We start from the raw sequence: 41,359 nt of genomic DNA, 5'->3' as shown, positions 1-41,359 counted from the left end.
AGAATCCGGAACCCATTTCGACTCCACACAATCACCTAACCCATGTCAGGTGTTTCCACGACCACTAGAAATCAAGCCTCCCCAAGGTTAAAAATACCCCCTCGCCAAGTCACCGATTCAGGTGCGCAGCGAGGGGAGGGAAGAGGCTTAAACTAACTTAGTCCTCATCGGGCTCATAAATACGGTCCGCATTGTCCACCTGGGAACCACGCAACCGGCCTTTGCCCTTGCGCTTGGACGATAGATCGCGAACCTCGCGCATACGCGGTTCCGGATCCAAGCGGTTGGCTACTGCCTTGCGCGCAGAAGTGACGGCAGATTTGGTCACGGGGGAGTTGATAGCCTTCTCGTAGGCGCCCTTGATCTGGTGGTAGCGCTTGCGGCCTGCTTTGGTGCCAAAAACGTATCCTGCTGCGGCGCCGAAGACGAATTGGATCATTATTTAGCGTGTCCCCTTATTCCAGTACGAGTAAAAGTTCTCCACCAGCCTACCGCGAAGGCCCGTCGCTCGCTGCTAGCCACCGTTAAGGGGTAAAGCTCGATTTGCTGTAGAACAGCTCTTTTCATAAACAGGAATTCGCGCTAGTTTAAAGAGGTGGACATAAACGCGCGTAGGGACTCGGCCGCGGCCTCAGCAGTAGCGCTGGCCGCGCTATTTACCGCGAGTATTTCGGCAGAATCGAGTAACCAGAACACCGGTGTTGCTACTACGCAGAAAGCTTCAGCTTGGTCCGAGGATTGCTAGATAGTACCGGGAAGGTGTAGTCACCGTCCCAGCTTTGTGCATGCGGGTTTAGCGTCACGTTCACCTTTTTGTAACTTTAGCTAGATATCATGCGTGGGAATTCGTTACTAGTGAAAGGTTTCCACGTTGAACTATCGGAATAAACTCCGCCCGGCAGTTCGCGCACTCGCCTTGTGCGCGGCCACCGGACTGACCATAACGCTGGCACCGGCTGCCAGCGCCGCCCTCCCCGTGGCCGTGCCACAGCTCCGCGAGCCTGTTACCCAGCAGACCACCGGCGCTCCTCCGGTCCAGCACCCCGGTGCCCCGGTTCCAGAGCCGTTTAGCACGGACTATATCGCGGGCTTTGAATCTGATGTTTCCTCTTATCAATTTGGCAACTACTGGCAGGTAGTCCAGCTTTTTGATCACATCAAGGCTCAGCCAGAAATCCGCCAAGAAAATATGGACAAGGCCGTGGCCATCAATAACGCCGCAGCCGGTGACCCCGCTTTGATCCGCCGCGCGCAGGCCGATGCCAAGGCCAGCTCGACGAGCGTGCTCAACGCCGTTTCTGACTCGATGGGCAAGAACCTAGGCGATGCCTTCCGCGCTGCCTTGGCCGAGCACCGCCTGCCCAAGACCGAATACCTCCTAGGAAATGGCTATGCGGCCCGCGCAGGCGGACTGGCCAATTCCACGATGTCGGAGAAGTACTACTTCAACTATCAACGCCCGTACCAGCGCGCGCCGCAGGCGATTAAGCGCTATGACGATGGCTCCAAGGATCTCTATCCCACCTCGCCAGCCTTCCCTTCGGGCCATACCAATCAGGCAACGTGGATTACCACGCTGATGTCCTTCATGCTGCCTGAGGTAGGCCCACAGCTCATGCTGCGCGGCGCGGAGGCCGGCAACCACCGCGTAGTACTGGGCGTGCATTACCCGCTGGATGTCATCGGTGGGCGCATGACAGGCCAGGCCGCCGCGGCTGACCGCTTGAATGACAAGCGCATGCGCAATGCCCTGTGGCAAGCCTCGATGGAAGTGCGCAAGGAAATTAAGTGGCGCACCGGCAAGACGGTGGAAGAATTGGTGGCCCAGGATCGGGCAGAGGGCACCGACTATCGGTCCACCCAGGATGCGGTGGAGCAATACTCCAAGCTCATGGACTATGACTTTGCCCCGCGCTACCGAACCGACGCCCCGATGGTGGTTCCGCAGGCCGCTCCAGTGCTGCTTGCCGCATCCCATCCAGAGCTCAGCTGGGACCAGCGTGCCGAGGTGCTGCGCCAGACCGCGCGTCCGGCCGGCAACCCATTGGATTGGCAAGCAGAGGGAGGCTCGTGGCAGCGTCTCGATCTAGCCCGCGCCATGGCGGCCAGGGTGACCATCGCCCCAGACGGCGGCGTGAGCGTCAGCGGCTAGAACGCTCCAATACCTGAGCGGGGGTACAGCTCTCCCGCACATGGTTCAATTTAGAAATATCTCCGTCACTCTAAAGGAAAAGATTAGTGACTAAGCCCAAAATAATGACCGTTTACGGCACCCGGCCGGAGGCCATTAAGGTCGCCCCCGTCGTTAAGGCGCTGGATAAAGATGAGCGCTTTGAATCCATCCCGGTCTCTACCGGTCAGCATAAAGAGATGCTGGAGCAGGTCAACACCATGTTTGGCATCCAGCCGAAGCATGATTTGGGGCTCATGAAACAGGGACAGGGACTCAATGAGATTGTGTCCCGCGCAATTGCGGGTCTGGATTCCATCATTGAAGAAGAAAAGCCGGACGTCATTATCTCCCAGGGCGATACCTCTACGGCTATGGCTGCAGCACTTGCCGGTTTCCATCGCGGGGTCAAGATCGTTCACCTTGAAGCCGGTTTGCGTACCGGGGATATCCACTCGCCGTTCCCAGAAGAAGCTAACCGTAAGCTCATTGGCCAGGTAGCCGAGCTGCATCTGGCTCCAACCGCAGGCTCGATGGAGAACCTGCGCCGCGAGAATGTGCGTTCCAAGGACATTGTGGTCACCGGTAATACCGTCATTGACGCTCTGCTGGAAGCAGCATCGTGGGACACGAAGTTCGCAGACCCTGCCCTGCAGGAAGCCGCAGACTCCGATAAGCGGCTTGTCGTAGTTACCACCCACCGCCGCGAGAACCTTGAGGCGATGAGGGAAATCGGTGGTGCAGTTAAGGACTTGGCAGAAGCCTATCCGGAGATTAACTTCGCATTGCCGCTGCACCTCAACCCCAAGGTGCGCCAGGCGGTCCTGCCGGAGGTCGAGCACCTGCCAAATATCATCATCACGGATCCGCTGCCTTATGACCAGTTCACGCAGCTACAAAACCGTGCCACCATCATCCTGACTGACTCTGGCGGAGTCCAGGAGGAGGCACCAGCATTGGGCAAGCCGGTGCTAGTAATGCGCCAAAACACCGAGCGCCCCGAAGCCGTGGTCGCCGGCACGGTTAAGCTGGTGGGCACTAATCGCGAGCTCATTGTGGCAGAGGCAAAGCTTTTGCTTTCCGACGCCGCCGCATTCGACGCCATGGCCAACGCCGTCAATCCTTATGGTGACGGCAAGGGCGCGCAGCGCGCTATTGCGGCTATCGCAGAGTTGACCGGGGTAGGCGAGCGCGTAGAGGATTTTCTGCCGGAGGCAGGTTCCTCTAAGGGGCCCCAAGGCGAGGAATAACTCGCGCGCCTGCCGGAGAAAGCGGATATATTAAAGGTATGAAACCGCTGGATATCCGCTGTAACCACCGAGAGCGCATGAAAGCTGCAGACATTTTAGGAGATGCGCTTTCGGCAGGGCAGATTGACCTCGATGATTTTGAAAAACGCTCGGCCGCCTGCGTTAATGCAACGACTCGCGCTGAGCTCATCGAGCCGCTGGCTGACCTTGTAGAGGACCCAGAAATTCTCCTGTTCGGGCAAGAACGAAAAATCGCAAAGGCCTATGCGGGCCAGCAAGAATCCAAAGCCATCGCCAAGGTGGAGCAGGCTATCCGCCAGGTGCAGCCGAGCGTGCAGGAGACCCGCTCCCTTGCGGTGGGGATCTTCGGCGGGTCCACTGTCAGCGGTGGGGCAGTAGCTCGTTCTCTGACGGCGTTGGGCTTTTTCGGTGGCGTGGACATCGATCTCACGGGCGTCGCCCTGCACAGTCGTACTACCACCATCAACGCGGCGGGCGCCTTTGGTGGCGTCGATGTTTATATTCCCGAAGGCTTCCGCGTCCACGTCAGCGGCGTTGGACTCTTTGGCGGACATGACCTCAAGGTAGAGAACGGCGCCATCCATCCGAATGACCTCCCGGTAGACGCGCCAGAAATTATTGTGAACTGCTATAGCCTCTTCGGCGGCGTAGACGTTCACGTGGGGCGCCGCTACGGCGAGTAACCAAGCGCGATTGTAGTGCAAGCAACCACTTGCACTAATGAGCGTGGGCCAGTGCTTAGTCGGCCTCGATGATCGCTGCTAGACCTTGTCCGCCTCCAATGCACATGGTAACCAGCGCGAGCTTACCGCCGGTGCGGTGAAGGTGATGCGCGGCGGTGACGACGATGCGGGCACCGGTAGCACCCACGGGATGGCCGAGCGAAATGCCAGAACCGTGCGGGTTGAAGCGCGGATCATCTGCCGAAATGTCCCATTCTTTGAGTACAGCCAGCGCTTGGGCGGCAAAGGCCTCATTGAGCTCAATGAGGTCAAGATCATCGAAGGTGATGCCGAGGCGATCCATAACCTTGCGGGAAGCCTCCACCGGGCCGATACCCATGCGTTCCGGATCCACGCCGGCTAGGGCCCATCCCTTGAGCGTGACCATTGGGGTAAGACCCAGCTCCTCGGCTTTTTCACGGGTAGTCACTAGGACGGCCGCGGCACCATCGTTTTGGCCCGAGGCATTACCGGCGGTAACCGTTGCCTCTTCGTCCTCCTTGCGCATGACCGCGCGCAGTTTAGATAGCTTGTCTGTACTGGAATCTGGGCGGACATGTTCATCCTTGTCTATGACGATAGGCTCCCCCTTGCGCTGGGGGACGGTGACGGGGATGATTTCGGCGTCGAAAAGCGATTGTTCCTGTGCAGCGGCGGCATTGCGGTGGGAACGTGCAGCGAGCTCGTCTTGGGCGACGCGCTCGATGGAGTATTCGCGGCGGAGATTTTCGGCGGTCTCAATCATGCCGCCGGCAATCGGGTGGTGCTTTCCGCCGGCGGCCTCGCGGGCTTCTTGGAGGCGATCGCGAAAGATCATATTTCCTCCCTTTGCTCCCCAGCGTACATCCGCATCAACGGTGTATTCGGTGCGGGACATAGACTCCGCGCCGCCGGCGATGATGACATCGGCAGCGCCAGTAGCAATGTGGGCACCTGCGGTAATAATGGCCTGCAGACCCGATCCGCATCGGCGATCGAGCTGCATACCAGGCACGGTGGTGGGCAGGCCAGCGTCTAAGGCAGCCACGCGGCCCAAAGCGGGTGCGGCACCATTAGGGGAGCCTTGGCCCAAGATGACGTCATCGATTTTGGTGGGGTCGATACCGGACTCTTCCACAATGGTCTTGACCACGAGGCTAGCTAATTCTTGGACGGGGACGGACTTTAGCGCTCCACCATAACGGCCGACAGGGGTGCGCTTGGGGTAGCAAAGGACTACGTCGCGGGTGTGCATGATAATTCTCCTTTAAGAAAGTTCGGTGGTGGCAAGGTCATGGGAGATTGCCTTGCAGGTTGCGATGAGCTCCGGCAGGATGCGCGTGGTGAGATCCTCAGTGGAATAGACGGATGTTTGGGTTGAGACATTGATGGCTGCAGCAGTGCGGCCCGAACCATCGCGAATAGGAACTGCAATGGAACGCAGGCCCTTCTCCAGCTCTTGGTCTACGATGACCCAACCGCGTTTCCGGATCTCCGCTAGGCGCGCCCGAAGATCCGCGGGTGCGGTGAGCGTGTGAGGGGTGACTTTCTCCAGCGACGCCGTTTCTAGGAATTCGTCCAACTGCGCTGGAGTGAGATCCGCTAACAGTACCTGTCCCATTGAGGTCGCGTGCGCGGGAAAGCGGGTGCCGATGGTGATATTGGTGGCCATAATGCGGTGTGCAGCGGCCCGGGCGATATAAACCACGGTGTCCCTATCCAACACACTGACAGAGCAGGATTCATCGAGTTTGGTGGATAACTCCCTCAAATGGGGCTGGGCAATATCGGGAAGACCCAAACTCGATAGGTAGGAATAGCCCAGTTCCAAAACCCGGGGGGTAAGCCAAAACTCAGAGCCATCCGTGCGCGCGTACCCCTCCGTTACCAAGGTGTGCAAAAAACGACGTGCAGTGGCACGTGCTAGCCCTGTGACCTCGGCAACCTGGGCCAGAGTCTGGCGTGGGCGCTCGCCATTAAAAGAGTGCAAAACGGCTAATCCGCGGGCGAGTGACTGCACCGTGGGGGTGTCGTTCAAGGTGTGGTCTCCGATTCTAGGAATTGATGAAGTGGCCTACATCTCGTAATTGTATCCAAAAGTGTTCGCATTGTGAACCCTTGTGCAACATATGAACCACACGTAGGCTGAAGCCATGTTAGATAAAGTCATCGACTCAGTAGAAAATGCCGTAGCAGATATTCCAGACGGCGCTTCCATTGCGGTGGGCGGATTCGGGCTCGTGGGAATTCCGGCGCGTCTAATTGATGCTCTGCGTGAACTCGGCTCTGGAGACCTCACCATCATTTCCAATAATCTTGGTACCGACGATTTCGGGCTCGGGCTCTTGCTTAAAGATCATCGCATTTCCCGCTCTATTGGTTCCTATCTCGGAACGAATAAGGAGTACGCCCGCCAGTATCTCGAAGGAGAACTGACTGTGGAATTTACCCCGCAGGGAACGTTGGCCGAGCGTATGCGTGCTGGCGGTGCTGGCATTCCCGCCTTCTATACCAAGGCCGGCGTGGGAACCCCGCTTGCGGAAGGGGATATCCCCACCCGCTATAACCCGGATGGGTCCATAGCACAGACTTCTAAGCCGAAGGAAACTCGTGAGTTTAACGGCGAGCTCTACGTGCTGGAGGAGGCACTGACCCCAGATTTTGCCTTCGTTCTTGCCGCTCGCGCAGATCGATACGGCAACCTAGCTTTTGCCAAGACTGCGCAGAACTTTAACCCGGATGCCGCTCGTTGCGCTGATATCACCATTGTGCAGGCAGAAGAATTGGTGGAGGCGATTCCGCCGGCCGAGGTTGACGTGCCGGGCATCTACGTCGATCGCGTCGTAGAAGTGGGAAAGCAAGAAACTGGAATCGAATTTAGGACGGTGAGCAAGTAAATGACCTGGTCACGTGAAGAAATGGCGGCTCGGGCCGCACAGGAATTGAAAAACGGCGACTACGTCAACCTAGGAATTGGCATGCCAACGTTGATTCCTGGATTCCTCCCAGAGGGCCTCGAAGTGGTGCTTCATTCTGAAAATGGCATCTTGGGCGTAGGTCCGTACCCGGCCGAAGATAAGGTGGACCCGGAACTTATCAATGCTGGCAAAGAGACCATCACTGCTGCTCCCGGAGCTTCATTCTTTTCTTCTTCGGAATCCTTTGGAATGATTCGATCACGCGCTATCGACGTAGCGGTACTTGGTGCCATGGAAGTATCCCAATTCGGAGACCTTGCCAATTGGATGATTCCGGGCAAGATGGTCAAAGGTATGGGCGGTGCCATGGATTTGGTTCATGGCGCCAAACGCATCGTGGTGATGATGCAGCACGTGTCCAAACATGGCAAGTCCAAAATCCTTTCAGAATGCCAACTGCCGCTCACCGGCGCGCGTTGCGTGGATCTTATTATTACGGACCGCGCCGTCTTCGAGGTTGATGAGTTAGAAGGTCTGACCTTAGTTCAGATGGCTGAGGGGGAGACTGAGGACTCCATCCGCGAGGTTACTGATGCCCCATTCACGCTGGACCTGTCTTAGTCCTGAACTGTTCCCGAAAGCCCGCCTTCTAGCACCCGGAAGGCGGGCTTTCTTTTTCATTTCTAATGAGTGGGGTTCTTTGGTGCTGAATTAGCTAAAGGCTGGGCCGAAATGATTTATGCTTCGGCCCAGCCCTAGGTGGGAATGAGAGAGGTACTAGTTAGACATCGCGTAGGTCTACACCCTTGGTTTCAGGGAGAATGTACATGCTAATGATGGTGAGGACGCATAGGGCGATGACATAAAAGCCAGAGGCCCACGCCAGATCGTGCGCGACAAACCACTGGTAGATATAGGGCGCGGTTCCGCCAAAGACAGCTACAGAGAGGGAGTATGCAAGACCGATACTATGAGTGCGCTGGGCGGTAGGGAAGACCTCGGACATGATGGATGATAGCAGAGCACCACCGGCGGCGACGATAATCACGCCTACAGTAGAAGCGACGAACAGGGTCCACGGACGGGAATCGATCAACGCCATGAGTGGGATTTGCAAAACGGCCATACCTACCGCGCAGATATAGATGACGGGTTTGCGCCCAATCTTGTCCGAGAGACTGCCCCACAGCGGTAGAGCGATAAGGCCAGCAACTTGAGCAACCACCGTGACCCAGTACGCGCCTTGTGTGGTCATTCCTTCGTGGCTAATGGCATAGGTAGAAACGTAGGAGGTCCACGTGTAGTGCGCGGAAGTAACGCCGGAGACCATGCCGATAACGAGCAGGATATTGATCCAAGCCGGACGAGTAGCGGAGGCAGATTGAGGGATTGCTGCGCGCTCCTTGCGCGCTGGGGTGTCTACGCTGGGCTCGGAACTGTCAATTTCCTTGAAGTGATCAGACTCTTTCATGTGGCGGCGTAGGTATAGCGCTACACAGGCAGAGAGCGCGCAGAGGAAGAAGGGGATGCGCCAACCCCATGAGGCAAGTTGGTCATCATTGAGTACGAGGGAGATTAGGCCGCCGAGCACGTAGGCGATGACGGAGCCACCGAAAATGGAAACGTAGACCATAGAGCCCCATTTACCGCGGTGGGCGTTGGGGGCGATTTCTGGGATATAGCTATTGGCGGCAGCTGATTCACCGCCGTGGGCGAAGCCCTGCAGGATACGGATCACCAAAAGACCCCCAGAGGACCAAATGCCGATCTGCTCATAGGTGGGCATGACTCCGATGATCGCGGAGGCGATGGCCATCACGATGATGGTCATCATAAGTACGGATTTTCGGCCGCGCTTATCTGCTACGCGGCCGAAGACGATTCCTCCGAGTGGACGCACCAGGAAACCAACGGCAAAAACGCCGAAGGTAGCTAAAAGGGCGGAGGTGGAGTCGCCCTTATTGAACATTGCGGTGGCAATGAATGGGGCAAAGACTGCATAGGAGCTCCACTCATACCACTCTAGGATTTGCCCGGTAAGGCTGGCTCCTAGGGATTTGACGTCGGTGGTAGAAGCTGCGTTTTTGCCGGATTCGGTATCTGGTGGCGATGTCGGTTTGGTGGTGGATGTCATGAGTTCTCCTTGTAATGGGACCGGGACGGTTGGGAAAAATATTACCTAGATCACACAAATGGGCGGCGAGGATCCAAAGTATTGAGATCGTCTGACGCTATTGATGTTGTTTACCGCGTGAGAAACTGCACGTGATGAACCCCTTTCGGGGACAACCTGTGGTTAGATTTATGGTTCGCATTGTGAACTTGGGTGCGCATTGTGACCCCACTTGGGGGTAGTTGGGTAAATGTCTAGCGTTTCTGAGCTTGGATAACGGCGGGAAAGCCCTCCTTAGGTAAAAGTTTTAGGTTCACAGTGGTGGACACTGGTGTAGCGTGTGACACATGACACGGACGGAAAGGTATGAGTCCTAAGCCACCCGAGTCTTGTCGGAGCCACACCCTAAGGAGGGATTTATGACTGCTCTTAGTCCCGAGGAATTGAGCACAGAAAGCCTCGCCGAAGTCATGGCCGCGGGCGGACGCCCAGCCGATAGCGAGCGTGAAATTAAGATCATCGATACCACCCTGCGCGATGCGCACCAGAGTATCTGGGCCACCCGCATGACCACGGAACGCATCCTTTCTCTGCTGGATGACATCACCAATGCCGGGTTCGAGCACATTGACCTAGTTGCTCCCATTCAGTTCGACGTGGCCGTGCGGTATCTCAAAGAGGATCCGTGGGAACGTGTGCGCCTCGTCCACGAGCATGCCGCCCCCGGTACTAAGTTCCGCGCGCTGATTCGCTCCAAGAATCTGGCATCCTTTGACTTCCTGCCGGATGATGCCATCCTTAACTGGACTGAACGCCTTTATGCCAACGGCTTCCGTGTCATTGGTTCTTTTGATGGGCTCAATGACATCGACAACATTGACAAGGGCCTCAAGCTTGCCAAGGAACTTGGCGCTGAGACCTTTGGTGCGCTGTCCTACTGCCTTAGCCCAGTGCACACCGATGAGCTCTACAAGCAAAAGGCGGAGGAGCTGCTTGAACGCACCGACGTCGACCGCATCATGCTGAAGGACGCCGGCGGATTGCTCACTCCGGACCGCATGAGAACCCTTATCCCGGCTATCCGCAGCTCCATTGGAGAAGATATCCCGCTGGAGGTACACACCCACTCCCTGACCGGCTTGTCCCCATTGACCTATCTCTTTGGCGCGGAGTTGGGCGTGGATTCCATTCACACCTCCATCGCTCCGCTTGCCAACGGCCCCGGTCAGCCTGCGACCCAGGCCTTGGTACGAGATCTGCGGGCGCTCGGCTATACCGTCAACGTTGATGATGATCGCATCGCCTCTGCCAGCGACCGGATCCAAGAAATCGCCGATACTGAGGATAAGCCGGTGGGGGTGCCGCGTGCTTTCGACGGCCTCCACTACATGCACCAGCTGCCAGGCGGCATGCTGACGAACTTCGAATCTCAGCTGGAAACTGCGGGCCTAGGAGACCGATTTGAGGAGCTTCTCTATGAGGTGGCTCGCGTGCGAGAAGAGCTGGCATACCCCATCATGATTACGCCATTTGCCCAGTTCGTGGGTACACAGGCCGTCATGAATGTGATGACTGGTGAGCGCTACCCCGTGGTCCCAAATGAGATTAAGAAGTATGCCCTGGGCTACTACGGTGAACCTCTGGCCCCGCTGGACCCAGAGGTATTGGAAAAGATCCTGGCCAACGGTTCCTCCGAAATCACCGAGGAAATCCCAGAACTCAAGCCAGTACTGCCGGGCCTGAAAGAGGCGCATCCGGACGAGGACATCGACACCCTGCTTTTGCGCGTTATGTTCGCCGGCAGCCAAGTCGATGAAATGAAGCGCTTCGTAGCTGAGGGCCGCGCCGGCGAGGGCGAAGGCGTCAAAGGAGGCGTCTTGACCTCCCTCGTCCAGCAAATCTACAACTCTTCCGATACCACCGACTTCCATCTCAAGACCTCTGACCTGGAAATTAACCTCACTAAAGGAGAAAAGTAATCATGACTGATACCACCAACCTGCAGGATCTGAAGGCCCTCCTGAAGTGGGCCAACCTTTCCGATGATATCCAGGAGCTGCAGATCAAGTATGGCGACATCGAACTCGCCATGTCCCGCACGCCTGGCGGCCTCGATCGCCCAGCCCCGGCTCCGGCACCAGCTGCTGCGCCTGCAGCTGCTCCATCCGCATCCCCAGCAGAGCAAGCTCCCGTACAGCAGGCGCCGGCCCAAGCGGAGCCTGCACCAGCTCCCGCTGCACAAGAACCCGCTGCTCAGGAGGAGCCAAAGGCTTCCGGAGCTCCGGCAGCAGAGGGCGAGACTGTCACCGCGCCTATGGTTGGTACCTACTATGCTTCCCCGAAGCCGGGCGCAGACCCATTCGTCAAGGTTGGCGATGAGGTCGAGGTAGGACAGGTGCTGTGCATCGTCGAGGTTATGAAGCTGATGAACAATATTGAGGCCAAGTTCGCCGGAACGGTCAAGGAAATCCTCGTGGATAACGAGGATGCCGTTGAGCACGGCCAGCCACTTATGATCATCGAACCAAAGTAAGCCCCGTTCCCGCACAACGATCTGGAGGAAAACATGTCAGATCTCTTAAATAGCGTTCTGATTGCCAACCGCGGTGAGATCGCATTGCGTGTTATCCGCGCCTGCAAGGAGCTGGGGATAAAATCCATCCTCGTCTACTCTGAGGGTGATAAGGATTCCTTGCCCGTTAAACTAGCTGATAAGGCCGTTTGCATCGGCCCAGCCAACGCCGCGAAAAGCTATAACAGCCCCGAGCTCATCCTTTCTGCAGCAATGGCTTTTAAGGCCGACGCCATTCACCCCGGCTACGGATTCCTATCTGAAAAGCCTGACTTTGTACGAATGGTAGAAGAAGAAAACATCGGCTTTGTCGGCCCCTCTGCCGAACACATCGGTTTGATGGGAGATAAGATCGAGGCAAAGCGCATCGCGCAAGCCGCCGGCGTGCCTACTGTGCCCGGCTCCGATGGCGTAATCACCGAAATTGATGAGGCAATGGAAGTTGCCCGAAATACGGGCTTCCCGCTGCTTATTAAGGCGGCAGCCGGCGGCGGTGGTCGTGGCATGCGTGTGGTTGAATCCGAGGACACGCTGGAAAAAGATCTCAATGAGATCATGAACGAGGCCGAATCCGCGTTCAACGATCCCTCGGTGTACATCGAGCGCTATCTCACCGATATTAGGCACATTGAGATCCAGGTGCTTTCGGATGGAGAGAACGTCGTGGCCTTGGGAGAGCGTGACTGTACCTCCCAGCGCCGTAACCAGAAGCTTATTGAGGAAGGCCCGTCCCCGGTCCTGACCGAGGAACTCCGAGCGGGGATGCAGGAAGCTGCCATCAACCTGTGCAAGGAAGTTAAATACAAAAACGCCGGTACCATCGAGTTCGTGTTCGACAACACGGAAAACAAGTACTACTTCATCGAGATGAATACCCGTATCCAAGTCGAGCACCCGGTTACGGAAATGATTACCGGTGTGGACCTTATCAAGGAGCAGCTACGCATTGCCTCCGGACAGAAGTTGTCCATCAGGCAGGATGATATTGAGATACGCGGCCACGCTATTGAATGCCGCATCAATGCTGAGGACCCGAACCAAAACTTCGCTCCTCGCCCCGGCAAGATCGAACACTATCGCGTTCCAGGCGGCTTTGGTGTACGCATGGATACCCACATCGAAACCGGCTACACCATCCCACCTTTCTATGATTCTATGGTCGGCAAACTTATCGTGTGGGCAGAAGATCGCGATGAAGCCATCGCTCGAATGCTGCGCGCTATCGATGAGTTAGAGGTGGAGGGCGTGGTGACGACTGCGCCGTTCCAGGCGATGTTGCTCGATAGCGAAAAGTTCCGCAGCGGTGAGTTCAATACCGGTTATGTGGCCAAGCTACTGGAGAACACTGACTCCATTCCCGCGGATTAATAAATCTTCTGGTAGCTAGCCCGCACCATCTCATGGCAGTGCTGCCGCCACTCCGAGAGTGCAGGTCCCACAACCCTGGGCCTGCACTTTCAGTGTTTCTGCATTGTGCAATGTGGCAGAAACCATGCTTGGCGATGCCCCCAGCTGCTTATAAGAAAGGACGCCCTATGTTGGTCATTGCCGCCCTGCTGGTCGGCGCCATAGTGCCGGTACAGACGGCCATTAATACGCGGTTTCGTGAAAGCGTTGGCTCCCCAATTGTGGCGGGATTCTTTTCCTTTATTATTGGCTTGTTCGTTTCTGCGCTTATTGCTCTTGCGCTCACCGGCCACCTAATTCCGGATTTAGCCACCGCTGCGCAACAGCCTTGGTGGGTGTGGCTCGGCGGGTTTATGGGAGTTTCCTTCATCGTGGGAAATATTCTGCTTTTCCCTCGCATCGGCAGCGTGGAGACCGTTATCTTGCCTATCTTGGGGCAGGTAACAATGGGCCTGCTTTGCGATACCACCGGCATATTTAATTCCCCACACGTTGGAGTCGGCCCGCTGCGCATCCTCGGGGTGGCCGTGGTGTTGGTGGGAATCGCGTTGGTATTGGAAATCGGGCGCGGTGCCGCTACTACGCACGCCACAGCCAGTGGTGTGAAGCTGTGGTTGTGGCGGCTTTTTGGGGTTCTTATTGGAATGGGCTCAGCAACCCAAACTGCTGTCAACGGCTTCCTCGGCCGTGCATTGGGCAGCCCCCTTCCCGCCGGCGAGATTTCTCTAGCGGTCGGCGTGCTTTTGCTTGCAGTGCTGTCTATTGTCCCCCTTGGTCCGCGGCGTGCTCTTTTCACCCGTCCCGCCCCTGGTCCATGGTGGATGTGGTTCGGTGGAGTGCTAGGGGCTCTCTTCGTGGTTGGCGGGGCTACGCTTTCTCCCATCTTGGGCACGGGAACAACCGTGATTGGATCGCTGGTGGGATCAATTGTGTGCGGTCAGGTAGTAGAGTCGCTCGGCTGGGGGCATGCGCGCCGGGGACTGCCCCCTATTCACCGTGTAGTGGGACTGGCCTTAGTCATCATTGGGGTCGTGATGGTGCGTTCGCTCTAAAACGTAGTGCCTTAGCGGCGCCAGCGCTCGAGCACCAGGCGTCTATCCAGTGACCGTGAAACGCAGGGCGCAAAGGCGCCGTCTGCATGCATTTGCTCATTAAAGACGGAATCTCGATGTTCTGGCTCGCCTTCTAGCACCTTCATAACGCAGGTGCTGCAGGTGCCTTCTAAACAACGTGACATCACCGGCAAGTCAGCTTCCTCGAGTGCCTCGAGTACAGTGACATTGGCTGGAACGTGTACGGTTTCCCCACAAAATTCCACGTCGAAAGCGCAATCGCCTGCACCGGCATTTTTCTCTCCGCTAAGCGCTTCTATATCAGGGTGGAAGTTTTCCCAGTGGAAATTCTGGTGGGGCAGATAGTCCAGCACTACCTCCTTCGCGCCGGACATGAACCCTTGCGGACCGCATACATAAAACACTGTTTCCTGCGGGGCTTGGGATAATAGGTGTCGGTAGATTTCTTCTTGCCGTGCACGGGGTGAGCCAAAAACTTCAATGAGACTATCGCCGCATATGCTGCGCAATTGGGGCAGGAGTACGGCGCGGGTAATGCTAGAGGCGAAGTAGAGAACCATGAAGGGTTTGCCTTGGCGCTGTAGCGATTGGGCCATGGATAGCATAGGCGCAATACCCACACCGGCGCCGACGAGTACATAGTAGCTGGCGGTGTCAACGAGTTCGAAGTTATTGTGCGCTGGGGAGATGAGTAACTCATCGCCCGCGCGAAGTTGCATCATGGCAAGGGATCCACCCCGTGAATTCTCTTCGCGTTTAACGGCGATGCCGTAAGTTAAATGTGCACCGGCGTCACAACTGGAGATCTCCTTGGGTGGCATTTCAAAAACAGAGTACTGGCGCACTAATTCCGTTTCTTCTGGTCCGGTGAGTGTGACGTCTACGTGGCAGCCGGGGGAGTAGTCGGGGAGTTCCTCGCCATCCTTTAAGCAGAATTCCAGCACCATAAGGTCATCAGCGACTGGGGTGACCTGCTGTACTGTGGCCCGCAGCCGCGAACCTTCGCTCCGTTTTGCTGTGCCTCGTGCCGGAGAGTGTTTTAAGGAAGTTTCGTCCATCGTGGCCCCTTTCTGCTCAATGGCGTGGGCGGAGCGAGGGAAGAATGTGAAGCCTTTACACGTCCTGCAGTTCGTTGGTGTCTCGCGGTGGCGCTTCACGCCATTCAGCCTTTTAAAGTGATTGAGGACATAGTATCTACTACATGAGCTCCATGTCACTCATGTGGCAATCTCGCGCCAATTGACCGTGTTTGATACACCCACATGGGTGGGTGAACACTTCCAATTTAAAAATCTTTTGGCGCATCCACTCGTCTTATTTCTCGTGGTGGGGGAGTGTAGTCCGAGACCTTTTACCTACTTTTGAAAGTCTAAGGCAAAGCAAAATGGGCAAACCACTGCGGGTCCCGTTGCGGTGCGATCCGGCCCTCTATACGATAACCATTACGCACCAACAGTGATTTAGAGCACACATTGTTCAACAGTGTGTGGCATGACACTTGAACTAAGAAAGAGAGTCACTGCAATGTCAACTCCCACCAAGCCCTTGGCGAGCGAAACCACGCAGCCAGAGATTTTGCCGATGTCCGATAATCCTTATGAAGATTTCCGCTACTTCTATCGCGATGGAATGCCGCTGCGCCCGGCACCTAAGCGGCGCACCCCCACCCCGAGCTGGTCCGTGCTGCGCCATAATATTTTTGATTCTTGGCACTCAGTGGAAGATTCTTGGGAGGGCTACGGTACAGCGCAAACCCGCCTTTTAGATGACCACATGTGGCAAACCGACGAGGTGGGTGAGAAGCTTGCCCAAGCCTTCCGTCGCGATGGTGCGAAGGAATCGCGGAAGAAATTCGAGCAGGCGCTAAATCAGGGCATCGATACTGTGCGTGAACCTGCCCCTGAGTTGGTGGAGTTTTTCCAGGAAATAGATCGGATCCCAAATTGGCTAGATCTCGAGGCCGCCGAACGCGGGCGCGTAGCCTATTACAACGTCACCCGCACCTCAGAGATTCTTGCTATCGCCTTTGCTTATTGGGCAACTACGTTGGAGGATCGCACCTCAGCGGCCACAGGCGAGACCGGAATGTTTGAGTTTCAAGCCATGCAACGGTCTATTGAGACTGTACAGTTCTTTGTGGATCTAGGAAAGAAGAACGTTTTCGAGCGCTTTGGTGAGGGGCGCAAGGCGGCGGTGCGCGTGCGTTTGCTCCCCGCCCAGGCAAACCGCGGATTGGAAAAGATGTGGGGTCCGGAGCACTATAACGAGTTCGGGCGTCCAATCGGCTCCAGTTTCCTCGTCTCTGGAGAAGGCTGGTTTGGCATGATGCCGCTTGCAATCGACGAGTTCTTTGGCCGTCCGCATAGCGGCCAGGAGTGGGATGACGTGGCTCAGTATTGGGGATACATCCTCTACATGATGGGAGCGGAGGAGCGCCTTATTCCTAAAACTGGCGATGAAATGCGCAAGATGACTGATTATATCTATGGCAATGGCGGATATTCCTCTGCTTACCACGAGCGTGTGGCTACCGCGCTGATGTCCATCCTGGAAAGCCTCAACCCCCTCGTGCCGCACGTTGCCCTTGGCGCACTATCTACCATCTGCGGCGAGAAAGACACCAAGTTTATGGTGCAGGGCACACGCTGGGAAAAGATCAACTTTAGGCCTTGGGCCATCCTCTTCAAGGCGGCCGCTAAAGCGGAAGCTCGTGCGGCCCGAATTCGGGACAAGCTGCCAGGCGCGAAAAGGGCCAGGATAAAGCGAGCCAATAACGGCAAGCCCCCTTGGACTGCGGTGACGGAGGTGATCAAAGACTACATCGCTAAGAACGAACCAGATACCAAGTCCGATTACACCTTGCACGATGACTCGAAAGAAGCCCGCAGCTAAACCGACTTCACCAACTCTCACCAGACTATAAGGAGAAACCACAATGAATGCACCAGCACCGTTGAGCACCGTAAATGAATGGCCGGCCGGCCGCGGTAGCCGCGAAGAATTTGTGGCCAAGTATGGCACGCAGCGCGTAGACCGCTACCAAGAGGCCTTCTGGGCTATGGATCCCGTGGCAGACGCCCTATTCACCAGCGGTCATACGGTCAAGGAAATCATGCCCAACCTGCGCGAGGCCTTAGCTCGCGGCACCGCCGATGACAATACCCTGCCTGAGGTAGCGGCATTGATTGAGGATATGACCAAGGCACTTGCGGGTCTAGACGCGGAAAAGCTTGAGCGCGGTCGCCGCACTTACCTATCCATACCGCCGTTGAGTCACGGTCTGGCGTTGGGCCCTGGTTCCTTGGTGCATACGTATGCTACCCCGGCCATCGCTGACCTTTTGGTTAACACCGGCGAGCTTACTGACGGTGCAGTCAAGCGCCTTGCCTACACCACAAATTGGACCTATTCGCTTTACCTGCCGGATGCTTTGCAGCCAGGAGGGGAGGGCTTTGTCCATACCGGTATGGTGCGCGCGATTCACGCTCATGTACGCCGCGTACATAACCGCAAGGGGTTGGACTATTCCGAGTATGGTGCGCCGATTAGTGAATTCGACATGCTACGCACCTGGTTTGATTTCACATATATCCCTTATGCCGGGCTGCGCCGCATGGGCTGGCAGCTCACCGCGGAAGAAGAAAAGGATGTGTTCTACCTGTGGAAGATAGTCGGCCGCATGTTGGGAATCCGTCCCGATCTCTTCCGCGGCGAGGATGGCGTAGAGGCCTCACAGGAGACCATGGACGCCATCCATGCCGTCGACGGCGAGATTAACGAGGCTGCCCGCCAGCTTGTCGATGCCTTGATGTCTGGCTTCGTTGTCAATGCTAGGGAACTCACTGGTTTCCCAGAAGACACACTTGCAGATTGGACCGCTGCGCACGTGCGCATCATCCACGGCGATGAGGTGGCTGATGCCTGCGGCGTGGCGAAATCGGTGATGCAGCCCATCCTGGAGATGGAAGCCCCACTAGTACAAGAGCGCTTTGACCTGCTGCGCCAAGACAAAGAAGCCCTCGAGGCGGAAATCCAGAAGAATGAGGACATGGTCCGCCAGATGCTTACCCGTGATGCCACCTACATGAAGCAGGATGAGGGCGTGAAAATGAAGGACGGCTCGATGGCCGTCGGCGCTTAAATCGGTGACATGGATAACAAAAGTCGCGTACTGTTGTGACAGGCACAATGCCTTCGCGATGTACATCAATATCAACACCCCATAGGAAGGAAGTCCCGATGTCTAAGGGCTACGCAGTTACCAACCCCGCCACAAATGAAGTGGCAGAAACCTTCGATACCTTTACCGACGAGCAGATCCAGGATGCACTAGCCAAGTCTCACGAGGCCTTTCAAACCTGGCGTAAGACCCCAATTGACGAGCGCGCCAAGATTGTCTCCCGTGCTGCTGAGCTCTTTAAGGAGCGTAAGGGCGAACTAGCCAAGATTGAGGCCCAAGAAATGGGCAAGGCCACCCCGGAAGGGGAGTGGGAGATCAACTTCTCCGGCGATATCCTGCAGTTCTATGCGGATAATGCGGCAGAGCACAATAAAGACAAGCCAGTCGATGTACCCGGCGGAAAGGCCGTGGTTCGCCGCCTTCCCGTTGGCTCCCTCCTGGGCATCATGCCGTGGAACTATCCCATCTACCAGGTCGCCCGCTTTGCCGGACCGAACCTGATGAACGGCAATTGCATTTTGCTAAAGCATGCCGAAATTACCCCGAAGTCCGCCGCTGCTATCGAGGAGATCTTCCGCGAGGCGGGCCTGCCCGAGGGTGTGTACATCAATTTATATGCCGATCATGACCAGATTGCGGACGTTATTGCTGATCCGCGCGTCCAAGGTGTTTCTCTCACTGGTTCTGAGCGTGCCGGCGCCGCCATTGCGGAAATCGCCGGCCGCAACCTTAAGAAGGCTGTGCTGGAGCTCGGCGGCACTGATCCGTATATTATTCTCGATGCCGCCGATATCACTAAGGCGGCTGAGGAAGCCTGGGTCAAGCGCATCGAGAACGTCGGCCAGGCCTGCACCTCCAATAAGCGCATCATCGTCATGGAGGATATCTACGACGAGTTTGTTGATGAAATGGTGCGCATCGCCGAGGGAATGGCACAAGGTGATCCTTCCAGCCCAGCGGATAACCAGTACTACCCAATGTCCTCGCGCAGCGCTGCAGAGAACCTAGACAAGCAGGTCCAGCGTGCCGTGGACAATGGTGCCACTATCCGTACCGGTGGCGAGCTGCATGAGACTGCGGCCTACTACACGCCAACCGTGCTTACCGACGTCCCCGTAGGCTCCGACTCCTACTATGAGGAGTTCTTCGGCCCTGTGGCCGAAATCTATAAGGTCTCTTCCGAAAAGGAAGCAGTGGAGCTAGCCAATAACTCCAACTACGGTCTGGGCGGCGCCGTCTTCTCTGAGGACACCGAGCGTGCCACCAACGTGGCTGACCAGATCGATACCGGAATGATCCACGTCAACCTAGGACAGTACTTCTCCCCAGTGCTGCCTTTCGGCGGAATCAAGAATTCCGGCTACGGCCGCGAACTTTCTGTCTTTGCCCTAGATGAGTTCGTAAATAAGCAGTATCTGTACATCAACGACTAGGCCACAAGCCGTTCTAGCTCAGAGGTAATAGGGCTCAATACAAAAGTACCCGCTTAGCAAAGCTAAGCGGGATTTTTGCTCCTCCAACTGGGCTCGAACCAGTGACCTAAACCCTATTTAACCTGCATAAACACCCTCTTCAAGCCCTACGTGACGACAACCTGACGACATCTGAAATCTTTTCGTCCACAGCGCTGCCCACCGCCTCCAAATCCTCATCAAACAATTCAGCGTAAATATCAAGCGTCATCGCCGCTGAAGAATGGCCGAGCTCACGCTGGATAACTTTCACATTCGCCCCAGCCGACACCATCAACCCGGCGGCCACATGCCTAAGACCATGCGGAGTCACACGCGGAAAATCCGGGTACTTATCCATACACCTATCCAACGCGTTGTAGTACCACTTGCCATGCGTAGGCGGCTTCATCGGCGAACCATCACGACGCGGCCATAACAACTCATCCGGGCTTTTACCTTCCATTACCGGTATAAGCATCCGCATCACCGATGCCGGCACAGCCACTTCGCGTACCTCATGTGTCTTAGGCGTGCCAATAACCACTTCGGTGCCTACTGTGACGGCGTTTCGTTCAATGCTGATTCGGTTTCGCGTGACGTCTACGTCGCGGACTCTGAGGGCTGCTGCTTCGCCCCAGCGAAGACCCACGGTGCCTAGTAACCATACGAGTTCTTTGTACTTAGTGCATTCGTTAACGAGTAGTCCGAGTTGTTCTGCGGTGAGGTATATCTTTTTTGCGGCGGTTTTGCGGGGTAGTTTAATTCCTCGGGCTGGGTTGTTGCGTATGGCTTTGTCCATTACCGCTAAGTCGAGGATTTGGGCTAGTACGGCGTGTGCTTGTCGTACGAGTGAGGCTGATTTGTCCAGTGATGAGACCCAGACTTGTACTTCTGATGGTTTGATGCTTGATATTTGGCGGTTCCCCCATTGTGGTTTCACGTGGTTTCGCCATATAGCGAGCATGTCGTATTTAGTCTTTGGTTTGAGGTGGGTGATGTTCGTGAGCCATGGGACGGCCATTTGTTCGATGGTGATTTTGCCGGCGTTGGGGTTTATCCAGTCGTTTTCGCGTATATTGACTGCGTTTTTGTCGGCCCATGCTTGCGCTTCGTTTTTGGTGCGGAATCCTCGTTTTGTGTGGGATGTGCCGTTTGGGTCGCGGTACTGGACCCGCCAGGACTTTCCTTTTGCGGTCTTGTAAGACTTGATTGAAGACATGATAGAGATCTTTGTGTTGTATAAAAGCCCCGGCAATCCAAATACTGTGGATTGCCGGGGCCCGGTGGAGAGATAGGGCTATGCGGCTACTGGGAATAGAAATTCGCCGACTTTGAGGCCAATCTCAACAATGGTTTTGGTTACTTCAATGCCTTTCTTAGCGTTATCGAGTCGCTTGGCAGCGATTTCTGCTTGTTGCAGCTTTTCTTCGGGGGTCTTTTCCTTCTTTTGGTGCTTGGCGTTCTCTGGCTGAGAGGAGTTGCCTTCTGTGGTGGTAGTTGTTGTTGCAGTGGTTTCTTTGGTGGGGGCTGCGTCGTCTGCCATTGCTGGTGCGATGGCGGTGGTGGTGGCGATGGCCAAGGTGGTCAGGCCGATGGTTGCTTTACGTAGCATTGTGTCTCCTTATCGGGGGGTGCTTTCAGGGTAGGTTTACCCAGTAAGAAGGGTAGTGCCTGTGCGGGGAAACTGCATTCTTTTGTGTCAGTCTGCACAAATTTGAGGTGAATGGGGGAATAAAAAATTGCCTTGAGCACTAGTGTTGTGCCCGAGGCAATGGTGGAGTTGAAAGACGCGTGTTAGGCGAGCTTGCCGGCGATTACGATGATCTTTTCTACGACCTTCAGTGCGTCCTCGATTTTGCTGAAGTCAATGTTCTTGACGAACTTATCGACCTTAGCGTTGAAGTCTTCAGTCTTGCTGGAGAGCTGGTCGAGCTTTGCGTCGAAGTTCTTCTTGTGCTCTTCGTGCTTAGCGTCGAGGTCTTGCTTGTTTTCCTTGTGCTTGCTGGAGAGCTCCTCGAACTTGGCGTGGATGCCTTCTTTGTCGAGCTTGGAGGAAGCTGCGTCGTTTTGTTCAGGGGCGGCTTCGGTGGTGGCGACAGCGTCGGCAGAGGTAGTTTCAGAGGTGACGGTGTCGTCTGCCATTGCTGGTGCGATGGCGGTGGTGGTGGCGATGGCCAAGGTGGTCAGTCCGATGGTTGCCTTGCGTAGCATTGTGTCTCCTTGAGTCGTATGGGGGTGTTAAGCACGCAAAAAGGAATGCTAGCTTATTTTAAAGTAAAAGTCAGGTTTTGTGGTGGAATGCACAGGAACTGAAATGGGAGGGCTTGGTCGAAGCGTGTAGGCGCCCATGGATGGCCTCGGTGAACTCCTAAGTGTTTAGTGTTGACGCTTACATTAAATTCTTGGTATGAGGGTGGTAAGTCGGTTGTAGTAGTTCGCCTAGTTCTTTAATTTGATGTCGTGCTGAATAATGGTTGCGGGGTTAGCTTTAGTCGGCTAGTGTTTTCGACACCGGCTGGGGATGTACGTACTGGCCGGTTGAGAGTTCGATTCCGCTCTCCTGATCTTTTCTACGTTGGTTGTATTAATGTAGAAAAGTAGCTCATGTTGCGGCCGCTAAGTAGTGCTGGTACCCCTTGCACTCTTAGCGGCCTTTTACGTTTTACTAGGCTAACTTCCTCTGATTGTGGTGGGCCATACTTTACTTTGAATATCCTGCGTATGGATTTGTTTCCTGTGGTATGAAGTCAATTTCACAGAGAGAGATGTCGCTATTTTTAGTTAGTAATACTAGGCTTAGTGCTGTCGGTCAGAATTCTTACGCTGGCTGACTTTAGGGCACTCTTACCCTAAGTCCCGCCGCCTTCCTTCTGTACTTTAGCGGCGGGTCTAGGAAAGGCCGCTGGGGCTACGTAGTTCATCCTTGTAGAAAGGCATCCGGCGGCCTTTTCTGCTCTATCTGGGATAGTGGTAAAAGAGGAGGGGCATAGTTTGTGAAACTCATGGCCCCTCCTTTTGCTGCTAACTGCTTTTCACCATTAGTGCTGTGTACAGCTGTTGCCATGATTTCAAAATATTGACGGTCACTCCTAACTCTGCTGCGATGGCGGCTGGGTGTGGTCCGTAGATTGCTTCTGCTGTGGCGTATTCGGTGGGGTTGATGAGGAGTCGGGCTGCGAAGCGGTCTGCGCGGATTTCATGGGCGCCGTGGTGGCCGGGAGGGTCACCATAATGCGCGTGGCCTAGCTCGTGGGCGAGGGAGCATAGGGTGCGCATCGTCCATGCCGAGGCGGAGCGTGATGGTGTTTCTGCGGGGTATCCATGCTGCTTTCGGCCCACCACGATGCCACCGGATTCGGTAGCCGCAGGCTTGCGCCACATCGATACGGGCGTCAAGCATTGGCGTGTTAAAGGTTGTTTGTTTATGCGTAGACGAGGTACTGTCTGACTTAGAGACACTGACTCGTGATGGATCAGGCTGGGTTCCCGAATGGGAGTAAGACATTAGGTCGAGAATTCCTTTGCCCCTGGGGTCAGTGTCGATTATTTTTTGATGACTTCTGTTAGGTGTCTTTTGTGCTGTCTGTCCTCTCGTGTTGGCCCGCTTTAGGAATTTTCTTTTAGGAATCGGCATCTTTGCTGTAGGAGTTCGGCGTAGTTGTAGATGTCTTCGATTTCGTCTAGATCGAAGTAGTTTTGGTCTCGCTCTGTATCGAAGATGCCGATTCGAGGTGTTCTGCGGTCGAAGTAGAGCCGGGCGATTGGGTTCCGGTTGTTGTCTTGGTAGAGGATTGCGCAGTAGCTTTTCGCGTCGCGAAGCGTCACATCATTTACCGGAACTTCGGCGCAACAGATAGCTCTAATGATAGAGAATGCTTGAAGTTCTTCTTCGGTGGTGATGATTCCATCGGAATCAGGTTCTGGTTCCTCGTCCTCTTGTGTTTCAATTACGCTTTGATAGCTCGGCGTTGAAGCTTCGTCGAAGTCCTGCGCAGAACGTAGCCGCCTATTGGCTTCATCTTTTAGGAATTGTGATTGGGCGGTTTCAACGAGCTGAGTAAATATTTGTAGGTTTTGTGTGGTCATTCTGCGAGACGTGACCCTGCTTGCTATCAGCTTTACCCAATCGGAATCCGGTTCCTTGAATTGGGACGATAGTACTTTTCGTATTTCGGAGATGTACTTCAGCTGTTCTGCGGAAGCTGCTATTGTTTCCGAGTCAAAGCGAGACTTTGTGCACATCTCTAGATGGGGGAAGATACGGGCATCCACGTTTGCGAGGTCCAGCGTCATGAATGGCTTTTCGTCCATGCGGTTTGCTGCGTCTATTTGCGCATAGAATTCGTAGACTTCCCCGTTGGTGAGGATGGCGAATTCGGTGTCCGTGACGTTGAAATAGCGGACTAGTTGGTTGGCATGCCCGAGGTTGAGTGGTTCGCCTATTTTCTTGCACTCAATGAGGAATCGGAAGTCGTCTCCCGATTTGATGGCGAAGTCAACTTTTTCTCCCTTTTTAACTCCCACGTCTGCGGTGTATTCGGGGATTACTTCACGGGGGTCTGTGACGTCGTATCCCAACACTGTGCTGATGAAGGGGATGATAAGTGCAGTCTTAGTTGCTTCTTCGGTGTTAATTATGGGCTTGAGCTCTTGCACTTTGCTCGATAGGGATTGTACGGCTTGGTCGATGCTCATGGTTTCCTTCGGGGTTAAAGGTTTGCGTAGGTGAGGGAGTTTAACTTCCCACTTTGGAATAATTCCATCCATATTTTTAGCAGATGGTGGGTGACTTCGAGGTCGTCGGCTATGGCTGGTAGGCAGTCTTGGTGCCATATGGCGGAGGCTTCGAAGTCGGCTGGATTGATGAGTAGGTGGGCGGCGTATTTGTCGGCTCGTTGTTCTTGTCGTTGGTCATAGTGGCCGTTGCCGGTTGGGGTGTCACCGTAGTGTGCGTGGCCGAGTTCGTGGGCGAGGACGCTTTTGTATTGGCTGATGGATTGACCGCGTCGAGTGCTGATTATCCGTCGGTGGTGGTCGTACCAGCCGGGGCGCCCGCCCGAGTGGCGCTGTAGCTGCACGCCCATGCTTTCCGCGAGGAGGTGCAGCTCTACCGCGCTAATCGTCATCCGCATCATTCCTTTCCGCGTCTTCGTCCGGGCCGCTATAAGCAACCGCACTCAACGGCATTGAATCATCATCATCGGACACGGGGGCACCCGCACGACGAGAAGCCAGCTCGTCTATCTCATTAGCGCGGGTAGCGGGGTTGAGACGACGTGCCAGTTCGATGGCTAGTTCCCCGTCCTCAGTGGTGTCCAATAGTTTGCCGTTGTTGTCTAGGTGGCTCATGGCTTCGGCTTCGGTGACGTGTCCGAGGTCTACTAGCGCGTCGATGGGGTTTACGTGCAGTCCTCGGCTGACCTTGATTATTTCGTCAGCGGTGAGTCCGTCTTGGGTGAGGCGGCGAGTCACGGTCGGGCGTGATGCTCCGATGAGTTTGCCAATTGTTTCTGCTGTTACGCGTTGTCCTGTTGCGGACTTATACCAGTCCCGGTAATCAATCATGTCTACATCTTAGTGAGTCAATTTTGACGCACGCAACCCATTCCTGCCTTTACGAACGCTAAATGAGTGCCCCCATAGTGAATCACATTATTGACATTATGCGGACAGTGGTTCAATATTAAATCAACCGAGTGAAAGGAGGAAACAAAATGGCTCAGTTCTTAATCAGTCTGGACGAAGTGGAACGCGTTAAAAAAATAAACCGAATCGGTTCAACAGTCGAACTAACACAACGCACCAACGTGTCCCGCTCAACCTGGGGACGCGCACTAAGCACACGAACACCCAAACCAGACGTGCTTCAAGCACTCGCGGCCCTCGGCGCTAGGCCAGAACGCATCCTCATAGCCGACGACCTAGAAGCACTCACCGCATAGAAAAGGCCCGGTGCTGGAACACCAAGCCTAAGGAAAATACCACTCACAAAGGACAGTATCACAATGGACAACCAACTGGTTCATGCCAACAATGATGGAACCCTAACCACCACCTCGGAGATTATCGCCAGCGGCGTTGGGATTCAGCACAAGAACGTACTGGAAACGATTCGTAAGAACCTAGCAGACTTCGAAGAGTTTGGAAGGGTCGCGTTTGAAACGCGAACCCGCCAAACCGCAGGCGGAGCGCAAAAGACCAACATTGCGGTCCTGAATCGTGAGCAAGCGATGTTCGCAATGACCCTGTTCCGCAATACGCCGATAGTGGTTGATTTCAAGAAGAACCTCATTAAGGCCTTTGTGGCTATGGAAAATCAACTGGTACAGGCCGAGCACCAGATTAACGCTTTGATGCGTGAGTCTCAGATGCGGATGGAGTTGTGTCAGGCGGCGAAGGGTTTGATTCATCCTGACCATTTGGAGGCGAAGGCGAGGATTGTACTCGCTCGTGGTTTGGGTGAGGTGCCGGAGTTGGACCCGGAGACTCGGCCCTTGTACACGGCGGATTTTTTGAAGTCGAAGAACCTGTCCAACAAGAAGATGAAGTCCGTGGCGCCGATGTTCGGCAAGCGCATGAAGGCACTGTACACGCTGGAAAAGGGACGCGAACCAGAAAAGTATGACCTTACCCTGCCTAACGGTCAGGTGCGCCAGGTTAACGGCTACACCGAGGCCGACCGGGAGCTGATGCAGCAGGTGTGGGATGAGTACTACGCCTAGCGCATATGTAAAAGCCACGTGTGTGGGCGGTATTGGTCGAATGCGTTTAGAGGAGTGTTGTTGATGTTTACCAGTCTATGGTCTTGGCTGCGGGGCCGTGGGGCCAGCCGGGGAAGTTCTGTTGGTCGGTTGGGGAATTATGAATTGCCTTCCACTTTCCGAGTGGCGAGTGCCGGCGCCGATGGAGGTGTTCGAATGGACGCCATCGCCATTGTTGAGCCTCTTGAGCCAGGTTCATCCGGAGTGCTTGATACCGATTCTTGTTTTTCAGAATGGCAGGATGTGGAGTCTGCCATGCGACATGTAGGTGTACTTTATCCAGGTCGCTACACGGTATTTTTAGAACCTTCGGGCCGAATTTTTCTCCAGGCTGAAGCTGAGTCTCGGGGTAGAGGTCCCAGTGTTCGCCATTGTCTCAGAGGAGGGACATCTTGACTCCGTAGAGGGGTTGGAAGCCCTGGTAGTGGAGTTGTATTTCGATTTCGTCAATGGGCTCTTTCATTCCTGAGGCGATGGTGGGGGTTCCGTAGTTGCTGAAGCCCATTGCTATTTGGTGTGCGCCGTCGTATTGGCGGGCGTGTTGGAATTGTTTGATTCCTAGTAGTAGTGCGGCAAGTCCGGTTATTGCGCTTATGAGTGCAGTTATTGCCATGAGTTTATTTTAGCCCGACTCAGCAGGCGCTGAAATATCGTCACTTTTCGTCATATCGAGGGTGTATCAGTACCCGTTAATAACGTCACGGGACTTTAAGCGCTAGGTAGTCCGCCCGGGGAGCGTGGCCCCGGTAGCGCACAGGGTCGAAAGACCCGAGCTGTACAGAGAACTGAATTAGTGAATTGTCCTGATAGAAGATACTGGGCCAAGAACCACGTTGACGTGTCCGTGAAGCATTGGCCAAGCCGACAGGCAGGAACCCCGCCGTAAGCGGGAGGGAACCACCAAGGACGTAAAACACTAGGCCGTGAATGAGCTACTCCCCGGGTGCAAGTCCTGGGCGCGGCACTGGCCTCACACACCGTGAGGCGGATAGTTGATTGTGGAGGGGAGGTGTTTCGGTATGGTTGCTCCGATTATTATTTCGGCGTGTGCCTTGATTTCTGCGGGGTGCGCTATCTATGTCAACCACATCAATCGGCATTAGCAATTGCTGCTTTTTGCTGCTGTTTACCTTCGCTGTCTGTCCACTGTAGGACGTATTTTCCCTGGAAGCCAAGGAGTACTTCGATGACGTCTCCGTGGTCGAGGGCGGCGGCGGTTTCAGCGCTCATGGTGGCTGCTTGGTCGTCTCTGGTTGGGTTGATGCTGACGTTGGTGATGATTTCACCGGTTTCGTTGGCGATGGCGTAGTTCTTTTTGCTCTCGTGGTGCAGGGTGACGTTTCGTCAGTTCGCTGCGGCGAGTTTCTGCGTGTATGCGGAGATTGCTGCTTGTGCTTCGGCGATTTTTCGTTGTTCTGCTGCGGCTTGTTCGGCGCTGCGGGCGGCTCGGTCGGAGCTTTCTGCGGCTTCGGCTTGTGCAGTCTCTGCTGATTTGCGTGATTTTGATGCGTCTATTGCTTGCCAGAGTGCGATGCCGGCGGAGACTGCGGCGATGAGTGTGGAGATTATTTCGAACGCGTTCATGCTTTCACATTTTATCTGGCCTCTTCAGGTGGCCTGAAGGGGCGTACTAGCGCAGAGGAGTAACTATTCACATTTTTCTTGTACCTACTACAGGGGCTAAAGAAATTTGTGCTTACAAAAGACCACCGGGGTGCAACTCCCCGGCTGCGCACTAGGGGTTGTTAAGGGCGGGTTGGACACTGACCGCTTCAAGGGCAGTATCCCAGGATTTGGCGGCTTCCGGCACTTGCCGCTGCTGCGCTCTGCTGCACCTGCATCCCCGTTTATTTTTCGGAAGTTTTCATGGGTGAAGGCCCCTGCATGAACTGAGAAGTGCAGGGGCCTTACCCGTGATTCAATCTCTTCTTTCCAGAAAGGGCGTTATGGATTGTATCAGGAAATGGTTTACCGCGAAGGAAGCTGCTGAGTATATGGGTATGCATCCGGAGACGGTGTATCGATTTTTGCAGCGTAAAGAATTGCGTTCGGTGAAGGCCGGGCGTACGTATCGCGTCAAGTCTGAGTGGTGTGATGCTTTTTTGATGGGGGAGAACCAATGGGTTTTATAAAACGCATGTTCCAAGGAACTAATCGAACTTTTGTCATGATTTGGAGGTAGATGATGCGTCAGATTACGGCTTCTGAGGCGAAGGCTTATATGAGGGATATTGAGGCTCGGCTGAAGACGATTTACAACCTTGCTCATCTTCCTGAGAAGACTCGTCGTCAAATTCTCACGCTTGCTAGTGGTGCCAATAGTGTGGCCGGCCAGATTTCTGCTTATGAGAGGAGGTTTTGTCATGTGCGTAAGTAATCGCTCGGAGCGCTGGGAGCCGACGTATAAGGAGTTGGCGTATTGGCAGGATGTTGCCGCTAAGCGGGTTCGCCTGTGTTGGGCTACTGGCGTGTTTGGCGGCATGGTTGGATTTGTTTTCCATTGGGTTATTTCGGTGCCGCCAGTATGGATGTAGGAATCACGTTAGAACAGGCATACCAGAAGTTTCACCCTGTCCTCTATAAGGGGGAGTGGGTGGTGAACCTTGGGGATGCGCCGCGTAGGTATCAGACGGTGAGGGCAGCGAGGGAGTATATCAAGCGCTGCTATGAGCAGCGGGACCGCTGCCTTTATGCGAACTGCCTACTTGAGGGTGAGGACATTCCTGGTGTAGGGGTTGGGTTCCGGTTCTGTGAGCGCCATGCGAGGAATGCGAAGAAAGTTCTGCGTGAGTCGAATAAGGGCACCACGATTTTTAAGAGGAAGAACTAAATTGAGGACATTCAAACCAGAGAATAATGATGAGTGGTTCGAGTTCCGCCGTCAGCACCTCACCTCAACGGAGCTAAGGGACCTGCATTTAAGCAGGACTGCTAGACAGTGGCAGGAGCTGCGCGAGCAGAAAGAAACAGGGAAGCGGTGGGGCGGTAATGACTACACGGTTTGGGGCACTGCCCGCGAACCCGTGCTGGCGCCGCTTGTGGTGGAGGTTGATTCGCGTCTTGTGTACAACGCGGACCCGCAAACCATCATCATCAACAAAGATGATGAGCGCCTGTGTGGCACCCCAGACCTTTTCAGTGAGGACGGGGAGGTCATTGGTGAGATTAAAACCGCTAAACACCCGTTCACTGGTGGGTATTGGCATGATTGGTGCCCCGACGGGTACTACCTGCAGGTGCAGGCAAACATGTGGCATGCGGGCGCCGAGGCGTGCGTGCTGCTAGTGGAGTACTACCAGGAGCAGGACGGCGAGTTCACCCCGGACGGGTACGAATATCAGGTAATCCACTATGACCCCAAGGTGGTGGAGGGCATGCAACGCACCGCCGCCGAGTGGTTCGCTTGGCTGGAAGGCACTACCCCGGATTGGATGGGTGAGGTCACCAGCCTAGAAGACGCCGACGAGGTAGAAGGCCTCGTAGCGCAACTAGCGGACGCGGAAGAAAAATCCGCCAGCTGGTCTGACCTAGCCAAGACCTACAAGAAAGACCTTTTGAAACTACTCGGTGATTCCTACGCGGGTACGCACGCCGGCTACAAGGTGAGTGTGTCCACCACCAAGGATTCTAAGACATTCGACTCTAAGGCGTTTAAGACCGCCCACCCGGACCTCTACGCCGAGTTCAACACCAAAACCCGCCGAGGCTCCACACGCCTCCGACTCACAAAGGTCGTCAACTAATGAGCATCTACACCACAGAACCAAGCAAGGGGGCAAAGAACCGCGCCCTAAACAGAGCACAATGCGAAGCCTTCGACTGGATGCGCGACCACGGAGACACGTTCCCAGAAATGCGTGACCTCTACCAACAAATCCACGACCAAGCAGACAAGGAGCGCCAGAAACTATGACTCCAATTCCGAGTGATATGCCGCGGCGACGACTCGAAGTCGCACGCACCGTGACAGAAGCAAACTATGCGGCGCTGACTGCTTTTGCCGACCAGGCACATTACCTCATGGAGTGCTTCACCGCCCGCGGCCACGATGAGGAAACCGCCCTCACACTCACAGAAATCACCCTCGACCGATTCGACGACGAAAGGAACATCTAACAGTGAATAATCAACTTGATACTGTCAACGATTCTATGCCTGAGCTCAGTGATAATGGACTTAGCGGTCTCATGCGCCAGGCTGAAGCTATGGATGCCGCACATAAATTGGCGACTGTCCTATGTAATACCCAGATGGTGCCACAGACTTTTCGCGGTAAGCCTGATGATGGTGCTGCCGCAATCCTTTATGGTGCCGAGCTTGGGCTGAAGCCTCAACAGGCTTTGCAGCAAGTATTCGTCATTCATGGGCAGCCAGCTATTTACGCTCGAACTATGGTGGCTTTGCTTAAGGGCAAGGGCTATAAGTTCAAGACAGTGGAATCCAGTGATGAGTCTGTAACGGTGCGTGGCGTGGCGCCGAGTGGGGAGCAGGAGTCGTCCACGTGGACTATCGACCGTGCTAAGAAGGCGGGCTATACCTCTAATAAGAGATATCAAACCGACCCGCAGGCCATGTTGTACGCCAAGGCCGCTTCGGAAGTGTCTCGCCGCCTTGCCCCTAACGTTCTTCTGGGCATTAAGTACGCTGCCGAGGACCTGGAATTGGAGCCGGTAAAGATGAACGCTACTCGTCAGGATGTAGCTGCTCAAGCAGTCTCCGCGCCGGCACCAAAGATGCGGCAGGAGCCCGAGCAGGAACCGGAAGATGACCAGTTCGTGCGGGATGTAAAAGCCGCACTCGCAGAGCTGACTAGTGCTGAGGCAGTCACCGACTTCATGAACGAAATCCGCGAAGAAAGTGATGTGCCCCAAAAAGTAATCAACCTTGGCCGCGACCGCTGGAACGAACTGCAGGAGAATAAATAAATGATTGACCTCATTACACTCACCGGCGGACTCCCACGCGACGCAGAACTACGATTCACCCCGCAGGGCGCCGCGGTGGCTAACTTCACCCTAGCTAGCTCAGACAATAGGTTTGACCAGGAGCAGAACCAGTGGGTAAAGACTCGCAGCATGTACCTAGATGTAACCATCTGGAACGAGCAAGGCAATAAGCAGAATCCCACCCCGTGGGCTGAGATGGCCGCTGATTTGAAAAAGGGTGACCAGGTTGCGGTTACTGGCAAGCTTGTGACTCGCTCGTGGGAAACCAAGGACGGTGAAAAGCGCAGCAAGGTCGAGTTCCGTGCTACGCGCTTTTACAAGCTTCCTACCGCGCCGCAGCAGCAGCCCAGCCAGGCGCAGCAGTCGTGGGATAACGCCGCGCAGAATGGACAAACCGCTGCTAGCGGGGCGTGGTCGACCCCGCCGGCACAATCGGGACAGCAGAATCAGGAGCCACCATTTTAAATGGGGTATGTAAAGATTCAAGCCGCCGAACTTCCCGAATACAAGGGCAAAAGGGTGGTTCTTTTCCCCTCTACCTTTGACCCAGAGAAGATTGCCGACCGCATCACCTACGCCGCCGAATACGACGGCACAGTTCACGGGGCCACCAGAGACGGACGCTTCACTCTCAAAGCAACCTCCACCGTCCTCGTCGACCCCACCACATAACCCCGTTTTGTTCAGGACCTCAATAGTCCACAGGCGGGGTCTATTTCTAACCCCAACGGACTTTATCCATGACTGACCCTGACCACCGTGCCCGCCAGGACATGCGCGCCTACTTGGAATCCCAAGACGTGTACTGCGCTAGGCCGGACTTCCTCGATGCATTAATCCAGTTATTCCAATCCATAGAAAAGGAGGTACAAGACGATGACTTGGTTCAAGGTTGACGATGGCTTCTACGACCATCCGAAGTTTCTTGACGTGCCTAACGCTGCTATCGGTTTGTGGACTAAATCGGGCGCATGGTGCGGCAAACATCTAACCGACGGAGTCATCCCGGCAAGCCAAGTCAAACGATTTAAAGGCACGAAATCTCAAATAAATGCGCTCGTTTCTGCGGGCATTTGGGTTGAAGGTAGGTCCGAAAACGGTGCGAAAGTGTTCCGCTTTCACGACTGGAATGGGTGGCAACCCAGTCGCGAACAGAAGCTAAACGAGCGCGAAGAAGCCGCCGAAAGGCAACGCAAATCGCGCTACCGAAAACGCCAAGAGCAGGGAGAACGCGAAAATGTCACGCGTGACTCACATGTGACAGGTCAACGTGACATCGCTGTGAGTCACAGAACGGTGTCACACCGCCCCGCCCCGACCCGACCCGGCCCGACCACAGAACCTAAAGGTTCTGTAGTAGAGACCACCACCGCAAAAGCGGATGGTGGCCCCAGCCCAGACACAACCACCAAACCCAAAAAGAATCACCCCCTCCCCAGAGGCTGGGAACCAAAACCGGAGACCGTCAACAAAATCCGCACAGAACGACCAGACCTCGACCTCGCCACCGAACACGAGAACTTCTGCGACTACTGGCACTCCATCACTGGAGCCAAGGCACGGAAAGCCGACTGGGACGCAACATGGCGAGTCTGGATGCGCCGACAAAAACAAAACACCACCGGCCAGCCTCAAAAATCCAAATCCCAGCGCTACATCGAACTAGGCGAACGCATGGCACGCGAACTCGAAGCCCAAGAAGCACAAAAACCACAACCCACCGGAACGAAACAACTCGAACCGCCCTTCTAGGAGACACCCATGCCACAAGCCGAAAACATGCGACTCGCATCCCAAATCATCGCCTACGGCTCCGCAGCAGCCCCCAACAAATTCCCCAAAGACGACCCCATCGTCCTCAACGTCTGGGCAGACGTCCTAGAAACCATCAACGTCCCCGAAGACGTATGGCCCGAAGCAATCCGCTACTGGGCAGCAACCACACACACCGACACCATGGCCGGCCCCTGGGACATCATCAACGCCGCTAAACAAGTCATCAAACAGTGGGAACGCAACGAATCAAAGAAATACATCCTCGAAGCCCACAGGTGGAAACACCGCGTAGCCCGCGCCAAACGCAACTACGGCGACCAGTTCACCCTCGACAAAGTCATCCCACCGCCACACTGGTCCGGCATCGACGAAACCCAAGACCCCGAAGGCCACGACGTGGTCGAAATAGCCCGCGCCGGATGGCACCGCGCCCAACAACAACCCCCAGAGGTGGAGATGCAACCTGAGGAGTTCTTCCAACGCCTCAAACGAGGAATCAACCCAAACCGCCTACCCGCCCCAGAAGAAGACACACAACCACCCCAAAACACCCCCTAGGAGCCCCACAGAGCTACAAACACAACGCCTGTGGGCAAACACCCCAGAAATACGAACCAGCGCCGCAGAAAGGCCACAAATGTCACGAAACAGAAACAGCGCCAAACAAGCCGGAGCACGCTTTGAACGCCTCATAAGCGACTTCCTCCGTGACAACCTCGACGACCGCATAGACAGGAAGGTCCGCACGGGAGCACGCGACACCGGGGACGTTGCCAACGTCCGAGACTCACACAACCGCCGCATCGTCATAGAAACCAAAAATTATGGCGGCAGAGTCCACCTAGCCGAGTGGACCAAAGAAGCCCACCAAGAAGCCGAAAATGATGACGCCCACGTAGGACTCGTAATAGCCAAACGACGCGGCACAACCAACCCCGAAAAACAATGGGCAATTATGGAAGTCGAAGACCTCATAAAACTACTAAAAGGACCAGGCGATGACGCCTAGTAAGTCCCGCCTAAAGCATTTTCAAATTGCACCAAAAACTGTAAAATTCATAGAAAGAAGAACAGAATCCCACTAATGCGCAAAGGAGCCAAAGGAGATGCCAGTCATTCCACGGCTCGAGACAGGTGAACCCCTCACCCCAGCAGCCGACGCAAACCAAGCAATCACCATTTCCTACACTGACGCTGCAGGAGTCGCTGACTTACCCATCGACCCAGAACAAATTGCACGAGTCTACGACGTTCAAGTCTACGAATACGACCTCCCCCGCGAACTCTCAGGCTACCTAGACTGGGACGACCAAGGCGCTTTCATCGTAGTTAACCAATGGCACGGACCCGAGCGGAAACGCTTTACCATAGCTCACGAGCTTGGTCACTATTACGACACTCTGCGCCGAAATCTTCCAAAGGAGAGGAGAGATAGAGGACCGCTTGCGTCAACCGGAACGGACATCGAAGAAATCTACGCCAACAGATTCGCAGCAGCACTGTTGATGCCCGCAGAGGCCGTAAAAAACAAGTTCGTACAAATCCAAGACGTCGGAATCCTGGCGCGTACCTTCAATGTGTCGAAAGACGCCATGGGAATCAGGCTTAATAGCCTCGGATTAGTGTAATGGACAGCTCCTCTGCAAAAGACCCAAGCCCACAACAACCTCAAATTTCCGAGGAAGAAAAGAACACCGAAGGCACACATGGCATAGATGAAACAAACTTTCCAACCAGCTTCAAAGAGCAGAACCCATCATGGATGCCAGGCTGGCTTTCTAAAGTCTTCGACCGGCGTCCTAAAAAGGATCACCGCCCAACGCGTGAAGAGCTAGAAAAAGACAGATACAAAGCTGACACCCGATATCGAACCATTTACGCCAAAACCCTTTTAACAATACTTATCGGACAGCTTGTAGTTGCACATATCTTTCTCTACGAAATTGCTAACGGCCCACATAAACCAGACGCTGAAGGTTTCTATTTATCCGACCAAGTCATAATCGCCTACCTAACCTCCATCGTCGTCGAGGTAATAGGTCTTGTTTACGGCATTGTTCGTGGAGTTTATCTTTTGCCCGAACACAAATAAATAGACTACCCCCTCAACCCGCTACCAAAAGCGTAGCGGGTTTTCTCATATCTAAGGAGTTACCCAATGATTTACGCATGGCCCCACGATGATGCCAACGAACCCAACCCAGACGAAGAACCCGAATACGACCCCTGGCAAGACCACGCCTACGAACTCTGGGCAGACAAATAACCCTTACCCAACCACACGGAGCAACGATGACTAACCTCACCACCAACCACACGGAGAAAGAATAACCCTTGGAACAAGCCCACACGCAGTCAGAAGACAGGCACACACCACACACAACAAAAGCATGGCCCACCGCACGAACCATCTGTTACAAACTCCAACAACAAGGCCACAACGTAAGCCCAGAGCTACTGCGGAAATGGGTTGAGCGGGGAGCTATATACGCGAAAAAAGAACAGGGAAACGTTAATATCTATTCATTGAGTGAAGTTCTACAATAGGTAAAGAGAGTCCGTGAAACTTAACGAAGAACACCCGTTCTCAAAGGGCACCATAAACCGTATCGGAGAAGGGATTAGAGGTAGGAGGGAGCTCAATGAAGATGACTATCTTCAAGTAATGGCATGGTTCGATAAGTTAAATGAAACCGTTATTACAATTGCTTTAGAAGAGGTTGAGGAGTTCTCTCAAAGCGAGGATTTTCATGGCGAGACTTATCGAATTAAACCTCCAATCGAGTCCAGTCATCGGGTAAAAACTGATGACACCATAGCCGATAAGCTTGATCGGCTTAGTACAAAACTCAGCCGTGTCCAGGATTTGGCCGGGTGTCGTTTGGACCTTGACTGTTCTTTGGATTGTTTGTCAGAAATTTCTGACGTCTTGCAGGCCCGGTTTGAGACCGAAGGTGCAGCGGTAAAAGAAAGAAACTATTTAAAAGATTCCCAGTATGGATATCGTGCAATACATCTTCACTTGACTGCTCCTGCGGGGCGTGTTGAGCTTCAGTTAAGAACTAAGACGCAGGCAGCTTGGGCAAATTTAAATGAGGTGATCGGGGATAAATTTGGTCGAGTCCATCGGTACAGCGAACTTCCTGATGGTGCGCCAGAAATCTACAAGATGCTGGTAGATAAGGCGCAGGATATTGCAGAAGCGATACAGGAGCTCGAAGAAAAGAAAGCAAAATTATTTCGTCAGATAGACAGCGATATACGTAAGAAAGGGGTAGACTGCGGTCCATATCAAGATGTCAGGTTGGATATTGATAAACTTGACGACAAATTGGTTGTTCAACTGAAGCAATTGGCTGATTCAATTGGCTCTATTGGTGAAGAAGCTTAAGGCAAAGGAGTGGCAGTGACTTCCTATCTCATTGAATATCATAGGCCGTCAGGCGAAGTCTCTGTGACGTCGTATGTGGATGCTCAGGCAGCGTTAGAAGAGCGGATACATCGCTCGCGAATTCGCAGAAGCCGAGACACTGAAATTGTCACAGTCAGGGCGAACTCCATGGAATCTTTACGGAACACTCATGCACGATACTTTGCGCGGAGTGATGCCTGAATTTCTGTCACGCTGTGTGCTATAATCGTCGACGCGACGACACTATATGCCCTCAACACACGTTGGGGGCATTCGTCGCTTTCAAAAGCCTTGTTGCCTGACTCAACGACCACTAAAACGGCAAATTCAGTAACTGACCAATGAGATGCAGGCCACTGGTTCACGACCAGAACAAGGCACAAAACCGAACTCGACCACCAGAACCCATAAAGGACCCGCAAGAAGTCTGGCTCACAGCAAAACCCTCACCTACAGGTTGAGATAACAGGGGTATCAAATCACACCCGAACTACTGCGGAAATAGGCAGAAAGAGAAAAAATTCGAAAAGGACAATCAACGGAACTAACCGGTATTTGCTAAATGACGTGCAGAGATTGCTTTACAAAAAGCAGGAGTGAAGCAAAATCGAGAAATGCGACCATGACCCGCTGGTACCCAATGTCCGTGCCACAGACTATATTCAGACATACTTGAAGCAGAGGAGGTCCTAAAAATGTCACTTACAATCAGGCGCCACACACCGGAAGATTTGTACCGTCGCCACGATGAGCTTTCGAGACAACTTACTAGTGCATATTCCTCAGTTGAAGGCGCTCCGATCAGCCTCCGAGACCTTCGTGACTTGGCTTCAATGGGTTGCCTTTCGACGGAAGAACGTGAACTTTATGACGAACTTCGTCGCGTAGAAATGATGCTCGACATTGACAAGTAGCTCAGTCACGCAACGAGAATTCAGCGACAAATCAGCACAAGATTTCGCTTCCGAAGTGCTTGCAATATTGATGGCAGCGTTGCCGCTGCGGGAATCACAATTCAAGAAACACCTTGACGTAAATGACCAGTCTGGCGTTTACGTCATTTCGTTTCATGCACCGCTGCATTACGGTCGGGGGACCTCAAGCATTGAAGAATGCGAATGCCTCAGCACCTGTGATCTATATACCCTAGCTGTTACTTACAAGCTGCAAAGTGACCGAAGTGGGCAGTACCTGACTGTTAGACACAGTGATTATTCAATCCGCGTCCATACACAATCTGCAATCAAATTTGAATACGAGCGCAACAAGGAGCGGGTTCCAGCTGCCCATATTCACTTTTCGGGCATTGGGGGGCTGCTTAGCCCAGCCCTAATGAAAAATGGACGGACTAGTAAAACCGATAAACGGAAAGACGGAGACATAAGCCCACTCCATGTACCGGTAGGGGGCCATCGATTCCGGCCATCGCTTGAGGAATTCCTGTATTTCGTAATTCAGGAATGCGGGTTTCGAGGAAAGAACGGTTGGGAGGTAGCGCTGAAAGATTCTCGAGAAAAGTGGTTTGACATTCAACTCCAGGCATCTGTTCGAGATAACCCCGCCGTCGCGATGGATGCTTTAGAACGCTTAGGTTTCAAAGTGACCCCACCAGAAACTGGGTGTCCTCCTGCTCGGCGGCATTCCAGCTGGTGATTGTCACGCTGTGTGCTATAATCGTCGACGCGACGACACAATATGCCCTCAACACACGTTGGGGGCATTCGTCGCTTTAACCAAGCCTTGTAGCCACCTCACCCTGTAACTAACCATTAAGCATTGAAAGTTAGAACAGCTCTGAGCAACACCCGAGGCGCAGGCCACCAGCTCACGACTGGAACAAGGCACAACAATCAAATCCCTACTTCTTGGCCGGCAGCCCAGCCGCATGCAACGCCCCAGCAATCAACACCGGCTGAAACAACAGACGCACAAAGCGCTTAGTATCAGTATCCAACCCGAACCCATTATGCCGCTCCGCATATTGAGCAATATTCCCAGGGAAGATAGCGGTATAAAAAGCCGCCAACGCAACACCAAAATCAGCGCGACGGCGCCGCGACAGCAACAAACCTGCCCCTAACACAATCTCCGCTACACCGGACGCCACAACAACAGCATCCTTGGAACCAGGAAACCAATCAGGAACCTGAGCCTGAAACTCCTCACGCTGATGAGTCAAATGTGACACACCAGCAAACGACATAAACCCACCAAGAACACCAGCAGTAAAATACTCACTAAACTTACTCATACCTAAAACCTACTCCTCAAAATCACTCAGCAACGAAATAATTTCAGCCACGCCCAACATCTAGCTGTGTCTTAAACTCCGTGCCCCGACCAGCAAAAAACCACAGCAGAGGCCCAATGAGCGGATACGCAAGTGCTGCCAAAACCAACAAAAGCTTAACGCCCCAACCAAAACCAGACCGCACAATTGACACCACAGCGCAAAACCAAAAAACAAGCGGCACAACAACAAGCAAAATAGGTACGATGCCCCACCACGTATTGTTCGGGTCAGAACCGTGCTCAGCCAAAAAATACAGCACAGCAATACCTTCCAAAATCGACAAAAAACGAAACTTCACTACCCCGAAACCAATCAAACCACAGTCAATACAGTCTCAGGGAAGTGAACACCAGCAAGCCTAACCGACGAACCCATCATCCGCTCAACACCATGCCAAACTAGTAGGCTAAAGCTCAACCCTAAATAACACCGAAAGGCAACCCTGAAATGAGCACAAAAACCCCGACAAACCCACTCAACACACCACACCTAGACGCACTCAGAGACCAAGTCAGCAATATTGCACTTGCCCTACTAAGCACTATTGCAATAGCAACCCTACTCGTAATAGCCGCACGGCAAATCTACTTTTTCACCCGATACCGAGACCCAGCCGTACGTCGCCTAGCCAAACGCAAAGCAGCAGTCGAATACAAAGCAAACGTAAAAATAGCAGAAATCAGCCCCAAAGGCTGGATTAAAATAGCACCAAAAGACAAAGAATGGTGGGAACTGCTAGCCAAAACCCGACAACTTGACGATATCCTCAAAATCCCAACCAGAATCAAAATCTCAAATCAACTAGTACAAATAGCAACGCTAATTCCAAACTCTACATCAATACCCGGAAAAATGACCTACGACCCCAATACCGACCTACTCACACTAGGTCGCAACACCCAAACAAAAAAGAAAGCCCACCTGCAACTCGAAACAACCTCCAACATAGTAGTCGCCGGCCAGCCCGGAACCGGGAAAACAACACTCCTAAAAGGAATCATGGACGCAGTACGGCCAAGCGCTCACGTACTCTACTTCAACGGATCAGCCGGCGACACAACAGAAATCGCCAAAAGCCTACAACAACTAGAAGAACTAAAACAACAACGTCTACAAGACGGCATCGACTACTGGCGAGAGAAAAACGACAACCAGCACCTAGCAATCTTTATCTTCGACGAAATCCAGGAATACTTCCAAACAAAAGACAAAAAGAATACGCCAGCACCCCAGACAGAAATAAAAATCGCAAAAGCTACAAAGGCGATGCAAAACTGCCACCAAGTGGGAATCATCGTCATCATCGTCACCGCGAACCCCACACCAACCACACTGCCAACCCCCATACGAGACCAAACCAACACCCAAATATGCGCCAACGTATCAACCACAAACCAAGCCGCACACGTACTTGGCCGAAAACCAACACCCCTCGACCCCAAACCCACAAACCTACCGCCAGGAAGAGTAACGATCAGCGATAACAAAGGCAACTGGGAGCAAGTCGACATCTACAGCCCAAGATTCTTCCAAAAATAAAAACCCACGAAGCACTGTAGACTTAAAACCGGTATCACTCCCACCCCGAAATTCAAGGAGGAATTACCAATGTCGGATGAAATCATGCCCGAACCAGTAGAAAAAATCGCAGCACCAGCTGCCGCAGCCGCAGCACTAGTCGGCGGCGAACTCGCAATACCAACCCCACCAGCGCAAGCCCAAGGACCAGGAGGGCCAAACCCAGCAACGGTCAACGAACTAAAACCAGAAGGAGTCCGCGCACACTCAATCGTCCTCAAAATCAACGAAGTCAGAGCACAAAACGGACTCAACCCCGTAACTGAAAACCCAGCCCTCAACGGCATAGCCCAAAACTGGGCAGACCACGTCTGTCAAACCGACAACCTCCACCACCGCCCAGAACACTGGAAGACTTACCCAGCCGATGTACCACCCGGAGGAGAAAACATCCTCCAAGCATGGAACGACTACTCAGACGCACAACTCGTTAAGCTCTGGGTTAATTCACCCTCACACCGAGAAATTCTTCTAGACCCCGAAGCCAAAACCGTCGGCACAGGAATAGCCGTCAACCCACAAGGCAAACTCTTTGCAGTTCAAAACTTCGGACGCTAAATAGACCACTAATGGCCTCAAAGGAGAACTTCCTTTGAGGCCATTACTGTGTCGCCAAGCGTTCTGCAATAGAAACCAGCGCATTAACCAAGAGATGCGCCCAACTAACCTCGAGACCCGTACACGCCCTAAACGCCTTGGTCGCCCGTGGGTTGGGGAGTTGTGGGGGCGGGGGT

47 protein-coding genes are annotated in these 41,359 nt (G+C 54.1%); 30 read left to right on the top strand and 17 right to left on the bottom strand.

Annotated features, from left to right (window positions below; genetic code table 11):
* Nucleotides 1-157: 157 nt before the first annotated feature.
* Nucleotides 158-439 (bottom strand): hypothetical protein, encoded by a 282-nt coding sequence (locus WMP96_RS11005; RefSeq protein ID WP_023021011.1) that lies wholly within the window; start codon nt 437-439, stop codon nt 158-160.
* Nucleotides 440-871: 432 nt separating this feature from the next.
* On the opposite strand from WMP96_RS11005, the gene WMP96_RS11000 reads away from it, so the two are divergent.
* The 3 genes from WMP96_RS11000 to WMP96_RS10990 all read left to right on the top strand — a co-directional run bounded on the left by WMP96_RS11000 (nt 872) and on the right by WMP96_RS10990 (nt 4,124).
* The gene (locus tag WMP96_RS11000) at nt 872-2,152 is read left to right on the top strand and encodes an acid phosphatase (RefSeq protein WP_239206637.1); all 1,281 of its coding nucleotides are present in this window, start codon (nt 872-874) and stop codon (nt 2,150-2,152) included.
* An 86-nt stretch (nt 2,153-2,238) separates the two neighbouring features.
* Nucleotides 2,239-3,420 (top strand): non-hydrolyzing UDP-N-acetylglucosamine 2-epimerase, encoded by a 1,182-nt coding sequence (wecB, locus tag WMP96_RS10995; protein WP_301716500.1) that lies wholly within the window; start codon nt 2,239-2,241, stop codon nt 3,418-3,420.
* A gap of 38 nt (nt 3,421-3,458) precedes the next feature.
* Nucleotides 3,459-4,124 (top strand): DUF1707 SHOCT-like domain-containing protein, encoded by a 666-nt coding sequence (locus WMP96_RS10990; RefSeq protein WP_239206639.1) that lies wholly within the window; start codon nt 3,459-3,461, stop codon nt 4,122-4,124.
* A 55-nt stretch (nt 4,125-4,179) separates the two neighbouring features.
* Here WMP96_RS10990 and WMP96_RS10985 read toward each other — a convergent pair whose 3' ends face one another.
* Nucleotides 4,180-5,397: an acetyl-CoA C-acetyltransferase gene (locus WMP96_RS10985; protein ID WP_340433460.1), complete on the bottom strand. Its 1,218-nt coding sequence runs from the start codon at nt 5,395-5,397 to the stop codon at nt 4,180-4,182.
* A 12-nt stretch (nt 5,398-5,409) separates the two neighbouring features.
* Nucleotides 5,410-6,180 carry an IclR family transcriptional regulator domain-containing protein gene (locus WMP96_RS10980; RefSeq protein ID WP_086589099.1) on the bottom strand — a complete coding sequence of 257 codons (771 nt, stop codon included), beginning with the start codon at nt 6,178-6,180 and terminating at the stop codon, nt 5,410-5,412.
* 115 nt (nt 6,181-6,295) lie between these two features.
* Between WMP96_RS10980 and WMP96_RS10975 the strand changes: the two genes are divergently transcribed.
* Both WMP96_RS10975 and WMP96_RS10970 read left to right on the top strand, forming a co-directional pair.
* Complete coding sequence (locus tag WMP96_RS10975) at nt 6,296-7,039, top strand: CoA transferase subunit A (protein WP_301716498.1); 744 nt, start codon at nt 6,296-6,298, stop codon at nt 7,037-7,039.
* The gene (locus tag WMP96_RS10970; RefSeq protein ID WP_086589098.1) at nt 7,040-7,681 is read left to right on the top strand and encodes a 3-oxoacid CoA-transferase subunit B; all 642 of its coding nucleotides are present in this window, start codon (nt 7,040-7,042) and stop codon (nt 7,679-7,681) included. It abuts the gene before it with no gap.
* Between the two features lie 160 nt (nt 7,682-7,841).
* Here WMP96_RS10970 and WMP96_RS10965 read toward each other — a convergent pair whose 3' ends face one another.
* Nucleotides 7,842-9,194, bottom strand: coding sequence for an MFS transporter (locus tag WMP96_RS10965; RefSeq protein WP_340433454.1), 1,353 nt, complete (start codon nt 9,192-9,194; stop codon nt 7,842-7,844).
* A gap of 398 nt (nt 9,195-9,592) precedes the next feature.
* Here WMP96_RS10965 and WMP96_RS10960 point away from each other — a divergent pair, with 398 nt between their 5' ends.
* The 4 genes from WMP96_RS10960 (at nt 9,593) to WMP96_RS10945 (ending at nt 14,204) form a co-directional block, all read left to right on the top strand.
* On the top strand, nt 9,593-11,152 hold the full coding sequence (locus WMP96_RS10960) for a pyruvate carboxylase (protein WP_340433451.1): 1,560 nt from the start codon (nt 9,593-9,595) through the stop codon (nt 11,150-11,152).
* 2 nt (nt 11,153-11,154) lie between these two features.
* Nucleotides 11,155-11,706, top strand: coding sequence for an acetyl-CoA carboxylase biotin carboxyl carrier protein (gene accB, locus WMP96_RS10955; protein ID WP_023021021.1), 552 nt, complete (start codon nt 11,155-11,157; stop codon nt 11,704-11,706).
* 33 nt (nt 11,707-11,739) lie between these two features.
* On the top strand, nt 11,740-13,113 hold the full coding sequence (gene accC, locus WMP96_RS10950; RefSeq protein ID WP_340433448.1) for an acetyl-CoA carboxylase biotin carboxylase subunit: 1,374 nt from the start codon (nt 11,740-11,742) through the stop codon (nt 13,111-13,113).
* Between the two features lie 167 nt (nt 13,114-13,280).
* Nucleotides 13,281-14,204: a DMT family transporter gene (locus WMP96_RS10945; RefSeq protein ID WP_023021023.1), complete on the top strand. Its 924-nt coding sequence runs from the start codon at nt 13,281-13,283 to the stop codon at nt 14,202-14,204.
* 11 nt (nt 14,205-14,215) lie between these two features.
* Here WMP96_RS10945 and WMP96_RS10940 read toward each other — a convergent pair whose 3' ends face one another.
* Entirely contained in the window at nt 14,216-15,283 is a 1,068-nt protein-coding gene (locus WMP96_RS10940; RefSeq protein WP_239206649.1) for a PDR/VanB family oxidoreductase, read from the bottom strand.
* A gap of 466 nt (nt 15,284-15,749) precedes the next feature.
* Between WMP96_RS10940 and WMP96_RS10935 the strand changes: the two genes are divergently transcribed.
* The 3 genes from WMP96_RS10935 to WMP96_RS10925 all read left to right on the top strand — a co-directional run bounded on the left by WMP96_RS10935 (nt 15,750) and on the right by WMP96_RS10925 (nt 19,838).
* Nucleotides 15,750-17,117 carry a DUF2236 domain-containing protein gene (locus WMP96_RS10935; RefSeq protein ID WP_340433443.1) on the top strand — a complete coding sequence of 456 codons (1,368 nt, stop codon included), beginning with the start codon at nt 15,750-15,752 and terminating at the stop codon, nt 17,115-17,117.
* 43 nt (nt 17,118-17,160) lie between these two features.
* Complete coding sequence (locus WMP96_RS10930; protein ID WP_340433440.1) at nt 17,161-18,366, top strand: oxygenase MpaB family protein; 1,206 nt, start codon at nt 17,161-17,163, stop codon at nt 18,364-18,366.
* Nucleotides 18,367-18,464: 98 nt separating this feature from the next.
* Nucleotides 18,465-19,838 carry an NAD-dependent succinate-semialdehyde dehydrogenase gene (locus tag WMP96_RS10925; protein ID WP_340433437.1) on the top strand — a complete coding sequence of 458 codons (1,374 nt, stop codon included), beginning with the start codon at nt 18,465-18,467 and terminating at the stop codon, nt 19,836-19,838.
* 139 nt (nt 19,839-19,977) lie between these two features.
* Here the strand turns inward: WMP96_RS10925 and WMP96_RS10920 are convergent, their stop codons facing one another.
* From WMP96_RS10920 to WMP96_RS10890, 7 genes are all read right to left on the bottom strand, one after another.
* Entirely contained in the window at nt 19,978-21,078 is a 1,101-nt protein-coding gene (locus WMP96_RS10920) for a tyrosine-type recombinase/integrase (RefSeq protein ID WP_239208756.1), read from the bottom strand.
* Nucleotides 21,079-21,156: 78 nt separating this feature from the next.
* Entirely contained in the window at nt 21,157-21,471 is a 315-nt protein-coding gene (locus WMP96_RS10915; protein WP_023021029.1) for a hypothetical protein, read from the bottom strand.
* Nucleotides 21,472-21,653: 182 nt separating this feature from the next.
* Nucleotides 21,654-22,070, bottom strand: a complete 417-nt coding sequence (locus WMP96_RS10910) for a hypothetical protein (protein ID WP_340433434.1) — start codon at nt 22,068-22,070, stop codon at nt 21,654-21,656.
* Between the two features lie 810 nt (nt 22,071-22,880).
* Nucleotides 22,881-23,255 carry an ImmA/IrrE family metallo-endopeptidase gene (locus WMP96_RS10905; protein WP_324291890.1) on the bottom strand — a complete coding sequence of 125 codons (375 nt, stop codon included), beginning with the start codon at nt 23,253-23,255 and terminating at the stop codon, nt 22,881-22,883.
* A 210-nt stretch (nt 23,256-23,465) separates the two neighbouring features.
* Nucleotides 23,466-24,554 (bottom strand): type I restriction enzyme HsdR N-terminal domain-containing protein, encoded by a 1,089-nt coding sequence (locus WMP96_RS10900; RefSeq protein WP_239208899.1) that lies wholly within the window; start codon nt 24,552-24,554, stop codon nt 23,466-23,468.
* A gap of 14 nt (nt 24,555-24,568) precedes the next feature.
* On the bottom strand, nt 24,569-24,985 hold the full coding sequence (locus WMP96_RS10895; RefSeq protein WP_340433427.1) for an ImmA/IrrE family metallo-endopeptidase: 417 nt from the start codon (nt 24,983-24,985) through the stop codon (nt 24,569-24,571).
* On the bottom strand, nt 24,975-25,424 hold the full coding sequence (locus WMP96_RS10890; protein WP_239208903.1) for a helix-turn-helix domain-containing protein: 450 nt from the start codon (nt 25,422-25,424) through the stop codon (nt 24,975-24,977). The genes WMP96_RS10895 and WMP96_RS10890 overlap by 11 nt, the downstream gene beginning before the upstream one ends.
* A 440-nt stretch (nt 25,425-25,864) precedes the next feature.
* Between WMP96_RS10890 and WMP96_RS10885 the strand changes: the two genes are divergently transcribed.
* Nucleotides 25,865-26,581, top strand: a complete 717-nt coding sequence (locus WMP96_RS10885; RefSeq protein WP_301732197.1) for a Rha family transcriptional regulator — start codon at nt 25,865-25,867, stop codon at nt 26,579-26,581.
* A 415-nt stretch (nt 26,582-26,996) separates the two neighbouring features.
* On the opposite strand, the gene WMP96_RS10880 is transcribed toward WMP96_RS10885, so the two are convergent.
* The 3 genes from WMP96_RS10880 to WMP96_RS10870 all read right to left on the bottom strand — a co-directional run bounded on the left by WMP96_RS10880 (nt 26,997) and on the right by WMP96_RS10870 (nt 28,204).
* Nucleotides 26,997-27,233 (bottom strand): hypothetical protein, encoded by a 237-nt coding sequence (locus tag WMP96_RS10880; protein ID WP_239208907.1) that lies wholly within the window; start codon nt 27,231-27,233, stop codon nt 26,997-26,999.
* A gap of 476 nt (nt 27,234-27,709) precedes the next feature.
* On the bottom strand, nt 27,710-27,850 hold the full coding sequence (locus WMP96_RS10875; protein ID WP_239208909.1) for a hypothetical protein: 141 nt from the start codon (nt 27,848-27,850) through the stop codon (nt 27,710-27,712).
* Nucleotides 27,851-27,964: 114 nt separating this feature from the next.
* Nucleotides 27,965-28,204: a hypothetical protein gene (locus tag WMP96_RS10870; protein ID WP_239208911.1), complete on the bottom strand. Its 240-nt coding sequence runs from the start codon at nt 28,202-28,204 to the stop codon at nt 27,965-27,967.
* A gap of 329 nt (nt 28,205-28,533) precedes the next feature.
* On the opposite strand from WMP96_RS10870, the gene WMP96_RS10865 reads away from it, so the two are divergent.
* The 15 genes from WMP96_RS10865 to WMP96_RS10795 all read left to right on the top strand — a co-directional run bounded on the left by WMP96_RS10865 (nt 28,534) and on the right by WMP96_RS10795 (nt 36,733).
* A complete protein-coding gene (locus WMP96_RS10865) occupies nt 28,534-28,752 on the top strand; it encodes an excisionase family DNA-binding protein (RefSeq protein ID WP_239208913.1) in 219 nt (72 codons plus the stop codon).
* A gap of 231 nt (nt 28,753-28,983) precedes the next feature.
* Nucleotides 28,984-29,154 (top strand): hypothetical protein, encoded by a 171-nt coding sequence (locus WMP96_RS10860; RefSeq protein WP_284798778.1) that lies wholly within the window; start codon nt 28,984-28,986, stop codon nt 29,152-29,154.
* Nucleotides 29,155-29,451: 297 nt separating this feature from the next.
* The gene (locus tag WMP96_RS10855) at nt 29,452-30,363 is read left to right on the top strand and encodes a YqaJ viral recombinase family protein (RefSeq protein WP_284798779.1); all 912 of its coding nucleotides are present in this window, start codon (nt 29,452-29,454) and stop codon (nt 30,361-30,363) included.
* Nucleotides 30,363-30,533, top strand: coding sequence for a hypothetical protein (locus WMP96_RS10850; protein ID WP_023021043.1), 171 nt, complete (start codon nt 30,363-30,365; stop codon nt 30,531-30,533). Before WMP96_RS10855 ends, WMP96_RS10850 begins: the two co-directional genes overlap by 1 nt.
* Nucleotides 30,530-30,736, top strand: a complete 207-nt coding sequence (locus tag WMP96_RS10845; protein ID WP_239208920.1) for a hypothetical protein — start codon at nt 30,530-30,532, stop codon at nt 30,734-30,736. Before WMP96_RS10850 ends, WMP96_RS10845 begins: the two co-directional genes overlap by 4 nt.
* Before the next feature lie 2 nt (nt 30,737-30,738).
* The gene (locus WMP96_RS10840; RefSeq protein ID WP_239208922.1) at nt 30,739-31,545 is read left to right on the top strand and encodes a hypothetical protein; all 807 of its coding nucleotides are present in this window, start codon (nt 30,739-30,741) and stop codon (nt 31,543-31,545) included.
* On the top strand, nt 31,546-32,031 hold the full coding sequence (locus WMP96_RS10835) for a single-stranded DNA-binding protein (RefSeq protein ID WP_239208924.1): 486 nt from the start codon (nt 31,546-31,548) through the stop codon (nt 32,029-32,031).
* A complete protein-coding gene (locus tag WMP96_RS10830; RefSeq protein ID WP_239208926.1) occupies nt 32,032-32,238 on the top strand; it encodes a hypothetical protein in 207 nt (68 codons plus the stop codon).
* Between the two features lie 68 nt (nt 32,239-32,306).
* On the top strand, nt 32,307-32,462 hold the full coding sequence (locus tag WMP96_RS10825; RefSeq protein ID WP_023021048.1) for a hypothetical protein: 156 nt from the start codon (nt 32,307-32,309) through the stop codon (nt 32,460-32,462).
* The gene (locus WMP96_RS10820; protein WP_340433416.1) at nt 32,443-33,318 is read left to right on the top strand and encodes a hypothetical protein; all 876 of its coding nucleotides are present in this window, start codon (nt 32,443-32,445) and stop codon (nt 33,316-33,318) included. The genes WMP96_RS10825 and WMP96_RS10820 overlap by 20 nt, the downstream gene beginning before the upstream one ends.
* Nucleotides 33,319-33,327: 9 nt before the next feature.
* Nucleotides 33,328-33,900, top strand: a complete 573-nt coding sequence (locus tag WMP96_RS10815) for a hypothetical protein (RefSeq protein WP_239208930.1) — start codon at nt 33,328-33,330, stop codon at nt 33,898-33,900.
* Between the two features lie 79 nt (nt 33,901-33,979).
* Entirely contained in the window at nt 33,980-34,351 is a 372-nt protein-coding gene (locus tag WMP96_RS10810; protein ID WP_239208931.1) for a hypothetical protein, read from the top strand.
* Nucleotides 34,352-34,448: 97 nt separating this feature from the next.
* The gene (locus tag WMP96_RS10805) at nt 34,449-34,970 is read left to right on the top strand and encodes an ImmA/IrrE family metallo-endopeptidase (RefSeq protein ID WP_239208933.1); all 522 of its coding nucleotides are present in this window, start codon (nt 34,449-34,451) and stop codon (nt 34,968-34,970) included.
* Entirely contained in the window at nt 34,970-35,434 is a 465-nt protein-coding gene (locus tag WMP96_RS10800; protein WP_340433411.1) for a hypothetical protein, read from the top strand. Before WMP96_RS10805 ends, WMP96_RS10800 begins: the two co-directional genes overlap by 1 nt.
* Nucleotides 35,435-35,902: 468 nt before the next feature.
* The gene (locus tag WMP96_RS10795) at nt 35,903-36,733 is read left to right on the top strand and encodes a RelA/SpoT domain-containing protein (protein ID WP_239208937.1); all 831 of its coding nucleotides are present in this window, start codon (nt 35,903-35,905) and stop codon (nt 36,731-36,733) included.
* A 1,879-nt stretch (nt 36,734-38,612) separates the two neighbouring features.
* Here the strand turns inward: WMP96_RS10795 and WMP96_RS10790 are convergent.
* Complete coding sequence (locus WMP96_RS10790) at nt 38,613-39,005, bottom strand: DoxX family protein (RefSeq protein ID WP_023021060.1); 393 nt, start codon at nt 39,003-39,005, stop codon at nt 38,613-38,615.
* A 43-nt stretch (nt 39,006-39,048) separates the two neighbouring features.
* Nucleotides 39,049-39,345, bottom strand: coding sequence for a hypothetical protein (locus WMP96_RS10785; RefSeq protein ID WP_301716488.1), 297 nt, complete (start codon nt 39,343-39,345; stop codon nt 39,049-39,051).
* Nucleotides 39,346-39,494: 149 nt separating this feature from the next.
* Here WMP96_RS10785 and WMP96_RS10780 point away from each other — a divergent pair, with 149 nt between their 5' ends.
* Entirely contained in the window at nt 39,495-40,586 is a 1,092-nt protein-coding gene (locus WMP96_RS10780; protein ID WP_340433408.1) for an ATP-binding protein, read from the top strand.
* 69 nt (nt 40,587-40,655) lie between these two features.
* Nucleotides 40,656-41,183, top strand: coding sequence for a CAP domain-containing protein (locus WMP96_RS10775; RefSeq protein ID WP_284799390.1), 528 nt, complete (start codon nt 40,656-40,658; stop codon nt 41,181-41,183).
* The last annotated feature ends 176 nt before the right edge of the window (nt 41,184-41,359 follow it).

It is taken from the genome of Corynebacterium sp. KPL4035, assembly GCF_037908325.1.
Classification (GTDB): domain Bacteria; phylum Actinomycetota; class Actinomycetes; order Mycobacteriales; family Mycobacteriaceae; genus Corynebacterium; species Corynebacterium kefirresidentii.
This window is presented reverse-complemented; position numbering and strand designations above follow the sequence as displayed.

Bases quoted from the DNA above. Each gene is read 5' to 3' on its own strand.
- WMP96_RS11005 (WP_023021011.1), bottom strand. From the start codon at position 439: ATGATCCAATTCGTCTTCGGCGCCGCAGCAGGATACGTTTTTGGCACC.
- WMP96_RS10990 (WP_239206639.1), top strand. From the start codon at position 3,459: ATGAAACCGCTGGATATCCGCTGTAACCACCGAGAGCGCATGAAAGCT.
- WMP96_RS10985 (WP_340433460.1), bottom strand. From the start codon at position 5,397: ATGCACACCCGCGACGTAGTCCTTTGCTACCCCAAGCGCACCCCTGTC.
- WMP96_RS10975 (WP_301716498.1), top strand. From the start codon at position 6,296: ATGTTAGATAAAGTCATCGACTCAGTAGAAAATGCCGTAGCAGATATT.
- WMP96_RS10970 (WP_086589098.1), top strand. From the start codon at position 7,040: ATGACCTGGTCACGTGAAGAAATGGCGGCTCGGGCCGCACAGGAATTG.
- WMP96_RS10965 (WP_340433454.1), bottom strand. From the start codon at position 9,194: ATGACATCCACCACCAAACCGACATCGCCACCAGATACCGAATCCGGC.
- WMP96_RS10960 (WP_340433451.1), top strand. From the start codon at position 9,593: ATGACTGCTCTTAGTCCCGAGGAATTGAGCACAGAAAGCCTCGCCGAA.
- accB (WP_023021021.1), top strand. From the start codon at position 11,155: ATGACTGATACCACCAACCTGCAGGATCTGAAGGCCCTCCTGAAGTGG.
- accC (WP_340433448.1), top strand. From the start codon at position 11,740: ATGTCAGATCTCTTAAATAGCGTTCTGATTGCCAACCGCGGTGAGATC.
- WMP96_RS10945 (WP_023021023.1), top strand. From the start codon at position 13,281: ATGTTGGTCATTGCCGCCCTGCTGGTCGGCGCCATAGTGCCGGTACAG.
- WMP96_RS10940 (WP_239206649.1), bottom strand. From the start codon at position 15,283: ATGGACGAAACTTCCTTAAAACACTCTCCGGCACGAGGCACAGCAAAA.
- WMP96_RS10935 (WP_340433443.1), top strand. From the start codon at position 15,750: ATGTCAACTCCCACCAAGCCCTTGGCGAGCGAAACCACGCAGCCAGAG.
- WMP96_RS10930 (WP_340433440.1), top strand. From the start codon at position 17,161: ATGAATGCACCAGCACCGTTGAGCACCGTAAATGAATGGCCGGCCGGC.
- WMP96_RS10925 (WP_340433437.1), top strand. From the start codon at position 18,465: ATGTCTAAGGGCTACGCAGTTACCAACCCCGCCACAAATGAAGTGGCA.
- WMP96_RS10920 (WP_239208756.1), bottom strand. From the start codon at position 21,078: ATGTCTTCAATCAAGTCTTACAAGACCGCAAAAGGAAAGTCCTGGCGG.
- WMP96_RS10915 (WP_023021029.1), bottom strand. From the start codon at position 21,471: ATGCTACGTAAAGCAACCATCGGCCTGACCACCTTGGCCATCGCCACC.
- WMP96_RS10910 (WP_340433434.1), bottom strand. From the start codon at position 22,070: ATGCTACGCAAGGCAACCATCGGACTGACCACCTTGGCCATCGCCACC.
- WMP96_RS10900 (WP_239208899.1), bottom strand. From the start codon at position 24,554: ATGAGCATCGACCAAGCCGTACAATCCCTATCGAGCAAAGTGCAAGAG.
- WMP96_RS10895 (WP_340433427.1), bottom strand. From the start codon at position 24,985: ATGACGATTAGCGCGGTAGAGCTGCACCTCCTCGCGGAAAGCATGGGC.
- WMP96_RS10890 (WP_239208903.1), bottom strand. From the start codon at position 25,424: ATGATTGATTACCGGGACTGGTATAAGTCCGCAACAGGACAACGCGTA.
- WMP96_RS10885 (WP_301732197.1), top strand. From the start codon at position 25,865: ATGGACAACCAACTGGTTCATGCCAACAATGATGGAACCCTAACCACC.
- WMP96_RS10880 (WP_239208907.1), bottom strand. From the start codon at position 27,233: ATGGCAATAACTGCACTCATAAGCGCAATAACCGGACTTGCCGCACTA.
- WMP96_RS10875 (WP_239208909.1), bottom strand. From the start codon at position 27,850: ATGAGCGCTGAAACCGCCGCCGCCCTCGACCACGGAGACGTCATCGAA.
- WMP96_RS10870 (WP_239208911.1), bottom strand. From the start codon at position 28,204: ATGAACGCGTTCGAAATAATCTCCACACTCATCGCCGCAGTCTCCGCC.
- WMP96_RS10860 (WP_284798778.1), top strand. From the start codon at position 28,984: ATGTGCGTAAGTAATCGCTCGGAGCGCTGGGAGCCGACGTATAAGGAG.
- WMP96_RS10850 (WP_023021043.1), top strand. From the start codon at position 30,363: ATGAGCATCTACACCACAGAACCAAGCAAGGGGGCAAAGAACCGCGCC.
- WMP96_RS10845 (WP_239208920.1), top strand. From the start codon at position 30,530: ATGACTCCAATTCCGAGTGATATGCCGCGGCGACGACTCGAAGTCGCA.
- WMP96_RS10835 (WP_239208924.1), top strand. From the start codon at position 31,546: ATGATTGACCTCATTACACTCACCGGCGGACTCCCACGCGACGCAGAA.
- WMP96_RS10830 (WP_239208926.1), top strand. From the start codon at position 32,032: ATGGGGTATGTAAAGATTCAAGCCGCCGAACTTCCCGAATACAAGGGC.
- WMP96_RS10825 (WP_023021048.1), top strand. From the start codon at position 32,307: ATGACTGACCCTGACCACCGTGCCCGCCAGGACATGCGCGCCTACTTG.
- WMP96_RS10820 (WP_340433416.1), top strand. From the start codon at position 32,443: ATGACTTGGTTCAAGGTTGACGATGGCTTCTACGACCATCCGAAGTTT.
- WMP96_RS10815 (WP_239208930.1), top strand. From the start codon at position 33,328: ATGCCACAAGCCGAAAACATGCGACTCGCATCCCAAATCATCGCCTAC.
- WMP96_RS10810 (WP_239208931.1), top strand. From the start codon at position 33,980: ATGTCACGAAACAGAAACAGCGCCAAACAAGCCGGAGCACGCTTTGAA.
- WMP96_RS10805 (WP_239208933.1), top strand. From the start codon at position 34,449: ATGCCAGTCATTCCACGGCTCGAGACAGGTGAACCCCTCACCCCAGCA.
- WMP96_RS10800 (WP_340433411.1), top strand. From the start codon at position 34,970: ATGGACAGCTCCTCTGCAAAAGACCCAAGCCCACAACAACCTCAAATT.
- WMP96_RS10790 (WP_023021060.1), bottom strand. From the start codon at position 39,005: ATGAGTAAGTTTAGTGAGTATTTTACTGCTGGTGTTCTTGGTGGGTTT.
- WMP96_RS10780 (WP_340433408.1), top strand. From the start codon at position 39,495: ATGAGCACAAAAACCCCGACAAACCCACTCAACACACCACACCTAGAC.
- WMP96_RS10775 (WP_284799390.1), top strand. From the start codon at position 40,656: ATGTCGGATGAAATCATGCCCGAACCAGTAGAAAAAATCGCAGCACCA.